The organism is Hymenobacter sp. UYAg731 (genome assembly GCF_054061335.1).
Genome location: NZ_JBSSEC010000004.1, coordinates 344582 through 402252 on the forward strand (window position 1 = coordinate 344582; position 57671 = coordinate 402252).

The following is a 57671-nucleotide window of genomic DNA, read 5'->3' on the forward strand; positions in this document are numbered from 1 at the left end:
TGACACGTACTCACCGTGTGCATTTGCCCGGCACTCATTAAATGCCCTCACAAGGCCCTGATTGGTTGCCCGCTGAATAAAAGTGGCCGGATATGAGGTACGAACCAGCCAGTTGGTAATTACCTCAACCGAATTATCGGTCGAGCAGTCATCTACTATTATCAACTCGATGGCAGAGTAGGTCTGATTGCGGACACTTTCCAGCATCTGCTCGATGTAGTGCGCGTTATTATAGGAAGCTATTCCAATACTAACGAGGGATGGGGTATACATACGATTAGACTAATAGGCGACGGCCGGTTTCTGGAGCGGTTAAACCTGATGTTGGAATAGCTAAAGCCGGCATTTCGACGTCAAACCAGCCCTGAAAAGCAGTTGATTCTTTACTCAAATACTTCGCGTACTACGTACAGTGGGCGCTTGCGGGCCGCATCCAGCCCGCGCCACACGTATTCGCCAATGACCCCAAGGGCAATCATCTGGAAAGCCGACACGAAAAGCATGACCACCATGAGCGTGGTCCAGCCGGCGGGCTCCTCGGGGCGCGCTACCTTGAGGGCAATCACATACAGGCCGTAAATGAGGGCGATGAGCCCCAGCCCCAGCCCCAGCACCGAAATGGCGCGGATAGGAACGAAGGAAAAAGCCAGCAGTGAATCGACCAGGAGTTTGATTTTCTTGCTCAACGTCCAGCGCGACTTGCCGATTTCGCGCTTGCGGCGGGTATAGGGAATGTTGACGTAGGCGAAGCCCAGCCACACCATGAGGTAGAACACGTTGGAGTTGCGCTCGTGCAGCTTCAGCACCTCGGTGGCCACCTGCCGGTCGAAGAACACGAAATCAAACCCGCCATCGGGAATGTTGCGCAGGGCCAGGTTCTTCATCAGCCAATGGAACAGCTTGGCCATGGCCACGGAAAGGCCGGTATCTTCCCGGCCCTGGCGGTTGCCGATGACCAGCTTAATGCCTTGCTGCCAATAGCCGTACATCTCCACCATCAGTTCGGGAGGGTCCTGCAGGTCGGCGGTGATGACGGACAGGCAGTCGCCGGTGGCATAGGCCATGCCGGCCACAATGGCGTTGTAGGAACCAACATTGCCGGCCAAATCCACGATGCGAATGCGGCCGGGGTACAGGGCCTGCGCCCGGCGCAGGGCCCCCAGCGTGTCGTCGCCGGAGCCATCATTTACGAATATGTACTCGAACGTGACTTCGGGCGGGAAATTAGCCTCGTTCGCCACCAGCTCGCGGGTCGTCACCGGGATATTATCCTCGTTGAAGTAGCAGGGAACGATGACGGAAAGCTTAGGCATGGATGGGGCAGATGGATTGGAGGCGCGCGGGGGCGTGCGGCGGCAATGTTGAAAGGAAGAGCCGCTGATTAAAATGCACGAATGGCATCGGCCACGGCGGCGACGTGCGCCTCGGTCATGCCCGGCCACATGGGCAGGCTCAGGCAGGTATTGGCCAGCTCCTCGGCGATGGGAAAGCTGCCGGGCGCAAACCCGAGCGCCGAGTAAGCCTGCTGCAAATGGGGCGGCACGGGGTAGTGAATCATGCTGCCAATGCCCTGGGCCGTGAGGTGCTGCTGCAGGGCGGCACGTTGGGGCGTATGCACCACGTAGAGGTGGTAGACGTGGGTGGCACCGTCGGCCACGGCCGGCAGGCGCAGGTTGGCAATACCGGCCAGGTGCTGGTCGTACCAGGCGGCCACTTGCTGGCGCTGGCGCGTCCACTCGGGCAGGTGCGGCAGCTTCACGCGGAGCAGGGCCCCTTGCAGCTCGTCAAGGCGGGAATTGTAACCCACCACTTCGTTGTAGTATTTCTGCTGTGAGCCGTAGTTGCGCAGCACCTGCACTTTGTGGGCGAGGTCGGCATCGTTGGTGGTCACGGCCCCGGCATCGCCGAGGGCCCCCAGGTTTTTGCCGGGGTAGAAGCTGGTGCCATTCAAATGGCCGAAGCTGCCGGTGACCCCGCCGGCAAAGGCCGCCCCCTGTGCCTGGGCGTTATCCTCCACCACGTACAGGTTATGCTGGGCGGCCAGGGCCATGATTTCCGTCATGCGGCAGGCCTGCCCGTAAAGATGCACCGGCATAATGGCACGGGTGCGCGGCGTGAGGGCAGCGGCGATGAGGGCCGGGTCGAGGTTACTGGTCGCGGGGTCGGGCTCGACGGGTACGGGCGTGGCCCCTACCTGCGTCACGGCCAGCCAGGTGGCGATATAGGTATTGGAGGGCACAATTACCTCGTCGCCGGGGCCAACGCCCAGCACCCGCAGGGCCAGCACCAGCGCATCGAGGCCGTTGGCCACGCCCACGGTATGTTCCACTTGGTTAAAAGCAGCGTACTCCCGTTCAAACTGCTTTACTTCTTCGCCCAGTACGTACCAGTAGGAATCGTAGACGTGGCTGAAAGCGGCGGTCATGGCATCGCGCAGCGGAGCATGCTGGGGCTCAAAGTTCAGGAAGGGAATGTTCATTGGAGCAGGTATATTTAGTGGCGGATAAAAATCAATGCACCAGGCCATTGCAGGCCAGTACGTGGCTGGTAGCCCCTAGCCGGAAGCCCAGCTTTTCGCAGGACCGGAAGACGGCGTGGTTGGTGGCCTGGGTGGTCATAAGCACGGCTTCATGGCCGGCGGCCTGAGCGCGGCGCACGGTTTCGGCCATTAGTTTTACGTGCCAGCCGCGGTTGGCCGGGCCAACGGCCGTGAGCAACACGCGCGACAGGGCCGTCCCCAACGCCTGCGCATCGTGAGCAAGGTCGCTGATGGCCAGGAAGGAATCGACTGGCAAATCGGGCTGGTCAGGCACCAGGACCACATCGGCCAAGCCGGCAGCTACCGTATTTTCGGCGTAGCGGGCCAGATATGCGTCTGCCCGAGCGGTGCCGAACCAGGAATCGGCATGAAACCGGTCGTAAGCATTACGGGCAGTAGCGGCTACCTGACCAACGAGGGCCGCCTCCCCTAACGCAGCCGGGCGCACCGGGTAGCGCGGATAGTCGAAAGCCGGCAGCTGGTCGCGGTAATACGTCAGGCGGGTTTCTACCAATTGCCAGCCGGCCCCGGTCAGCGCCTGCAACAGCCGAATGTCCTCGGCCGGCACTACGCTGAACGCGTAATACGCCGCTCCGTGTCGGGCGGCCAGCTGCTGTCGTAGCTCAGTGGCCGCCTGCACCAGTTGGGCCGGGCTGGTCAGCCCATCAAACAACGCAGTAAACAGCCGGTACATCGGCGCATTAAAGTAGCCCGAATCCCAGGTCAGGTGCTGAAGCAGCCATTGCACGTCGCCCGATGCGGCCGCCACAACTTCAGTTCCGGCTTCCTGCTCCCAGCGGGTGGCGGCCCCAGTGCCAAACAGGTTCTGCTGCTGCTCAATGGGAAGCTGGCGCAGAAAGTAGTAGGGCGAGTAATAGGACAGCTCAGCGCGGCGGGCGGCCACCAACCGGCTCAGACTTTCAGTGCCCATTGCTGACGAAAAGCTTCGTAATCACGAATATAGTCACCCTCCGTGTAGGGCTGCGAGGCCAGCACGAGCTGCACCGCCGTGTGCGAATACTGCATGGTGTGCCAGGCAGAGGGCGGCACGTACAGGCCCACGTTGGGGTCTTCGAGCCGGAAGAGCTGAATGTCGCCGTTGGCCATTTCCGTGGTGACGGTGATGCGGCCGGCCACGGCAACCAATACCTGCTCGGTGCGGTGATGGGCGTGACGGCCCCGCACGATGCTTTCCGGGGTATAGTACGTCCAGAAAACCCGCTGCACCGCAAAGGGCAGCGGGTCTTTGGCATTTTCGCCCACTGAAATATAGCCAATACCCGAGGCCCCCAGTTTAGGGAACTCGATAAGATGTGGCGCAGGATAATCAGCCATAGGAAACGTTACTTAACGTGCTCTTTGAAATACTCCAACGTGCGGCGCAGGCCCTCGGCACGGTCCACTTTGGGCTCCCAGCCCAGGATTTCCTTGGCTTTGGTGATGTCCGGGCGGCGCTTCATGGGGTCGTTTTCGGGCAGGGCCCGGTAGGTCGGCTTGAACTCGACACCGGTGAGGCGGGCAATTTCTTCGCCGAACTCCTTGATGGTAATTTCATCGGGGTTGCCGATGTTCACGGGTAGGTGGTAATCGCTGAGCAGCAGGCGGTAAATGCCTTCCACCAGGTCGTCCACGTAGCAGAACGAGCGGGTCTGCATGCCATCGCCGAACACGGTCAGGTCTTCGCCGCGCAGGGCCTGCGAGAGGAAGGCGGGCAACACGCGGCCGTCGTTGAGGCGCATGCGCGGGCCGTAGGTGTTGAAAATGCGGATAATGCGCGTTTCCAGGCCGTGGTGGTTGTGGTAGGCCATGGTGATGGCCTCCTGGAAGCGCTTGGCCTCGTCGTAGCAGCCGCGCGGGCCCACGGGGTTCACGTTGCCGAAATACTCCTCTACCTGGGGGTGAACTTCGGGGTCACCGTACACCTCCGAGGTGCTGGCAATCAGCATGCGGGCCCCTTTCACGCGGGCCAGGCCCAGCAGGTTGTGCGTGCCAAGCGAGCCCACTTTCAGGGTCTGAATCGGAATCTTGAGGTAGTCAATCGGCGAGGCCGGCGAGGCGAAGTGCAGAATGTAATCCAGTTTGCCGGGCACGAACACGAACTTGCTCACATCGGCCTGGTGAAACTCAAAATCGGGCCGGCCAAACAGGTGCTCGATGTTCTGGATAGAACCCGTAATCAGGTTGTCCATCGCCACCACATGGTAGCCCTCTTTCAGGAACCGGTCGCAGAGGTGCGAGCCCAGGAAGCCGGCCCCGCCAGTGATGAGGACGCGCTTTTTTTCTTCGGAAGTATTGGTCATAAGTATCGTTGTGAGGCTAAAAGGACGGTCATGCAGAGCGCAGCGAAGCATATTTACCGCGCAACGCAATTCAATCGAAGGAATTTACCACTGCGGTAAAGATGCTTCGCTGCGCTCTGCTGACGGTCTTTTCAAAAAATTAAGCGGCCGGCTCCTTGTGGTCGGTTTTGATGCCGATGCAGTGGTACACGAAACCCAACTCCTTCAACTCCTTCGCATCGTAGATGTTACGGCCGTCAAAAATAGCTTTCTGCTTCATCAGGCGGCCCACTACTTCAAAGTTGGGGGCGCGGAAATCAGGCCATTCCGTCACGATGAGCAGGGCGTCGGCGTCAATCAGGGCGGCGAATTCGTCCTTGGCGTAGGTGATGCTGTCGCCGAGCGAGTGCCGGGCTTCGGGCATGGCCACGGGGTCGTAGGCCGTGACGGTGCAGCCGGCGGCCAGCAGCTTCTCGATGATAACCAGCGAGGGAGCTTCGCGCATGTCGTCAGTTTTGGGTTTGAAGGACAGGCCCCACACGGCGATTTTCAGGCCGCGCAGGTCGCCGCCGAAGTGCTTACTGACCTTGTTGAAGAGGACTGATTTCTGGTCTTCGTTCACGCTTTCCACGGCGCGGAGCACCTGCATGTCGTAGCCATTTTCCTGGGCGGTTTTGATGAGCGCCTTCACGTCCTTGGGGAAACAGGAGCCGCCGTAGCCGATGCCGGGGTAGATGAACTTGGTGCCGATACGGGCATCGGAGCCGATGCCCCGGCGCACCATATTCACATCGGCCCCCATGATTTCGCACAGGTTGGCCACGTCGTTCATGAAGCTGATTTTGGTGGCCAGCATGGAGTTGGCCGCGTATTTCGTCATTTCGGCCGACGGGATATCCATGAAGATAATCGGGTGGCCGTTGAGCAAAAAGGGCTTGTAGAGCTTGGTCATCACCTCTTCGGCGCGCTCCGAGGCGATACCCACCACGATGCGGTCGGGCTTGAGGAAGTCGTCGATAGCCGCGCCTTCTTTCAGGAATTCGGGGTTGGAAGCCACGTCGAACTCGACACTGGCCCCGCGCTTGGTCAGGGCCTGCTCAATCTCGGCGCGCACCTTGGCGGCCGTGCCCACGGGCACGGTGCTTTTGGTGACGATGACGCCGTAGCTGTTCATGTTTTCGCCAATGCCGCGGGCTACGGCCAGTACGTATTTCAGGTCGGCCGAGCCGTCTTCGCCGGGCGGGGTGCCCACGGCGATAAAGGCCACGTCGCAGTCTTTGATGGCTTCGGCCAGATTGGTGGAGAAGTGCAGCCGCCCTTTTTCCACGTTGCGGGTCACCATTTCTTCCAGGCCCGGCTCGTAAATCGGCAGAATACCCTGGTGCAGGTTATCGATTTTTTTCTGGTCGATATCAACACACGTAACGTCGATGCCAACTTCGGCGAAGCACGTACCCGTTACTAAACCGACGTAGCCGGTGCCAACAACTGCTATTTTCATAAGATGCGGAATGCGCGGAGATTCATAATCAATAGAGCAAATTTAGGTCTTTACGGCCCACTCTACCGAACCTAGCGGCCAGTGCTTTTCCGCACGTCACTTTAGAAACAGCAGAACTTGGCCCTATAACATCTGATTACAAGCTAATTACCGTTGGCAATAATCTGAAAATCTACTTCATGATTTTGCAGAACAGCCCGTTGCGAGGCAGTGTGTCCTTCGAACTGGTAGGCGGGGTATTTCATGAAGTAGGGAACATTGGCCACTACTTTGCCGGGACGCAGGTGCGCGGGCCGGTAGCAGCTGATTGGGTAGAGGTAGGCAAAGTTCAGCAACTGGACAGTGGGGGCCGTATGCTTTTGCGTGAGTTGACTGCGCAGGCGCGGGCCGAATAAGCGGTAAGCCATGAGGTGCTCGTCGCATACGCTCACCTGGCTGGCGGCAATCTGCTGATAATCGTAGATGCCCGCGCGGTACGCCACGTCGCAGGGATAATCGACGGGGAGATAGCCGGCCAGGAATAGCCCAAAATGTACCAGCGCAATGCCCCCGCCGCCCAGGTAGAGCCAGATTAGGGTCTGCGCCGTGCGACCAACTGCGCGCAACGCCACCAGCGCCCCCAGGATGACGAAGGGCACAAAAAAATGCAGCGTACGCCCGTAGAAAACCAGCTTGTGCCCCACCTGAACCACCAGAGCATAGCCCAGCCACGCCAGAAAACCGACCGTGAGCAGCCGCAGCAGTCCTCGTTCGGCGATGGGGCTGTTGGCGAATAATCCTGCCCGCAGGCTGAGCCCCAACCCTACCCCGAACAGCAGCAGCATGATACTACCGAGCCAACCTTCCACTTGCCAGAAGTAGCTGCCAATAAAGCTAAACCCCTCGGCAAAGCTGCCCTGCGTAACGGTGGTGGCAATGTAGCGGCTGCTGGCCCAATACGAAGTGTGGCCCAGCCGCGCCAGCCCCTCAAAGGCCAGCAGCACCGCCAGCAAGCCGGCCAGCTGGGCCGCAGCGGGTTTCAGCGAGCGCAGCCAACCATTGCGCGTGGCCTCAAACCCGGCCAGCAGCGCCAGGGCCAGCAACAGCATGGGTCCCAGGAAGTAGCCGGGATAAACGGCGTAGCTGAGCCCGCCCAATATTCCTATAAGTACCTGAAGCCTCAAGCGGATAGTTGCTTTGGGCCGGAGCAGCACCGTGAGCGCCAGGAAAAAGAAAAACAGCGAATGGTCGTAGGGCAGCAGGTGGCGCAGGTAGAGGTTGGTATTCACCAGGCTCGAATACAGCGCCAGTCCCAGCAGCGCCAGGCCGACGCTGAAAAATCGCCGGTAGATGTGGTACAGCAGCAGCGCATTCAGGCTCACGATGAGCACGTTGAAGGCCTGCGGCACCTGCAACGAGGGCGGGGCATTGGGGTTCAGGTCGAATACCAGCAGCAGGATGGCCTGACCCAGCCCCGGGATGGCTCGCCAGATGCCGTCGCCCGGGCGGGCACCCATCGAGTTGATGTAGCGCAGAAACTCCTGCCCGTGTCCTTCGCCGAGGGCGCGCAGGCCAAGCATGGCGTTCACGTAACGGGACTCGTCCACGAAGGCCATGGTGCCTTTGCCAATCAGGCTGAGGCGCGCCAGCGTGACCACCACGCCAACCAAAAGGGCCAGCCGTTGCGGCCGGCCCACCTGGTGCCACCAATGGCGCAAGCGCCAGAGCATATTCGCTATCAAAAAATTAAACCATGTACTGCTTCCACCACGTCTGGAAGACGATAAGACCCCAGATGCGGGCATGCACATCGCCGGGACTGCGCGAGAAGAGTTGCGTTTTGAGGGCGCGGATGGCCTGCACGTCGAAAATACCCTGCGCTTCGATGAAATCATCGCGGAGCAGGTCGTCCTCAATCAACCCGCGCAACTCGCCGCGCATCCACTTCAGTAGGGGCACTTCGAAACCGTGCTTGGGGCGGTCGTAGAGCTCAACGGGCAGCTCGGAGCGAAAGGCGTCCTGCACGATGCGCTTCTTCATCGTGGCGTCGACCTTGCTGGTGACGGGGATGGAGAAGGCGAAATTGACCACTTTGTAGTCGAGAAAGGGCGTGCGGACTTCCAGCGAGTTGGCCATGCTCATCATGTCCACCTTCGTGAGCATGTCGTAGGGCAGCACCAGATTCATGTCGGTGAGCAGCACCTCGTTGAGGTCGCCGTCGGCGTGCAGGTGCTCCAGAATGTCCTTGCGGCGCTTGGCAGCGGCTTTCTTGCCCACTTTGCGGCGGCTGGCGGCGCTGAGCAGGGTGTTGGCATCGGTGGACGAGGCGAAGCTGGCCCAGTCCCAGTATCGGTCTTTCACGCCGGCCGTCATGCCGCGCGAGAAGCGCTGGAGCTGCCGCACGCGGTTGCCAAAGAAGCTGTTGCGCGACTTGGGCAGGGCATCCCACACGAAGCCCAATGCCGTGACGGCTTCGGCCTTCACGCCGCCCTGACGCACCTTGAACTCGCCCATGTGCTTGTTGTAGCCGCCGAACATTTCGTCGGCTCCGTCGCCGCTCAGGGCCACGGTGACGTGCTGGCGGGTGCGCTGGCTGAGGATGTACACGGCCAGGGCCGAGGAGTCGGCAAACGGCTCATCGAGGTAATCCAACATGCTGTGGATGTGCTCGTAGAGGTCATCGTTGGTGAGCGAGAAAACCGTGTGGTTGGTCTTGTGGCGGGCGGCCACGAGGTTGGCGTACTTGGTTTCGTCGAAGAAGGGCTCGTCTTTGAAGCCGATGCTGAACGTACTCAGGTGGGGCGTGTGGCGCGAGGCCAGCGCGGCGATGACGCTTGAATCGATGCCGCCGCTGAGGAAGCAGCCGAGGGGTACATCGGCCACGAGACGGCGCTGCACGGCCCCGTCCATGAGGTCGACCAGCTTGTGCTGCTGCTGCTCGTAGGTGAGCTTGTTTTTGGCGGTTTTCTTGGGGTCGTAGGGGATTTTATACCACGCCTTGCCCACCACCTTGTTGTTCTTGATGTAGAGGTAGTGGCCGGGCAGCATCTTCTTCACGCCCTTGAAAATGCTGGCGGGGCCGGGGATGTAGTTGAGCTGCAAATACTGGCTCAGGGCCACGTAATCGAGCTTGCGCGGCACACCCAGGGCCATGATGGACTTCATTTCTGAAGCCAGGAACAGCTTGTCCTCGTCGCGGTAGATGAGCAGGGGCTTCACGCCGAAACGGTCGCGGGCGATGAGCAGCGAGTTTTCTTCCTTGTCGTAGATGGAGAAGGCGAAGAAGCCGTTCAGCTTCTTGATGAAGCTGCGGCCCTCGGTGATGTATAGCTGGAGAATAACCTCCGTATCGGTCTGGGAATGAAACCTGCAGCCGCGCTTAATCAGCTTTTCGCGCAGTTCACGGTAGTTGAAAATCTCACCGTTGAAGACGATGGTATAGCGTCCCGACGCATCGGTCATCGGCTGGTTGCCGTCAGCCGAGAGGTCAAGGATGGCCAGCCGGCGGAAGCCCAGCCCGCATTGGTCGTACACGAAATGGCCCTCCGAGTCGGGGCCGCGGCGAATGATGGCGTCGGTGGACGCTTGCAGGTTGGCCAGCGACTGACGACCTGTTTCCGTAAAGGCAAATACTCCAGTTATTCCACACATAGTCGCCCGCAAAAGTACGACCCCGCAACCTAAAGCCCAGCCTCGGGGTATTTACAGCAGGCGGGCGCAACAGCGGCCGGGCCAGCTACCCGGCGGGCCGGCCCCTGCCAATAACCCGCCGATTAATTGATTTTCACTGCTTTTCGTCGCCGTATAGTGGCCGACAGCCTTTTCATTTCGCTATTTCCCATCTTATTTTTTTGACTGTCATGGACATCAACGAGCAATTTCAAGCCGCTGCCCAGCAAGTAAATAACCTGCCCGGCGATGTAGCCGCCAAACATATGACGGAGCTTTATGGCCTGTATAAGCAGGCTACCGAAGGCGACGTGAACATGAAAAACGACGAAGTAGACGCCTCGGCCGCCGACCAAGCCAGCGGACCCGCCGGCCTCTCGCAGGCCCAGTGGGACTCGTGGAACCAGTTCAAAGGCGTGTCGGAGGAAGAAGCCAAGCAACGTTACGTGGCCAAAACGGCCGAAATTACCGGCGGCTCCAAATCAGCCACCGAGGCCAGCGAAGTGCCCACCGATAGCCTGACCGGGGCCCCCAAAACTACCGACCACGGCGGCCTGCGCGGCGACATAAAGGCCGGCACCCCCTACGGCGGCGAGGATAAGCTGAAAGACCAGCAGGCGAAATAAGCCGCACTGCTACGGCGCTATTGCGCTCAAAATGTTGCCCAATCAAAAGCCAGTCCTGCGCGGGGCTGGCTTTTGTTTTTGCCCGAAAACCGCTGGCCAAAAACTTGTTGGGGTGGCGGTAGTTGTCGGGCTCCGGGCAGGCAGTATTATTGCTGGCCGGCGGCAGGTGGCCGCTTCTCCCCTACTCCGTTTTTGCTTTTTATGGACCGTCGACTTTTCCTCAACCAAAGCACCCGCGTTGCCCTCACGGCCGCCCTCCTGCCCGCCGTGGCCTGCCAGACCACGCCCGACAAGCCCGCCGCAGATGCACCGGCCGGAGCGCCGACAGCCGGAGAAACCGCCGGAACCGGCGCAGCCGACCACTTCGAGTTGCACGAGCTGACCGTGACCGACCTGCAGGACCGCATGGCCAAGGGCACGGAAACCGCCCGCAGCCTGAGCGAAAAATACCTGGCCCGCATCAAGGCGCTGAACGAGGCCGGGCCGATGCTGCGCGCCGTCATTGAAACCAACCCCGATGCGCTGACCATTGCCGACGGCTTGGACAAGGAGCGCAAGGCCGGCAAGCTGCGTGGCCCGCTGCACGGCATTCCGGTGCTGATAAAGGACAACATCGACAGTGGCGACCAGATGATGACCACGGCCGGGGCCGCGGCACTCATCGGGAACAAAGCGAAGCAGGATGCCTTCATCGTGCAGAAGCTGCGGGCCGCCGGGGCGGTGCTGCTGGGCAAAACCAACCTGAGCGAATGGGCCAATTTCCGGTCCTCGCATTCGGTGAGCGGCTGGAGTAGCCGGGGCCGCCAGAGCCGCAACCCTTACGCACTGGACCGTAGCACCAGCGGCAGCAGCTCGGGTTCGGGGGCGGCGGTGGCGGCCAATTTGTGCGCTGTGGCCATTGGCACCGAGACCGACGGCTCAGTGGTATCGCCCTCGTCGGTGAACGGCTTGGTAGGCCTCAAGCCTACGGTGGGCCTGCTGAGTCGCAGCGGCATCATTCCCATTTCAAGCACTCAGGATACGGCCGGCCCCATGGCCCGTACCGTGCGCGACGCGGCCCTGTTGCTGGGCGCGCTGGCCGGCCCCGACCCCGCCGACCCCGCCAAACTGCCCATTCCCACCGGCAATCTGACCGACTACACGGCTTTTCTCAAGCCCGATTCGCTGAAAGGCCAGCGCCTGGGCGTGGAGAAATCCCACCTCAACGGCCCGCCCGCCGTGGCCGCGCTGCTGAAAGAAGCCGTGGCCGCGCTGAAGGCGCAGGGCGCGACCATCGTGGAAGTGGAGCTGAACAAGCAGGTCAACCCACTGGGCGAGGCCGAATTCGACGTGCTGCTCTACGAGTTCAAGGAAGGCGTGAATAAGTACCTGGCCGGCGCGGGCGCAACGGTGAAAAACCTGGCAGACGTCATCGCCTACAACAAGGCTCACGCGGCCGAGGCCATGCCGTTTTTCCGGCAGGAAACCCTCATTCGGGCCGAAGCTACTGACGGGCTGAGCAACCCCAAATACAAGGCGGCCGTGCAAAAAACCGTGACCGGAGCCCGCAAAGCCATTGATGAACTGCTGAAAACCCACCAGCTCAACGCCATCGTCGGGGTCACGACCGGCCCGGCCTGGTGCATCGACTGGGTGAACGGCGACTATTCGACGGGCGTGGATTTCTCCTCCCCAGCGGCTATGGCGGGCTACCCGCACCTCACCGTGCCCATGGGGCAGGTGCTGGGGCTGCCGGTGGGTCTGTCGTTTGTGGGGCCGGCGTATCAGGAAGGGCTACTATTGGCGCTGGGCTACGCCTACGAGCAGGCCACGCACAAACGGGCGGCCCCAAAGTTTCTGCCCACGGTGGTGGCTTAAAGCTGAATTAGGGCTGAATAGAGGCTTCCAAACGTTTGGATGGCGCGTTTCAGCCCCAAACCCTGCTTCCAAACGTTTGTGAGGCCACCTTTAACGCCAAACCCTCCTTCCAAACGTTTGGAATTGCCCATTTGGCCCCAAAACCCGACTTCCAAACGTTTGGAAGCCTCCATTTGGCCCCAAAACATCCTTCCAAACGTTTGGAAGTCGGGTTTTGGGGCCAAACCCGGCCCTCCCGACGTTTGGATGAGGCCTAGAAAATCTTGCCCGGGTTCAGGATGCCATTGGGGTCGAATACGCTTTTGATGCCGCGCATCAGATTCAAATTGGCTTCTTTGAGGGCGATACCGATGTAGCCCTTCTGCACCAGCCCGATGCCGTGCTCGCCGGAAATGGTGCCGCCCAACTGCACGCAGAGCTCAAAAATCTCGGAGATGGGCTGGCGCAGGCCCACGTTCCACATCTCATCGTCGAGCTCGCCCCGGATGATGTTGACGTGCAGGTTGCCGTCGCCGGCATGGCCGTAGCACACGGTTTTGAAGCCGTAGCGGGCTCCGATTTCCTTCACGCCTTTTAACAGATTAGGCAATTCGGCGCGGGGCACCACGGTGTCCTCTTCCTTATAGACGGAATTGTAGCGCACCGAATTGCCGATGTTGCGGCGGATGCGCCACAGGTCGTCCTTCTGGCCGGCCGTGTCGGCCAGCAGAATTTCGCCCACGTCGTAGTGCTCCAGCACGCCATACACCTGCTCGGCTTCCTTATACAGTTGGTCCAAATCCTGGCCATCGAGTTCGATGAGCAGGTGGGCTTTGATGTCCTCGGACAGCGTGAGCGGGATTTTCAGGTAATCCGACGACCAGGCAATGGCCTCGCGCTCCATAAACTCCATACCCGAGGGGATAATGCCCGCCCGGAACACGGCCGAAACCGCGTCGGCCGCCTGGGTTTCCTGCCGGAAGGGCACCAGCATCAGCACGTTGTGCTGCGGAAACGGCAGCAGCCGGAACACCACTTTGGTGATGATGCCCAGCGTGCCCTCCGAGCCCACCATGAGCTGGGTAAGGTTGTAGCCGGTGGAGTTTTTGAGGGTGTTGGCCGCCGTCCAGATGATTTCGCCGGTGGGCAGCACCACTTGCAGGTTCAGCACGTAGTCCTTCGTGGTGCCGTATTTCACGGCTTTGGGGCCGCCGCTGCTGTGGGCCAGGTTGCCGCCCAAGAAGCAGCTGCCCTTGCTGGCCGGGTCGGGCGGGTAGAAGAGACCCACTTCCTTCACCGCGTTCTGAAACGTCTCGTTCACCACGCCGGGCTCCACGGTGGCCTGCAGGTTGCGCTCGTCAATCTGAATGATTTTATTGAGGCGCTCGGTGCTCAGCACCACGCCGTGGTGGAGGGGCAGCGCGCCGCCGCTCAGGCCCGTGCCCGCCCCGCGCGGCGTGACGGGAATGCGGTGCGCGTGGCACAGGCGCATAATCTGGCTGATTTCATCGGCATCGGCCGGACGCAGCACCACATCGGGCGCAAACTGGAGGTCCTCGGTGTGGTCGCGGCCGTAGTCGGCGTAGGCATCGGCGGTAGCGGTGGCCTCGGCGCGCTGGGCGGTGAGGACGTGCGCCGGGCCAACGATGGCCTCGAATGCAACAAGTAATTCGGGGGTAAGCGCGTTAAAATTCATGACGGATAAATCTGGAAAGGCCGGATAAACTATCTTTGTGGCCGATGGGGAGGGTGACAACGAAGATACTACCGCTGCTGCTGATGACTTTGGTCTTTTTAGCCAGCTGCCACCGCAAGCTGAACTACCGCGACGGCCAGTACCGCTCGGCCCGCGACATGGTGCGCCTGAAAAAGGGCGGCCGGGTGAGCCCGACCGGCAAATCCAAGGTCGTAACGGGTGCCGCCAACGGCTCCAAAACCAAAGTGGTGACCAAGCGCCCGGCCCGTGTGGGCAGCGCCACCGGCACCCTGGCCTCCGTGATTGAGGCCGCCCGCTCCTACCAGGGCACCCCCTACCTCTACGGCGGTACCACGCGCCTGGGCCTCGACTGCTCGGGCCTGCTGCAACTATCTTTTGGCGAGGCGGGTGTGACTATTCCGCGCTCGTCGAACGAGCAGGCCGTGTGGGGCGACCCCGTGAAATCCACCGACTTACGGCCCGGCGATTTAGTATTTTTTGGGGCTTCGCCCGGCAGCCACACCATCACGCACGTGGGAATGGTGACGGTGGCCGATGAGGAAGGCGTCGATTTTATTCACGCGTCAACTTCGCTGGGCGTGGTCGAAAATAGTTTGGAATCTGACTACTACCTCAGCCGGTTCATCCGGGCCGTGCGGCCCCGATTGTGATGCATGCACCCTTTATCTTTGCCGGACAAATACCTGACTCCGGCGATATTAATCAATGATAAAATTTACGTAATATTGACCCTTTCGGCTCCGTCGTACCTTTGTCCCGCTTTTACAAAGCTCACTGTTTCCACCAACCTTTTTCAACATGAATAATTTACGTTTACGCCACTTGCTTCTGCTGGCGCTGATGCTTCTGACGGCCCGGTTGGGTTGGAGCCAAGGCGCAACCACGGCAGCCATGAGCGGAGTTATCTCCGATAAAACCGGCGCGGGCCTGCCCGGTGCCACCGTAATTGCCATTCATACGCCCACCAACACGCAGTACGTGGCGCCCACCAACTCCGATGGCCGCTTCAACATCCAGAACATGCGCGTGGGCGGTCCTTATACGGTTCGGGTCACGTTTGTGGGTTACAAAGACATCACCCGCGAAGGCATTTCCCTGACCCTGGGCCAGAGCCTGCGCTTCGACCAGACCCTGAGCGATGCCTCGACGGAGTTGGCCGAAGTGACCGTCAGCGGCCGCCGCGACCCCATCATGAGCGCCGACCACACCGGGGCCAGCACCACGGTGCAGCGCGAAACCATTGAGCGCCTGCCCACCCTGAACCGTTCGCTGAACGACTTCACCCGTCTCACTCCCCAGGCCAACGGCCAGAGCTTCGGCGGCCGCAACAGCGGCTACAACAACATCACGGTTGACGGTGCCATTTTCAACAACGCTTTCGGCTTGTCGTCGACGGTAGGTGGCCAATCCGGTGCCCAGCCCATTTCGCTGGACGCCATCGACCAGATTCAGGTGAGCATTGCCCCTTTCGACGTTCGTCAGGGCTCGTTCACGGGTGCCGGCATCAACGTAGTGACCCGTTCGGGCTCTAACAAGGTATCGGCTTCCATCTATGATTTCTACCGCAACCAGAACCTGGTGGGCAGCAAAGTAGGCGACGTCACCAGCGACTACCCCAAGTTTAACCTGAACAACATCGGCTTTCGCGTAGGCGGCCCGATTATCAAGGACAAGCTGTTCTTCTTCATCAACGCCGAGTCGGAGCGCCGCAACGACCCGCCCACGGGCAACTTCACCGCCAACCGTGAAACCACGGCCCCGATTGCGGGCGGTACCGTATCGAACGCCTCGGCCCGTGACCTTGATGCCCTCAGCAACTTCCTGCAGCAGCAGTACGGCTATAGCCCCGGCCCGTACGATAACTACAACCTGAAGTCGAACAGCGACAAAGCGACCATCAAGCTCGACTGGAACATCAACAACAACAACCGCTTCAACATCAAGTATAACTACCTGAAGTCGTACAGCGACATCTCACCGAGCACTTCGGGCGCTATCAACGCACAGCGCTCGCAGTCGCAGTTCGGCCTGCCGTACCTGTCCTCGTACTACCGCATCAACAACAACCTGAACTCGATTATTGCCGAGCTGAACAGCACCTTGGGCGGTGGCAAGTACTCGAACAACCTAACCGCTGGTTACTCGGCGTTCCGTGACTTCCGCGAAAGCAGCGGGGGCATTTTCCCACTTGTTGACATCGGCACCAGCGTTGGCCGCAGCACGGGTGCAGCCCTCAACAGCATCAACGCCTCGAACTCGCTGACGACGTTCGGCTACGAGCCTTTCTCGGCCTTCAACGTGCTGAATTCGGACGTGTACCAGTTTGGCGACAACTTCACGGCTTACCTAGGCAAGCATAACGTGACGGTGGGTACTTACAATGAGTACTACAAGTTCCGCAACGGTTTCGCGCCGAGCTACTACGGCAACTATTCCTTCAACTCGCTGGAGGACTTCTACGCCTCGGCTGGCTTCAACTACGACCGCGCCACCGCTACCTACTCGCCCTTGGCCGCTGGCACCACCCGCCCCGGCCCGCAGCGCTACAACCTGCAGTACTCGGCCATCGCCGGCGGTGGTTTCCCCTTCGCCGACATCACGGCGGCGCAGTTGGGCTTATACCTGCAGGACGAGTGGTCGCCCCGCAGTAACCTGAAAGTAACCTACGGCGTGCGGGCTGACGTGCCCTTCCTGACGTCGGACTTGCAGCAGAACACCAACGCGGCCAACCTCACCTTCCGCGACGGCGTGCAACTCAACACGGGTTCGGTGCCGAAGAAAACGGTATTGTTTTCGCCACGGGCCGGTTTCAACTGGGACGTGAATGACGACCGCAAGACGCAGTTGCGTGGCGGTACAGGCATCTTTACCGGCCGCGTGCCCTTCGTGTGGCTGTCCAACCAAGCCAGCAACAACGGTGTGCAGTTCGGCTCGTTCAGCACGTCGGGCGCGGTACCCACCACGTCGACTGTTAACGGTCAGACCGTTACCAACGCGAATGCTTCCATCTATCCGTTCAGCGCCAACGTGGATACTTACCGTCCGCTGAATGCCACGGCTAACACGGCCTACAACCTGGCCGTGACGGATAAGGACTTCAAATTCCCGCAGGTATGGCGCACGAACTTGGCCGTTGACCAGGAGCTGCCCGGTGGCATAATCGGTACGCTGGAGGCTTTCTACACGAAAGATATCAACTCGGTGTATCACCAGAACGTAAACCTGCCTGGCACGGAGGCCAACCCCTACAACCGTGCCGTTGGCGTGGATAACCGCCCCATCTTCTACACGATTAACAGCCCTCTGGTAGTAACCAACGGCTTGGCCGCGACTTCTTTCAACCGCCAGATTTACGCTGGCCGCGGCGGTGCTTCGGCTACCAATCCCAACATCAGCGACGCCATCCTGATGAAAAACACCAACAAAGGCTACTCGTACGCCGTAACGGCGCAGCTGCAGAAGTCTTTCGCCAGCGGTTTCTACGCCAGCGCGGCCTACACCTACACCGACTCGCGCTCGGTGAATGACGGCGGCTCGATTGCCCAGTCCATCTGGCGCGACCGTTCAGTGTCGGGTGACCCGAATGCTGATGCTCTGAGCTATTCGAGCTACCTGCAGCAGCACCGCGTTATCGTTTCGGCTTCGTACCGTAAGGAATATGTGGGCCACCTAGGCACCACGCTCTCGATGTTCTACGAAGGTGCCCCTGCTATTAGCGGCTTCACGGCCCGCTACTCCTATGTGTACTCGGGCGACATGAACGGCGACGGTCAGACTGCAAACGACCTGATGTACATCCCCCGTACCCAGAGCGAAATCAACCTGCAGCCCATCACCCTCACAACTGCCCAGGGCGGTGGCGTGTATTCGTCGGCCGACCAGTGGAACGACCTGAACAACTTCATCACCCAGGACAGCTACCTCAGCAAGCACCGCGGCGAGTACGCCGAGCGTAACGGTGCCGTCCGTCCGTGGCTGAACCGTCTGGACTTCCGCCTGCTCCAGGATATCTTCACTAACATCGGCAGCAATCGCAACACCCTGCAGTTGAGCCTGGATATCTTCAACATCGGCAACCTGCTGAACAGCAGCTGGGGCACGGTTCAGACGCCTAACCGCACCAACCCGCTCAAGTTTGACGGCTACAATGCCGCCGGCCAGCCCGTGTTTGAGTACAGCTACCTGGTTAACCCAGTGAAAAATGCTGACAACACCGTAACCCCCGGTACCAAGCTGACCGATACCTTCCGCAACGACACGGGCGGCCTCGGTTCGCGCTGGCAGGGCCAGGTGGGCATCCGCTACATCTTCAACTAAGCTTTCCGGCTTAGCATAGCCTAGGAGAGGGCAGGAAGAAATTCCTGCCCTCTTTTTTTGTGCCTGATTGTTTGAGGCTTGCGTCTTTTTAGCGAAAAAGATGCGTCCAGCACTTGCCAAACCAATATTCGCCCGTACTTTTGTCGAACCAAAGCGCAAATGGCACGGCGGTAAACAACCAATCAGGGGGATTAGCTCAGTTGGCTAGAGCGCTTGCATGGCATGCAAGAGGTCATCGGTTCGACTCCGATATTCTCCACTGAAGAAGTGAACAAGGAAAAAGAAAAACGCCCCTGGATATATTTCCAGGGGCGTTTTTTGTGGTGGCTATATCACCGCTATACAAACAGCCCTTCAACCGACAGGTACCGCTCGCCGGTGTCGTAGCAGAAGGTAAGCACGCGGCTGCCCTGGGGCATGTCGGGTAGCTTTTTGGCGATGGCGGCCAACGACGCGCCCGACGACACACCCACGAATATGCCTTCCTCGCGGGCAGCGCGGCGTGTCATCTCGTAGGCCTCCGCCTGCGATACCTGGATGGTGCCGTCGAGGATGTCGACGTGGAGGTTTTCGGGGATGAAGCCGGCCCCGATGCCCTGGATGGGGTGCGGCCCCGGGGCTCCCCCGCTGATGACGGGCGAGGCCTCGGGCTCAACGGCAAAGGTTTTCATGTTGGGGAAATGCGGCTTGAGCACTTCCGTGACGGCAGTGATGTGGCCGCCGGTGCCCACGCCGGTAATGTGGAAGTCGAAGCCCTCGGGCGCATCGCGCAGGATTTCGAGGGCCGTGGTTTCGGCGTGTATTTTGGGGTTGGCGGGGTTGGAAAACTGCATGGGCATCCAGGCACCGGGCGTGTTGGCCACTATTTCCTGGGCTTTCTCGATGGCACCCTTCATGCCCTTTTCGCGGGGCGTGAGCTCCAGGCTGGCTCCGTAGGCGGCCATGAGGCGGCGGCGCTCGATGCTCATGCTTTCGGGCATCACGAGGGTGAGCTTATAGCCTTTCACGGCGGCTACCAGGGCCAGGCCCACGCCGGTATTGCCGGAAGTGGGCTCCACAATCAGGCTGTCTTTGGTAATGATGCCGTCCTTCTCGGCCTGCTCAACCATGCTCAGGGCAATGCGGTCTTTGATGGACCCGCCGGGGTTGGCCCGTTCCAGTTTCACCCACACTTCCACATCGGGGCGGACGGCAGCAAAAATGCGGTTGAGGCGCACCATTGGCGTGTTGCCGATGGTATCGAGGATGGAATTAGCTTTCATATGGGCAATGAGTGAATGGACGAATGGATGAATGAGTGAGTGAGCACTAAGTAAATGAATACGAGCGAACGGAAATGAATACCTCATTCGCCCATTTAGCCATTCACTCATTGGTCAGATGGAAAAAACCAGCTCGGCCGCCGGGTCGACGTTGCGCGAAATCTGGATGTGCGCCCGGTGATATACCCGCGAATGCGAGGGTACGCTTTCGGTCAGCCACACGTTGCCCCCGATGATGCTGTGCGCCCCCACCACCGTACTCCCCCCCAGGATAGTAGCGCCCGCGTAGATGACCACATGGTCCTCAATGGTGGGGTGGCGCTTGGTGCCCTGCAAGCCCTTGGTGACGCTAAGCGCCCCGAGCGTGACACCTTGATATATCTGCACATTGGCTCCGATAACCGCCGTTTCGCCGATGACGAGGCCCGTGCCGTGGTCGATGCAAAAGGCCGGCCCGATGTGCGCCCCGGGGTGGATGTCGACGCCGGTGCGTTGGTGCGCGTACTCACTCAGCAGGCGCGGCAGGCGCGGCAGGCCCCGCTGGTGCAGGGCGTGGGCCAGCCGGTAGAGCGCCGTGGCGTAGAAACCCGGATAAGAGCTGATAATTTCGGCCAGGCCCTGGGCGGCGGGGTCGCTGGCCAGAATGGCGCTGGCATCGCGCAACAGGGCCGCCCGTAGCGCCGGCAGCTGGGCGGTGAATTCATCGGCCAAGGCGGAGGGTGAGGCGGGCAGCGCGGGCACATCGGCGAGCAGTACGGCCAACTCGGCCCGGAAGTATTGGAGCTCAGCTTCCACAGCGTCGGCCGTGGGCAGAGGCCGCTCGGCGCGTTGCGGAAAAAGCAGGGCGAGCAGGCCATCGGCGAGGGCGCAGAAGGCGGCCCCGGGCAGGGCGTCGGGGGCCACGGAGTGGGCGCGAGCCAACTCTTCGGCAAAGGAATGGGGAAGCACGGGGGCTGAAAACATAAGCGAAAAGAACCAGAGGAATCAACCGGTGGCGCGGGGTAAGGTTTTGAGCGTCCGGGCAACGGCGGCGCGGCCTTTGCCGTTTAGCCAGTACCTCACTGGCCACTGCGGCCACCGGGCCAAAAGATACTCTTCTTTTCCTCCTGCTTCACTTTTTCCACATTATCATGGCAGCCGATACCTCCATCACCAAAGTTGATTCCAAGCACTCCCCTACCGGTCCCGATGGGGAGAAGTACCTGGCTTCGGGCACACACATCGCCATGCGCATGTGGGAAAACGAGCAGCCGGGCGAGCCCAAAGCCCCCGCCACCCGGCCCTACGAAACAGTAGGCTACGTACTCAGTGGCCGCGCCGAACTGCATCTGGCGGGCCAGATGGTTGTTCTGGAGCCCGGCAATTCCTGGGTGGTGCCCAAGAACACGGAGCACACTTACAAGATTCTGGAAAGCTTCTCGGCCGTAGAAGCCACGTCGCCACCGGCCCAGGTGCATGGCCGCGAAGAGAAATAAACAACTGATAACGTTTATGAAAACCCGCGAACTGGGCCGCACCGGCCAGCACGTTTCCGCCCTGGGCCTGGGCTGTATGTCGATGGCCTCGGACTACGCCTATGGCCCCAGCGACGAGCGCGAGGCCGTGGCCACGCTGCACCGGGCGCTGGAGCTGGGTGTAACGTTCTGGGACACGGCCGACATCTATGGTTTTGGGGCCAACGAGACCTTGTTGCGGCAGGTGCTGGCACCCAATCGCAACCAGCTTTTCCTGGCCACCAAGTTTGGCTTTGTGGCCGACGGGGCTGGCGGCTCGGCTGTGGACGTGCGCCCGGAGCGGATTGCGGCAGCCTGCGATGCCAGCCTGCAACGCTTGGGCATCGATACCATCGACCTGTACTACGCCCACCGCATCGACCCGGCCGTGCCGGTGGAGGAGATGGTGGGCGCGATGGCAGCATTGGTGCAGGCCGGCAAAGTGCGGTTTCTGGGCCTGTCGGAGGCCTCGGCGGCTTCGTTGCGGCGGGCGGCGGCCACGCACCCCATTGCGGCGCTGCAGTCGGAGTATTCGATGTTTACCCGCGATGTGGAGACAGCCATTTTGCCTGCTTGTCAGGAGTTGGGCATCAGCCTGGTGCCGTTTTCGCCGCTGGGGCGCGGGCTGCTCACCGCCGTCGGCCCGCAGCTGGCCGATAAAGACCTGCGGCGCAGCATGCCCCGCTTCGGGGCCGAGGTAGGCGATGCCAACGCGCCGCTGGTGGCCGGGCTGCGGCAGCTGGCCGAAGCGCGGGGCATCAGCACGGCGCAGCTGGCGCTGGCGTGGCTGCTGGCGCAGGATGCCCACATCATCCCCATTCCGGGCACCAAGCGGCCAAAGTATCTCGAAGAAAACGCAGCCGCAGCTGATGTTGAGCTGACTGTCTATGATATAGACCAGTTACGCGCCCTACTGGTAGCCCACCCCGTGGTGGGTGCCCGCTACGGCGAGGGAGCGCTGAAGCTGGTGAACCGTTAGCCCGACTCCCCGGGCTTAGTGGCCGGAACTGCGCGGGGCCGCCACGGCCCAATCATGCACCATTTTCAGAAGCGAGAACTCCTGGAAGGGCTTGCTCAGATAGTCGTTCATGCCAGCGGCCAGGCACTTTTCCCGCTCGCCGGTGATGGCGTTGGCGGTGAGGGCGATGATGGGCACGGTGAGGCCCAGCTCCTGCCGCAGGATGCGGGTAGCTTCATAGCCGTTTTTGATGGGCATCTGCACATCCATCAAAATCAGGTCAAACACCTGGAGGCCCGCCAGTTCGATGGCGGCCTGGCCGTTGGGGGCTTCCGTCACGCGCAGGCCGGCATTGGCAAGAAAGCTGGTGGCCAGCATCCGGTTAAACAGGTTGTCTTCGACCAGCAGAATGCGCTTGCCGCGCAGCTCCTGTTGCAGGCCTTCGGGGTCGCCGTGGTCCTTTGGCGCGAGATGCCGGGCATCGCCCACGGGCAGGCGCAAGGTAAAGCGACTGGTGGTGCCGTGGTTTTTCCGGCTTTCGATGCACAGCTCGCCGCCCAGCAGGAGTACCAGCTTGTTGCTGATGCCCAGGCCCAGGCCGGTACCGCCAAAGCGCCGCGTCACGGTCGAATCTTCCTGGCTGAAATCATCAAAAATGTGTTTCAGGTACTGGGTTTCAATGCCAATGCCGGTATCCTCCACCGTGAACTGGGCCAGCACTTCGTCCGGATTCGGGTGCTCGAGCAACTGGCAGCTGACGCGGACCGTGCCCTGCTCGGTAAATTTCACGGAGTTGCCGGCCAGGTTCAGCAGCACCTGGGTGAGGCGGAAGGGGTCGCCGAGCACGACTTCGGGCAGGGCCGGGTCGAGGCTGACGATGAAGGTGAGGCCCTTTTCCTCGGCTTTGTATTGCAGGGTTTTTTTGACCTGCGCACATATACTGCCGGGGCTGAACCCGATGTGCTCGATGGCCAGCTGGCCCGCCTCAATTTTGGAAAGGTCGAGAATGTCGTTGATGATGACGAGCAGGTTTTCCGCCGAGGCCGTGATGGCGTGCAGGTAGCTGGCCTGCGGGGCCGCCAGCGGGGTTTTGGCCAGCAGCTGGCTCATGCCCAAGATGGCGTTCATGGGCGTGCGAATTTCGTGGCTCATGTTGGCCAGGAAATCCTGCTTGGCGCGGGTGCTGCTTTCGGCCTGCACTTTGGCTTCGCGCAGGCTGGTTTCGAGGTGCTTCTGGACGGTCACGTCGAGGTAGATTCCAATGGAGCCGATGTGCCGCTGGTGCTCGTCATAGAGCGGCGCACCGCTCACCAGCAGCCACTTGCGCTCGCCGGTTTTGGTGGTCACCACAATCTCGTAGGAATCGGAAATGCCGTGCTCGCGGTTGCGCAGCTTGCTTTCCACCAGCTCCAGGTCGGGGCCGCTGAGCAGCAGCGGCGAGAGGCGCTGGCCGGCCAACTCGTCGGTGCAGTAGCCGGTCATGTCGCAAAAGCTGTGGTTGGCGTAGAGCAGGTGGTCGTTCAAATCGGCCTCCACCAGCCCCAGCGACATATTTTCGATGATACCCCGGTATTTTTCCTCGCGGCGCTTCAGGTCCTCTTCTGCCTTGATGCGGGCCGTAATGTCTTCGTACTTCCAGAGGTGGCCCACGTAGCGGGAGCCGTCGAAGATGGGCGTGAAGGCCCGTTGCAGGGTGCGGCCGTCGCGCAACGGGATAATGTCGCCGGTAGCGGGCTGGCGACGGCGCAGCAGGGCCGCAATGCGGGCCACGTACTGGTGCGGCTTCCGCACGTATTTGCGGGAGCCTTCGGTGAGCCAAGCACCGTCGCGGCCGTGGAGGCGGGCGGGGGCCACGGGGGTTTCGAGCAGCCGGCAAAAGGCCTCGTTGGTGAACACGATGCGGCGGTTTTCATCTTCCAGCACCAGCCCGTCCTGGAAGTGCGCAATCACGGTAGCCAGCTGCCGGTTAGAGGTATGCAGGGCTTCTTCGGCATCCTTCTGGGCCGAAATGTCGCTTTGCAGCCCGCTGAGCATTAGGGGGTTGCCATTGGTATCCCAAGCCGTGATTACGGCCCGGTTCAACACCCATTTATAATTGCCGTCCTGGCAGCGCATGCGGTATTCGCCCGTCACCATCTTGCCGCCCGTCCAAATGTATTGGCGCACTGCTTCTAATACCTGGTCCAGGTTATGGGGGTGGATGTGGGCGAGCCAGACTTCGTACTCATCCGGGAAACCGGCATCATCGTAGCCCAGCATGGCCTTGTATTCCGACGAAAACGAAATTTGATGGGTCCGCAGGTTCAACTCCCAGGCTCCGTCGCCAAAGCCCTCCACGGCCAATCCCAGGCGCAGGTCGCCTTCGCGCAGGGCGCTTTCGGCCAGCTTGAGGGGCGTCACGTCGAGCAGAATCCCGCTGTACGTCACCCAATCGGGACCGGAGCCGGTGACGTTGGAGTTGCCCCGCAGCCAGCGAACGGGTTGGCCGGGCACCACAATGCGGCCCTCGTATTCCCATGAGGTGTGGTTGCGGGTCGCAAAGTCGAGCGACTGTAGAAATCCTTCCAGCTCATCCGGATGAATAAAATCGGTCATGCGGCTGAGTTCGTGCGGGGCTATTCCGAACAATTCCTGCACCTTGGGACTCACATAGTCGAAAAAGTAGGCCCCGTCGTGCTTCTTACGCCACTCGTAGAGCACACCGGGCACATTTTCGGCTAGCGCGCGAAAGCGCCGCTCGCTGGCCACGAGTTGCAGCTGGACCCGTTTCCATTCCGTAATGTCTTCGAGCATGCCCACAAAATGGACCACCCCATCGGCGGCCACCGGCCGTACGCTCACGCGCAGCCAGCCGTCGGAGCCGGGCCGGGGGTTGGCCACTTCGTACTGAAACGGCTCATGCCGCTGCATACTGCCCCTGATGTAGGCCACCGTGGCCTCATCGCACAGGTGGGGCCGCAAAAATTTCTCCGGCTTTTGACCAGCCAGCTCGCTCATTGTCAGGCCGCACAGCTTGGTAAAGCCATTATTTACCCATTGCACACGGCCTTCGGCATCGGCCATCACCACGGCCGTATACTGTTCTTCTAGCAGGTAGGCCAATAGGCTGGGCGGCACGTAGGCGGCAGTGGAATACGGGGCCAGCTCAGCTAATTGAGCGCGCAAGTGTGCATTCGCGGTTTTCTGCTGGGCCAGCGCCTCTTCAAGCTCGGCATGGGTCATAGAACGCGGCCGCTAAAAGTTACTCGATGGTTGAAGGCCGCTGACTAGGCGGCCGGGTTGTTTCGAATTGAGTAACCGGCAGTGGCAAAAGCAGTAAGCTAAGCCGGCTCTTGCTCAAAAAGGTGGAAAAGGAGGCACAACCGGGAAAGTATACGAGAAAATGTATTCTATGGACTTTAGCGGCGGGGCTGGGCCGGGCCGCCGCCTTATTCGGGCAGGGTGCGCACGTAGCTGTGCTGCACTGGCACCGGGCTGCCCACGCCCTGCTGGGCCAGGGCGCGCTGGAGCTGCTCGATGAGGCGCGCCTGGGCCGGAACATTGCGGCCGGCCGGGGTATAGGCCCGGAAGGCCACCGTCATGCCGCCCGGCTTGAGGGCCGTGACGGCCACCTGCGGCGCGGGGGTTTGCAGCACGTCTTCGTCGGCCTGCAGCAGCGGGATGGCCCAGGCGCGCAGGGCCGCCAGGTCGGTAGCATTGTCGAGGTCAGCCACAATTTCAACCAGGGCCTTGTTCTGGGCCGTTTTGTTGATGATGACGTTGTTGGATGTGGCCCCGTTGGGCAGAATGACGGTGTCGCCCTGCGGCGTGATAAGGATGGTGTTGAAAATCTGAATCTCGCGCACCTCGCCCGTTTTGCCCTGCGACTCAATGGTATCGCCCACCACGTAGGGCTTGAAAATCAGAATGAGTACTCCGCCCGCAAAGTTGGCCAGCGTGCCCTGCAAGGCCAGCCCCACCGCCAGCCCCGCCGCCCCCAGAATGGCCACAAACGACGTGGTTTCGAAGCCCACCATGCCGGCCACCGATATCAGCAGCAGCACTTTGAGCACGATGTTGACCAGACTGGTCAGGAACGAGGCCAGCGACACATCCAGCCGCGTGGCGGCGGTGGCTATAATGCGGCTGGCCCAGCCAATGAGCCACCAGCCCACCACCAGCGCCACCCCGGCCATGAGCACGCGGGGCAGGTAGAGCAGGGCCAGAGCTTGTAGTTGCTGGGCGTAGGTGGTTACTTGGTTCATGGCAATAGATGGAAAGGAGAACACAACAAACATCAGGCAGAAGGCGCAGCCTGAAGCTCCAAATTACTGATAATAGTCGCTAAAATTGTTATAGCGCGGGTGCGGCCACCAGCTCTACGCCCAGAATTTGGTCGCCGATATCGAGCTTGTGTACCACGTCCATACCGCCAACTACCTGGGCGAAGATGGGATAGCGGCCATCCAAGTGGGGCGTGGGCGTGTGGGTGATGAAGAACTGGCAGCTCTCGGTGTCCTTGCCGGCTGAGGCCAGGCCCACGCTGCCTTCCTCGTAGCGCAGGTCGCCAAACTCGGAGCGCAGGTTGTAGGGGGCGCTGCCGTTGCCATCGCCGCGCGGGTCGCCGCCCTGCGCTACGAAATTGGGCACCACGCGGTGGAAATACAGGTTATCGTAGAAATGCTGGCCGATGAGCGTGACGAAGCTGGCCACCGCGCCGGGCGCTTCCTCGGGCTTCAATTCCAGCAGAATAATGCCCTTGCTGGTACGCAGCCGCACCTGCTGGCCCAGCGGCACGCCCTGCACCACGGCCCAGTCTATCGGGTGCTGCTGGGCCGTGGCCAGCGGCGAAGGCGTGGACTTGGGGGCTTTGGTCAGCTTATCGATGGCTTGCTGAATTCCCTGCCAGGCTTCAATTTCGGTCGGTAGCTGCAATTTAGCCTGGGCCGCACGCAGGGCCGCGAGGTCGGCCGGCTGCGCTTCGGGGTAAAGCTTGGCATCGGCCAGCGCCTCGGCGGCGGTGCCGAGCTGGGCCACGTCACCGCTGGCCAAGGCCTGGCGCATGGCAGCGGCGAAATCGGCCTGGCGGCCGGCCGGGAAATCGGCATTGCGGCGCATGCTGAGCAATGCGCCCAGCGCATAGCCCGCCACCACCGGCGACTGCCCCGCCGCGAAGGCCTCAGTTCGCACGAAGTCGAACGCGGCCGGGTCCTCACTCAGGGCTTCCAGCAAAAAGCCCTTCTCATACACCGTGGGCGCGGTCGGGTAGCGCTTCTCAATAGTTTCGAGGAGGCTGGGGCGGGCCGCCGGGCTGGCGTGATGTACGGCCGCCCGGAGCAATGCCGCCCGCACCCGCAACGAGGCCTGCTTGTTGCCGTCGGCCAGGGCAGCCAGCGCCGCGCCCGACTCGCCTTTGGCATGGGTCAGCAGCCATTCGGCGGCCGTGAGGGCCACGGCCGGCTGGTCGCGGTTGAGGGCTGTGAACACGGCTTTGCGGCTGGCCGGGTAGTTTTCCGCATCAAACGGCAAGGCCCGGATGGCGCTGAGCCGCACCCGGTAGTCGGGGTCTTTGGTGGCAAGGCGGGTGAGCACGGCGGCAGAAGTCAGGACTTTGGCTGGCACAGGCGTTGATGCAGCGGCGGCATCCGGCACTAATGCTGCAATTCTACCCAGGGTGGTGACGGCCGCCGCCCGTACGGCGTACGACCGGTCTCGCTGGGCTAGGCGCAGCAACGTTGTTTCGGCCAGTCTTTTCAAATCAGTATCGAGTCCCCGTGTACGCGACAGGGCTACCACGGCCGCCAGCCGGCCGCGTCCGGGCAATTTGGGTGAGTTCAGCACTGCTACCGTGCGCCGGATGGTTTCGGGCGAAACCAGGCCGCGCAGGGCGGCGCGGCTCAGGCCCCAGGCCAGGGCGGCGGCGCGGGAAGTATCGTTCAGGATTTCGACGCGCCAGAGCTCGGGCAGGCTGTGGCGGGTGACGGCGCGGCCCAGGGCTTCATGCACGTAGCGGCGCACCGTGCCGTCGTTTTCTTTGAGGACGCGCACCCGCAGGCTGTCCACGGCGGTGCTGTCGCCGGTCTGGCCCAGGGCGTAGGCGGCGGCGCGGCGCACGCCGGGGTCGGCATCGCGCAGCAGCGGAATCAGGCCGGGCACGGCGGCCGGGGCTTGCACCGAGGCCAGCGCCAGGGCGGCCTCGCGCCGGTAGGTAGGTTTGCCGTTGGTGAGGAAGGGCAGCAGGGCGGCGGCGTTGCGCTCATCCTGCGCCGTGCCGATTTGGCGGATGGTGGCGTCGTGGTATTTGTTGGCGAGGCCAGTGCTGGGGCGCGGCGTGCGGGCGCAGGCAGCCGCCAGTAGCAGCAGCGGCCAGAAACGAAAGGAACGAATGGGCATGAGGGAGTTGGAGCGGATGCTTTAGCTTGCGCTTACGGGACAAAAGTGGTTTCGGCTGGACCGGGGCGCAAGCTGAAGCATGCGCTACTCACCGCCCCAGGAGTCCTCCTGCGGCTCGGCCTCGCTGGGCAAATACTCCGTCCCGATGTCCTTCAGCAGCGCATCGAGCCCGGCAAACAGCACGTTATTCCCCTCCTGCTGGTAGCTGGCCAGCGCGGCCTCAAAACCCGCCAGCCCGGCAATAAACGCCCGCAGGTTGTCGGCCGTGATGGCCTCGAAATGCCGGCCGTAGCCCATTTGCTGCACTTCGGCGGCGTTCAGCCACTGCTCGAACTGGGCCGGAATGGGAATGGCACAGATGGGCTTGTGGAGGAACACGGCCTCCGAAATCAGCGAGAAGCCGCCGTTAGTAATCACGGCGCGGGCGCTGGCCAAGTCGGCAATGAAACCGGCTTCGGAAAAGGCGCAGAGCTGCACGTTGCCGTGGCTTTCCTGCTTGTTGAAGCCGTAGACGCGAAACTCCTGGTCGGGCAGCTGTTGCAGCAGCGGCACCAGGTTCTGCTGCGTGGTGGCCGATTGATAGACCAATACGTGCTGGCCGTTGGTGGGCGCGGCGGCCAGGATTTCGGGCCGGATAATGGGCGGTACCAGCGTGGTACGCTGCTTGGCCAGCGGCAAATCGAAGAACGTGGTGACGACGTAATGGCGGCTGTGCGGCAGCTTGGCCCGCACAATGCTTTTGGCCACCTGGTAGTTTTCGCGCTCGGATTTTGGCACCGCCACGTTCAGCTTAGTCCGGCTGATAATCTGCATGTTGTCAATACTGACAATGGGCAGCCGGCGCAGCTTCGCAAACAAATAGCTGAAGGACTCGAAATCCGAAACCACCACTTCCGGCTCGAAATCGCCCAGCAGCTCCCGGTAGCGGGCGAAGTTGACGCGCAAGTCTTCCGGCGCGGTGCGCAATGTGAGCACGGCCGTGCGCAGCTTGCTCACCGCCAATCCATTATACGCCAAATGAAAGCCCCGGATTTCATGCACCCGGCCGGGGAAGGCCGCCGCCAGCATGGTGTAGGCGCGGCTGCTGCTCACCACTTGTACTTCGTGCCCCTGGGCCAGCAGGTGGCCGATGACAACTTTGCTGCGGGTGGCGTGGCCCAGGCCCTCGCCGGGCACTCCGTATAAAATCTTCATGGGCGCAAAGATGCGCGGTAAAAACCTGTCATTGCGAGCGTAGCGAAGCAATGACAACTCCCTTACTCGGCCACCGCCAGCTTCTCACTGCGCGTTCCTTCATTCGATTCCAGCCGCACAATGTAGATACCGGGCGCTACGCCCGCCAGCGGCAGGGGCAGCTGCTGCGGCCCGGCCGGATAGGCTTTCTGGCGCACCACGGTGCGCACTAGGCGGCCGGTGGCATCGAGCAGCGAAACGGTGACGGGGCCGGCCCGCTCCTGCTGGAAGCTGATGCTACCCGTGCCGCTGGAGGGGTTGGGGTACACGGCCATTTGCACGGTGCCGGGGGTGGTGGCCACGCCGGGCGCGGTGCTGAGCACGAGGTTTTCATCGCCGGCGCGGTAGGGCAGCAGGTCGAAATAGGTGAGCAGCATTTCGGCCGTCGTGGTTTCGCCCCATTGCGTGGTGACGGGTGGGCTGTTGGGGTTGCGCGGGTTCTGGGCGGTATTGTCGTAGGTGGCATCGGCCATGAGGCGCGAGCCGGCCGGAATTTTCAGCGGGGCAGTGAAGCGGAAGACGCCCTGCCAGCGGAAATCCCAATCGTTGATTTTGACTAGCTTAATGGTGTCGCCGTTAGGCTTTACCACCCACACCTTCCAGCTCTTGCTGAGCAGATGGGCGTGGGGCGCGGTGCTGAGCATAGTGAGGTCGACCGGCACGTTGAGCTGGGCGTGGAAGGTGCTCACCTGATTGGCCGGAATAATAAACGGCCCGTTGCTGAGCGTGACCGGCGAAATGGCTGGCACTGTCTGGATATAGCGCGTGACGGGCTGCCGGGCAAAAAACACGTTTACGACCGACGAGTCGCGCTGCGTCACGTAGTTGGGACCGTAATGCACCTGCACCAGCAGCGAGGCGTGGCGGTACAGCTTCTTGCCCATGCCCGAGGGGTAAAACCGCGACTGCATGCCCGGCACCCAGGCCGCGAAGTTGGTTTCCAAAGGATTGAAGCCGAAGCCACCGAACTGCGTGTAGCCGTAGCCGGGCGCGGCCGCATCGAGGGCCTGGGCCTGCTGCGTGGTGTCCATGCCAATGATGACGTGGTGGACGATGCCCTTATTACCCGGCCGGAACTCGATGGCCGCGATGTCGCGGTCGGCGGGCATATTCACGGGCAGCACGAAAATGCGGTACATGTCCTGGCCATTGCCTTGGTGGGTGAAGGCCTGCGCCATCGGAATCACCATATCGGGCGTGCCCAGTTGCGAGCCGCTGGGGTACGTGGGCACGGCCGGCGTGAGGGCGGGGTTGCCCTGCGGCGTACCGGCATCGACCCAGTCCCGGATTTTGGCGATTTCCGCGTTGGTCAGCGTGTTTTCGTCGAGGTAATGACGGTAGTTGGGGTCGGGCTTCCACGGCGGCATGTAGCGCGTGCCGGTCACGTACTTGATGGTCTGGGCGTGGCTTACTACCTCGGCGTAGGTGGTGAGCGGAAACGGGGCCACTTCGCCGGTGCGGTGGCAGCTGGTGCAGTGCTGGTACACCAGCGGCGCAATATCCTGGCTGAAGGTGTACTGCGGGGTGGTTTGGGCCTGCGCCCGGGGCACACTGCACAGCGCCAACGCCAGTAAAACAAGGGGGAAGTAGTGCTTCATATGCAACAGATTGATTCCAAATTTACTCAATAAAACAGCCCACCGGCTCGGTGCGCGGCACGGCCACCGGGCGGCCGGCGGCCACGGCGGCCAGCGCATCGGCCAGCTCGTGCTGGCGCGTCACGGCGCGGTGCTGGCCCAGGCCGGCGTAGGCATCATCGAGGCGACCCTGGTAGAGGACGGTGCGGCCATCGGCGGCCACCACCACGGCTTCGGGCGTGACGCGGGCGTGTAGCTTTTTGGTGAGCAGGTGGCCGGCATCGCCCTGAAGCGGAAAAGCCAGCTGGTAAGTTTTGGCGAAGGCGGCCAGCCCGGCCGCATTGGCTTCCTTCGCCGGAAACACGCCCACGAAACGCACGCCCTGTGCCCCGTAGCGGCCGTGCAGCTCCCGTAGCGGCAGCGTAGCCGCCTGGCTGATGGGGCAGGTTTCGGCCAGAAAAACGTAGACCGTGGCGTGGGGCACGGGCGCCGGGCTTCCTCCCAGAAAATGCAGCAACAAGAGTAGCAAAAGCGGCATAAGTACCTACTGGACGAATATATTTGAGAAAAAGTGGTTATTCCGCTGCCGGAGGAATATGCATGAAAATTACGCTATTTCCTCCGGTATTTGAACGACAACCATTTACCAGACACCGGCCTGCCGGACCGGGTTCCGCCTTTTCGGCCCGGTTTTCGTTTACGCCGCAACAACTTCTTCTTAGCTCACCTATGAATACCGCTGTATTACGCTCCAGCCGCCGGCCTTGGGGCGCTACTTTGGCCGCCGCCTCCCTCCTGCTGGCCACGGCCTGCTCGGCCCCGCGCGCTATCATTGCCACCGGCAAAGTCACGCCCCAGGGCGAGTTCCGGGTGGGGTACAACCAGGGCTTCAACCTGGCCACTGCACCCCTGGCCAAAGCCGGCAGCGCCGTGAAGGAAGCCGCCAGCCAGGCCGCCACTCAGCAAAAAATCGACTACACCGACGCCACCACCCAGCTGCAGGCCGCTGCCCTGGCCTACATCCTCGACCCGGTACAGCCCACCGCCGACCTCAACATCCGCTACGGCATCGTGCCGCGCCTCGATGCCGGCTTCAAGTATGCCTTCGGCTCCTACGTATTTGATACCCAGTACCAGCTGCTCGGCCCCACCGGCTCGCCCGAAAACCCCGGCCGGGGCGCGGTAAGCGGCACCACCTACGCCAGCATCGGCCTGCAATTCGCCACCCAGCGGGCCAAGCTGCCCAGCCTGCCCTTTCTGTCGGACATCAACTCGGTGCTGAATTTCCGGGCCAACCGCAACGACGTCCTCATTCCGCTCACCTTCAGCCAGTCGTTTGGGCCGGAGGAGGAAATCGGGGCCATCAGCTACGGCCTGGTGTACGCCCACAGCTGGGTGAGCTATGGCTTCGCGCCCACTAAAATCTACAGTGGTTCGGTGCAGGTGCCCGAGCTACCGCTGCAAAGCCGCAACTTCTCCTCCTTCGGCGGCTTTGTCAATCTCAAAATAGGCTACCGCTATTTGTACGTCATCCCGGCCGTGTCCGTCTTTTACCAGAACTACGGCGACTACGCCCTGCTGAACGGGGCCAGCACCTCGCTGAGCGGCGTCACGTTTGTGCCCTCCATCGGCTTGCAGCTGCGCATTCCGAACCTGATAAAGTAACCGCCTGCTACCAGCATTAGCGGCCCGAGTAGTGCGCCCCGAGTGGGCTCGCTGCTCGGGCTTTGCTTTAGAGCCCATCTCAAAAACCCGAAGCCGGCGAATGTGGCATTCCGTCGCTTTCTTTGTTGCCCGTTTTTCAAAACTTTACGCAGCCGCTGCCGCTCCCCTTTTCCGCCCCACCCTATGGAAGCTCCCAACCCCGAATTCATGCGCGAAGCCATTCGCCTGTCCATCGACCAGATGAAGGCCGGCTACGGCGGCCCCTTCGGCGCGGTGGTGGTGAAGGACGGTAAAATCATTGCCCGCGGCTTCAACCAGGTCACCACCACCCACGACCCCACTTGCCACGCCGAGGTCGATGCCATCCGCAAAGCCTGCAAAGAGCTCGGCACCTTTCAGCTCGATGGCTGCGACCTCTACACTAGCTGCGAGCCCTGCCCCATGTGCCTGGGGGCCATCTATTGGGCGCGGCCGGCCCGCGTGTTCTACGGCAACACTAAGGCCGATGCGGCGGCGATTGGCTTCGACGACCAGTTCATCTACGAAGAGCTGGACCGCCCCATGGAAAGCCGTAAATTGCCGATGACGCAGCTGCTGCGCGACGAGGCGCTGGCGGGGTTTAAAGCCTGGACGGAACTGGAAGGCAAGACCGAGTATTAAGGTAAATCGCCTGTCATCCTGAGCGCAGCGAAGGGCCTTCTCACGCCAGAACAATTTGCAGTAATCAAAAGGCGCAAACGTAAGAAGGTCCTTCGCTGCGCTCAGGATGACAGGCGAACGCCAGACGGACCAAGAATCAACTATTATGATTGAATTTCTCCTCAACGACCAGCCCATTCGCACCAGCGAGGCCCCGGCCAGCGCCCTGCTCGATTTCGTGCGCTACCACGAGCAGCTGAAGGGCACCAAAATCGGCTGCCGCGAGGGCGACTGCGGGGCCTGCACCGTGCTGGTGGGCGAGCTGGCGGCCGATGGCCAGACCGTGAATTACCAGAGCATGACCAGCTGCCTCACGCCGCTGGGCAACGCCCACGGCAAGCACATCGTGACGGTGGAAGGCATCAACGCGGCTGGCAGCCAGCTCACGCCCGTTCAACAGGCCATTGTGGACGAGGGCGGCTCGCAGTGCGGCTTCTGCACGGTGGGCTTCGTGATGTCGCTGACGGGCCACAGCCTGAGCAGCACGCCGCCCACTGAGAAAAGCACCATTGCAGCGATTGATGGAAACATTTGCCGCTGCACCGGATATAAGTCGTTGGAACGCGCCGCCGCCAAACTCACCGCCGAATTGGAAAGCCGGCCGACTGAAAACGCCCTGGCCTGGCTCAGTGAAAAGCAGTTCGTACCCGGCTACTTTGCCGTTATTCCGGCGCAGCTTGCGAAACTGCGGGCCGATGAAGCGAAGGCAACTGAAGCCTCTTCAGCGGCGGCAGCAGCTTCTGTTACGCCTCACGCCAACGGCGGCAGCGCTGTTTCGACCTCGCCTAACGGACACGCTCAAAACCAGAACGACCACGGCCACAAAGCCAACAATCAGCCGTTTACGCATGCCCTGCTGGGCGGCGGCACCGATTTGCTGGTGCAGCGTCTCGAAGAGTTGCGCGAACAGCCGGGCGTGCGCCTGATTTTCGACCAGCCCGGCCGGCGCGGCATCCGCCACGAAACCACCGGGCGCGTGGTGCTGGGCGCGGCCACCACGGCCAGCCACTTGCTCGAATCGGACCTCATGCGCGGCCTGTTACCCCGCCTGCCGCAGTACCTGAAACTGGTGAGCAGCACGCCCATCCGCAACATGGGCACGGTGGCCGGCAATTTCATCAACGGCTCGCCGATTGGGGATTTGACCATCATGTTCCTGGCCCTAGGCGCGTCTATAACGCTACTCGATGCCGCCGGCAGCACCCGCGAACTGGCCCTGCCCGACCTATACCTAGGCTACAAAAAGCTGGCGAAAGCAGCCGACGAGCAGGTAACAGAAATTAGCTTCCCCGCCCCGCTGGCCGGCGACTTTTTCCACTTCGAAAAGGTATCCAAGCGCACCCACCTCGACATTGCCAGCGTGAATTCCGCCGCTTGGCTGCGGGTCGAAAACGGCGTTATTCAGACGGCCCGCATCTCGGCGGGCGGCGTGGGGCCGGTGCCGCTGCTGCTGGCCCGCACCAGCAAGTTTTTGGTTGGCCGCGAGCTCACTGCCGAAACCCTGACCGCCGCCAACGCCGTGATGCAGGAAGAAATCAGCCCGATTTCCGACGTGCGCGGCACCGCCGACTACAAGCGCCTGCTGCTGCGCCAGCTGCTGTGGGCGCATTTCCTGGAGTTTGCGCCGGGATTAGAAGTAGAAATCTGATTTTCAGTTGCTGCCAATGCCGACAGACTTTCCATCCATCGTTTGTACCGAGGATACCCTTTGGGGCTCTCCTAGAATTGATGGCAGACGGCTGGCTGTTGGGGATGTAATGAGCACGTTGAAGTACGGAGGCCTTCATGAGGCACTGATTGATTTTGAGTTGTCTCGCTCAGAAGTTAGTCAAGCACTGCAATACTGTTCTACGCTACAATGCAAAACCAACGCGCTTAAAGTTTTCTGTCACAATTGCTCTTTGAGACGCCAGCAGGAAGGGCCGCTTGATACTTCAGATTTAGAGGAAGTAAAAGGTGAAAACACTGTTCAAGTAAGAGGCCCTAATTTTATCTTTTTCGGGTCAGTGGAGGAATTACTTGATGATTGGAAAGGACAAGATTGGTGGACAATTGCCGCTGATTTGTTAATTGATTTAAGAGCAGAATTATTTGGTTTGCAAGACCAAAATTGAGCATATGAACCACCTCGACCCCAACCGCCACGTGCGCGGCGAATCGCAGTACCTCGACGACGTGCCCGTGCAGCAGGGCACCCTGTACGCGGTAGTGTTTGAAAGCCCGCTGGCCCACGGCGTGCTCAAAAGCCTCGATTTCAGCGCCGCGCTGACGGCGCCCGGCGTGGCCCGCGTACTCACGGCGGCCGACATTCCCGGCATCAACCAGATTGGCGGCATCGTGGCCGATGAGCCGCTGCTGGCCGAGGGGCACGTGCATTTTCGGGGGCAGCCGGTGGCGCTGGTGCTGGCCCGCACCGAGGCGCAGGCCCACGCTGCCCTCAAGCTCGTCAAGGTCGAAATCGACCCGCTGCCCATCATCACGGACCCACGCGTGGCGGCCGCGCAGGGCGAGCTGATTGTCCCGCCGCGCACCTTTAAAATCGGTGATTCGGCGGCGGCTTGGGCAGAATGCGCGCATGTGTTTGAGGGCGTGGCCGAGAGCGGCGGGCAAGAGCATCTGTACATCGAAACGCAGGGCGCGTATGCCTTTCCCACGGAGATGGGCGGCGTACGAATGATTTCGTCCACGCAGGGGCCGACGGCCGTACAGCGCCACACGGCCCACGTCCTGGGACTGGGCATGCACCAGGTAGAAGTGGACGTAACGCGCCTTGGGGGCGGTTTTGGCGGCAAGGAGGACCAGGCCACGCCCTGGGGCGCTCTGGCTGCGCTGGGTGCTTTCGTAACCAAAAAGCCGGTGAAGCTGGTGCTCGACCGCATGGCCGACATGCGTATGACCGGCAAGCGCCACCCCTACTCCTCCGATTTCAAAATCGGCTTCGATAAGGACCTGAAAATCGTGGCCTACGAAGTCACCTTCTACCAAAATGCCGGCGCGGCGGCCGACCTCTCGCCGGCCGTGATGGAGCGCACGCTCTTCCACGCCACCAACGCCTACTTCGTGCCCAACGTGACGGCCACGGCCTTTTCGTGCCGGACAAACCTGCCGCCCAACACGGCCTTCCGGGGCTTCGGCGGGCCGCAGGGCATGTTCGTGATAGAGTCGGCCCTGGCCAAGGCGGCCGAGGCGCTGGGCATGCCGGCCTTTGAGATTCAGCGCAAAAACCTGCTGCGCGAGGGCGACATGTTCTCGTACCGGCAGCCGGCCGAGATGTGCCACGCCGAGCAGGCCTGGGACACGGCCGCCCGCGAGTTCGACCTGGCCGGCATGCGGGCCGAAGTCGCGCAGTTCAACCAAACCAATAAACTGAAAAAGAAGGGTTTCGCGGTGATGCCGATTTGCTTCGGCATCTCGTTCACCAAAACGCCCATGAACCAGACGCGGGCGCTGGTGCATATCTACTCCGACGGCTCGGTGGGCATCAGCACGGGCGCGGTGGAAATGGGCCAGGGCGTGAACACGAAAATCGCGCAGGTGGCGGCCCGCACGCTGGGCATTTCGATTTCACGCATCAAAATCGAAACCACCAACACCACCCGCGTCGCCAACACCTCCCCCAGCGCCGCCAGCGCCACCGCCGACCTCAACGGCAAGGCCACCGAAATGGCCTGCACGGCATTGCGTGAGCGCCTGCTGCGCCACGCCGAAACCGAGTACACGCTCAACTACGAGGGCCTCGAAATTCACAACGAGGAAGTGCTGGCCGCCGGCGTGCCCGCCGAAACCAACTGGGAAAAGCTGGTGTCCTCGGCCTTCTGGAAGCGCGTGGCCCTCACCGAAAACGCCCACTACGCCACGCCCGACCTGCATTTCGACCCCAACCTGAACCAGGGCCACCCCTTCGCCTACCACGTCTACGGCACGGCCCTGACCACCGTGACGGTGGACTGCCTGCGCGGCACCTACACCGTGGACGCCCTGCAGATTGCCCACGATTTCGGCCAGAGCTTCAACGAAGTCATCGACCGGGGCCAGATTGAGGGCGGCGCGGTGCAGGGCATCGGCTGGATGACCATGGAAGAAGTGGCCTACAACGCCGAGGGCCGCCTGCTCAGCAACTCGCTCAACAGCTACAAAATCCCCGACATCTACGCCGCCCCCCGGGTGCTCGACGTGCATTTCCTCGACACGCCGGGCCACCCCAAGGCCATCCTGCGCTCCAAGGCCGTGGGCGAGCCGCCGCTCATGTACGGCATCGGCACCTACTTCGCCCTGCGCGACGCGGTACGGGCATTTCAGGGCCACACGGCCCTCCCCTTCTCCGCCCCGCTGACGCCGGAAAAGGTACTGGTGAGCTTGTACCCGGCGTTTGTGGGGGCGGGGGAAACGACTTCGGTGGCGCGGAGTTAGCGCAGTGCAGGTTGTGTCGCACGACAGTAGGCTCAAGGTATTCCTTAGCGAATTTGAGAATCTGCTTGCGCTGCTTAAATGACACGTTTATACGTTAAATTAATACCACTTGTTAGAAGCATCGAGACATGAAATCGTATAGAAACCAGATTAGCAAATTCAATAAATATAATCCAGCATCTCTATTCTTCGAATTCGGATTGTCACCAGATGAAATTAAGTCATCTATAAAAGAGCTTTTACATCCATTTTTCATAAACACTATTAATCTAGAACAAAACTTAATCCCTAATCTGTACAATACATGGATGTCTTTCTTGACATTACAGAGAGACAAGCCTGAATTGACAAGATTCATTAACGCCATTTTAGAAATTTACAATCAAGCAAAGGCAACGAACAAAGACGCCACATTTGAAGCTATTGTTTTATGGCTTCCAGATATTAATGATGGCATTTCCAGGTATTGGAGTTTATACAATAGCGAAAAAAGCAAAGACAAGCTTTGTTTAGAAGATTATCTAGAGGAACATCTAAGAATAATTGGTCAAACTATTGAGGGAATATCAAAGCCTTTTATAAAGCTATTACTACATCTTCATAAAATTAGAAAGCAAAAAGCTGTTGACAGTGACACAATAAGAACTCTTGACTTAGGAATTGCTATAGACGAGTTAATAAATTCAGCGGGCTTAGGGGATTTGTTAATCATTGGAAGCAAACAAATACGCCTAAACCAATGGAGAAACATAGCTTATCATCACAACTCAAAAGTAATAAACAACACTATTGTTTGCTGGTACAAAAAGGGCGGAATAAATCAGGAATTCATTGTTAGCAAAAGCGAATTAGCCGAAGTAACAAGAAGCATATTTCCTATATTCAAGTTACTTAGAATTTCTGAAACCATTTTTTCTATTGATAACATTACAGAGATTAGGTCAACAATTAATAAACATGGAGATAAGCACTTAGAAGCACGGAATGAGTCGCAGCTATTGGATTTCCATTCGGCTATAGCTTCACAAGGTTTTAGGGTTCTCAGTGTTGTGACGACCAAATCGAAAGCAACACTAAAAATAGAAGATATGATTGAGTACAGTCGTTATCTTGAAAGAGGCATTCATTCTTCACAGTTTCTCTATAATTTATGGCTTTTTTCTGATTCAGAAAACTTGTCTGTTGAATATCATATATTCGGTGGAGACAAATTTTTAGTATCAGAAATATCTTCCTCAGATTTTGTTACGTTTGACAATCAAACTGAATTAGTCGATTTGCTTATTAAGTGCGACTTCTCATTTCTTGAAACAAAATTCAGCCAAGATACAAATCCATTTTTGACTGATGACTTGTTAAACAACAAGAATTCAAACAATATTCGATTCAAATCTCAACAAGGGAAAACCATTAGTACAAAGGAATTTGTCAGGCAATTTACTCTTACTGTATTCAACAACTATCTAGTATTCATATCTTAAGGGTTTGAAAGCAAGGATATAAGCATAAGCATTGGGAAAGATGGCTCGCTAGCTATTGCTAGCAATAAAGCTGGTAAAGCAGTTTTCCATTCACCTGCGATAATTACAGATGAATTATTGCAATCTATAATCATGAATAAGTTAAAATCGGTCATCGAACTTTATCACAATAATCAATTGCATATTGATTTGGTCGAAGAAGCAAAATTCAGTAATAAGTTTTTATTTAAAAAGCAACTCATTAAAGAGCAAGTAAAAAACAGATAGAGAATTTGACTACATAGATTATTTTGAATAATTTATGCGGCAGAAACGAAAAGAGGCTGAAGCTCCCGTAGCTTCAGCCTCTTTCTGTTTCTGCCGCAGCTCAGGGCTTTGGGGAAGGAGTTGGGCAGCTCTGCGCTACTCCGCCTTGCTCACAAACGTCTGCTTCGCCCGGATATCCGTCGAGGAGCTGCCCACTAGCACTTCGAATTCGCCGGGCTCGACTACCCAGTTCATGTTGCGGTCGAGCAGGGCCAAATCGTCGGGACGGAGGGTGAAGTGGATGGTTTTCTTCTCGCCGGGGGCAAGGCTCACGCGCTCGAAGCCGCGCAGCTGGCTGTCGTAGGTGATGACGGTGCTGAGCTTGTCGCGCAGGTAGAGCTGGACTACTTCGTCGCCTTTTACCGGGCCGGTGTTGGCCACGTCCACCGCAATTTCGATGGGGGCTTTGGGGGCGGCTTCGCGGGGCGTTATCTGGAGGTTGGAATAGGCGAAGGTGGTGTAGCTCAGGCCGAAGCCGAAGGGATAGAGGGGGCCGTTGGTGGCGGTTTTGCCGCCGCCGTTGGGGTCGCCGCCGATGGGCTGGTCGGCCTGGGAGGCGGGCTTGAAGGGGAAGTTGAACTCAATCTGGCCGGTGCTTTTGGGGAAGGTCATGGTGAGCTTGCCGCCGGGGTTGTAGTCGCCAAACAGCGCCTCGGCGATGGCCGTGCCGCCCGACGGCCCCGGAAACCACGCCTCCAGAATGGCCGGCACCTGGCGCGCCGCCCAGTTGATGGTGAGCGGCTGGCCGTTAATGAGCACTAGCACCACGGGCTTGCCGGTGGCGTGCAGGGCCTCCAGCAGCTGTTGCTGGCGGCCGGGCAAATCGAGCGAGGTGCGCGAGAGGCTTTCGCCCACGGTTTTGTCGTCCTCGCCCAGCACGGCCACGATGACGTCGGCGGCCTGGGCTTTGGCCACGGCTTCGGCGATGCCCTGCTGCTCGGGGGCGCTCAGGGGCGTGGGCACCAGCTCGGTATCGGGCCAGCCGGGGCATACCACGTCGCAGCCCTTGGCGTACTGCACCGTGAGGCCGGGGCCGGCGGCGGCTTTCAGGCCCGCCAGCACGGTGGTGACGGGGTTGTTCGAGGGGCCGTAGCGGCTGATGGCGGGGTCGGGATTATCGGCCAGCGGGCCCACTACGAGCAGGTTTTTGAGCTGGCTTTTTTGCAGGGGCAGGCGGGCGTTTTCGTTTTTCAGCAGGACGAGTGACTCGCGGTTGGCTTGCAGGGCGAAGGCTTCATCGGCGTGCGTGTGCATGGTTTTGTCGGCCTGTTTGGGGTCGGGCAGGTAGGGCTGGTCGAAGAGGCCGAGGCGGAATTTCACGCTTAGCACCTGGCGCACCCGCTCATCGACGGTGGCCTGGGCCAGGCGGCCGGTTTTCACCAGCTCGCGCACGTTGTTGATGTAGGTGGCGGGGGTGTAGAAGTTGGTCCACACGTTCAGGCCGGCCTCCACGGCCTGGCGCGTGCCGTCCAGGAAATCGGGCGCGACGTGGTGCTTTTCGGAGATGAATTCCACCGCCCGGCTATCGGACACCACGTAGCCATCGAAGCCATATTGCTGGCGCAGCAGCTCCGTGAGGAAGTAGTGGCTGCCAGTGATGGGCACGCCGTCCCAGTCGTTGTAGCTGCTCATCACGCCCAGCGGGTGGGCCTCCTGAATGACGCGCCGGAACGGATAGAGGAACAGCTGGTGCAGCTCGCGGGGCGCGACGTGCGGGTCGGTGCGGGCGTTGCCGTCGCGCCCGCCCTTGGGCACGCTGTACACGGCGAAGTGCTTGAGCGTGGCGGCTACGCCCTGGCCCTGCACGCCGAGGACCATCTGCTTGCCCAGCTCCGCGATGAGGAAGGGGTCTTCGCCGTAGCACTCCACCACGCGGCCCCAGCGCGGGTCGCGGGCAACGTCCAGAATGGGCACGTACACGTTGGTGTAGCCCAGAGCTTTGGCCTCGCGGCCCACGGTTTCGCCGGCGCGGCGCACGAGAGCCTTATCCCAGGTGCTGCCGATGCCGATGGGGGCCGGCAAGGGCGTGGCGCGGTCGTGGTTCAGCCCGTGGATGCCCTCGTTGGTGAAATCGACGGGGATGCCCAGCCGCGTTTCCTCCACAAACCAGCGCTGCACGTTGTTGATGCCCACGGCGTGCCGGCTGAAGGGGAAGGTGTATTTGCTGGCGGCCTTGGGCGTGTTGCGCACGCCGTTCAGCTCCTCATCGATGTTGGCGATGCCGTCCTTCCAGACTTCGGTTTTCCAGCCGGGCGTGGGCATTTCGTCCTTCAGCACCCGCCCGAAACCGTAGAGGGTGGCCAGCTGGCAGGTTTTTTCGTTCAGATTCATCTGGGCCAGCAGGTCGTCCACGCGCTTGTCCAGCGGCTGGGTCACGTCCTCGTACACGTCGCGCCGGCCGTTCTTGTTGAAGTCGACCCAGCCTTTGTGGTAGAGGGTTTTCTGGGCTTGTAAAGGCCCTGTTGCTAAGCAAAGCAAGGGTAGCAAAAGATGCTTCAGATTCATTGGGGGCAAATAGTTACTTAAGCAGTGCTCCGTGGTGGGAAGGTACAGGAACCAAATATTGTGTGTTGCCCAGGCAACTGTGCATGAGCCAAGGTGAGATGGTATTCGGAAGGTTAAATCTCCGTAAACATCCATGCATTAATTACTTTAACCTAAATATTTTTACGTAAACGTTTGCAGGATTTTTCCGCATTTTTTAATGCAAACTCGTGATACATTATTTACACCCAACTAATTGATAGACAATTTATTATTATCAGAAGCAATGCGCTTTAAATTCCAAATACAAAGTTGAGATTGGCCGCAGCAAATGCCGCAACGCTGAGCTGTTGGTTCCCCCGCCCTACCAGGCAAGAAAGCTGGTCAGCTAGTGAATGTTTTCCAATACATTAGCGGCCTCTGGTAGCCATAGCGGGCGTTTCCCTGCCCCAAGTCTCTCGCTCAAGGGCCGGCTCGTGACCAATAACTGCCACACAAAGCCGTTATGTGAATAACTAATTTGCCCACAATACCTTGGGCAATTGGCATTGGCTAGCCAATGCCTTTCTTACTCTACTTCTTGTCACTTTTCAGCAGCAGTATGCGGCATTTTAAACCAGTTTTGTGGGCTTTTATGCTAACGCTCGGAGGCTTCCAGGCGCGGGCCCAATCGGCGGTGGGCATTTTCACCGGCAGCCAGGACATCGGCACGGGAGTGAAAGCGGGCGCGGCCACCTACCTGCCCAGCACCCAACAATACGTGCTGTCGGGTGCGGGCCGAAATATCTGGGCCAAGCAAGACGAGTTTCACTATGCCTACCAGAAGATAAAAGGCGACTTCCTGCTCTATGCCCGGGCCGAATTTGTGGGCCGCAACGGCGTGGAAGCCCACCGCAAACTTGGCTGGATGGTGCGCCAGAAACTGGAGTCCAATTCGCCACATGTGAGCGCCGCCGAGCATGGCGACGGACTCACATCGATGCAATTCCGCAAAACGGCGGGCGGCGCGACGGAAGAAGTAAAGTCAAAAATCACTTTCGCCACCATCCTGCAGCTCGAACGCAAGGGCAACACCTACACCATGCGGGTGGCACCGTACGGCCAGCCCTTCGCCACGGAGCAAACCACCCTCGACCTGGGCGACGAAGTGTACGTGGGCCTGTTCGTGGGCTCGCACAACGCCGACGTAGCCGAAACGGCCGTTTTCCGGGACGTCCGCATCAGCACGCCGGCTCCCGATGGCCTCGTGCCCTACCAGCAATACCTCGGCAGCCGGGTGGAGTTGCTGGACATTGCCACCGGCAACCGCGAAGTGGTATTCACCTCGCCCAAATCGTTGCAGGCACCAAACTGGCAACGCGACGGCAAAAGCCTGATTTACAACAGCGACGGCTTGATGTACCAGCTGAACTTGGCCTCGCGCCAAGCGGTGGTAATTCCAACCGGCGAGGTCACGAACAACAACAACGACCATGTGCTTTCCTTCGACGGCAAAATGCTGGGGCTGAGCAGCGGCGTGCAGAAATTGGGCGGTTCCATCGTGTATACGGTGCCGGCGGCCGGCGGCACCCCCAAGCAGGTTACGCCCATTGGGCCCTCCTACCTGCACGGCTGGTCGCCCGATGGCCAACAGCTGATTTTCACCGGGCAGCGCAACAAGGAGTTCGACCTGTACCGCGTGCCCGCAAAGGGCGGCAAGGAGGTGCGCCTGACCACCGCCATCGGCCTCGACGACGGCGCCGAATACACGCCTGATGGGCAGTACATCTACTTCAACTCCAACCGAACGGGCACCATGCAGATTTGGCGCATGAAAGCCGATGGCAGCCAGCAGCAAGCCGTAACCACCGGCGACTTCCAGGACTGGTTTCCGCACGTGTCGCCCGATGGCAAATGGATTGCCTTCCTCTCGTTTATGAAAGAGGAAGTGCCCGCCAGCGAGCACCCGTTTTACAAGCACGTGTACCTGCGGCTGATGCCCCTGGCGGGCGGCGAGCCCAAGGTAATTGCCTACGTGTACGGCGGCCAGGGCACCATGAATACGCCGTCATGGTCGCCCGACAGCAAGCGTATTGCTTTCGTGAGCAACAGCGCCGATGCCAAGTAGAGCGCCTGGGCTCGGCCTCGCTCACCAACACTACTGGCCGCTGTGTCCTTTGGCCTGAACAAAACAAAAGGGGCCGCCAGGCATGCTGGGGGCCCCTTGTTGCTGCAAATGGCTGGAACGCCACTACCAATTTTTGGAAGTGAGGCTACGCTACTTGCTTCCGCCGGCCTTCCAAGATGCGGAAGAACGAGCGGGTCTGCACCTCTTCCAGCGTGAGGCCGGTGGCGAGGATTTCCTCTTCCGAAATCGCACCGCAGTTTAGCGCTTTCAGGAAGAAGTTGAGCAGGCCCTGGCCGGTGGCGGCATCGTCGAAAATGTCGCCCGTGAGGGTGGAAATGGCAGCGCGCTCCACGAAGGTTTTCAGTCGAAAAACCGCGTCATCGTAGCTGCTGAGGAAGAAATTGTAGGTGGCGGCGTAGCGCATCGGCAACTGCGCGGGGTTCAGGTCCCAGCCTTGGTAGAAGCCGTTGATGAGCGAGTGGGTGCTGTGGTGGTAGGCCTGGCGCCACGCATTATGCACCGACTCGCGGTTTTCGCGCAGCTGGGCAAACGTGAGGTTGTCGCCGCGGTGCGGGCCGATGGGCATCACGTTGGTGGCGCCATCGGATAGGAAGATGCCGGTGCCGCCGAGCGCTACTTTGGTCATATGGTGGGCAAAGTCATTCACGGGGTGGCCCATGGTCTGATACTTGGCCGTGATGCCGCAGCTGGCCGTGTAGTCGTAGGTGCCAAAGTGGGCCGCGATGCAGCGCCCCTCGCTGGCCCGAATGATGCGCATGAGCGGGTTGCGCCCCTCCTCGTCCATGATGATTTGCGTGGCCTCCACCATCGTCTCCATTTTGAGGGTGCCGGGAGCCAGGCCGTTGGCCTTTTCCAGCAGTTCAAACAGGCGCACCATCGTCGTCATCTGTTCCGGGATGGTCACTTTGGGCAGCATCACCACGAAGTTATCGGGCAATTTGCCGCCGGTTTCGGCCAGCAGCGCGGTCAGGAAAATGTCGAGCGTGCGCACACCGCGCTGTTTCAAATCCTCGGTAAAGGGCTTGATGCGGATGCCAATAAATGGCGACAGCGTCCCCTGCTGCATGCCTTTGGCCACTTCCTTGGCGGCGCGCACGGCGGTTTCGTCCTCTTCGGCATCGGGCCGGTTGCCGAAGCCGTCTTCGAAATCGACGCGGAAGTCTTCCACGGCCTCGCGCTTCAGCTTCGCCACGATTTTGTTGTACACCGAGTAGGCCAGCCAAGCGGGCTCCTGCTTGCGGTCCTCGGGGCTCATCGCATCGAGCCGGGCGGTGAGGGCGGCCACATCGGCCTCCAGGTGCGGCAGGAACTCGTGGTTTTTAAGTTGCAGCACGCGGGCCAGTTCCACGAAATTGGGGGCATAGGTGAGCAGGTTGTTGAGGGCTATTTCGCCCATCTTCACACAGGTATCGGCCTTGAAGAGGTTGGCCCCACCGTACACGGTGTGTACGGGCTGGCGCTCGGGCCGGTCGCCGGGGTAAGTGTGCTGGAACTTGATGTTAGCCTCGCCGAGCTGGTCGAGCAGGGCGGCTTTGTCGGATTCGGGTAGGCTGAGTTTCATGTGGGAATTATGATGTAGCGCGAAGCTCCAGCTTCGCGTATTGTTGAACGGTAATCGTTGTAATGGCACGACCGGAACGCGAAGCTGGAGCTTCGCGCTACATCGTTCAGGAACCCCGGTAGGTGGAATACCCAAACGGGTTCAGCAGCAACGGCACGTGGTAATGCGCGTTCTCAGCCACATTAAAAACGATTTCCACGAAGGGGTAGAAATTCACCGTACCATCCTGCGCGAAATATTCTTCCGTGTAGAATTTCATTTTATAGACGCCCAATTCCACCTGTTTTTCTTTCGGCAATAAATCGGGAATGCGGCCGTCGGCGTTGGTTTTGCCACGCGCTATTTCCTGCCAATTATCCTCTACTTGTTGCAGCAGCGCGATGACGACATTAGCGGCCGGCTTGCCCTTGGTGGTATCGAGAATGTGGGTGGTAATCTGGCTCATGCGGCAAGGAGTTTTTCGAGGCGGAGGCGGGTGATTTTATTCTGTTCGCCGGCAGCAATTAAGATTTCATCTTCCGGCTTATTCGACAGCCGGGCTTGCAATAAAGTCAGCATTTCATCGGCCGATTTCCCAGTGGCGCACACGATGAAGATGTAGCCGAATTTGCGCTCGTAGTCCTCGTTGCCCGTTGCCAGCGCCTCTAACGTTTCCTGCGAAGCTTCTTTTACCGAAGCCTGCTCGCCCTCGGCCCAGGTGCTGGTGCTGGCGAATTTAGCGTGTAGTGCTTCCACGTCGCCCCCAATTTTGGGGTGGTGGGTGAAGGCTTCGCGCCAGTCGGCTTCGCTCAATTTATTCCACGCGGTATTGGCCTCGTCCATCAGCGTTTCGTCATCGGACACGGGGAAGGCGGCGAGTATATTTTCCACCCACGTGGTCGAGCCGCAGCACTTTTGCAGCGCTTCGGCGAGGGCAGGCTTGGGGAGGCTATTTAATTCGTCAATGGCCATCTGGAAGCATTTAAGGAGCGTCATGCTGAGCTTGCCGAAGCATGACGCTCTGGTTTGAATGGACGTACTAGCGCGCCGTCGGAAACCGGTTCACGTTCTTGTAATAAATATAAACCGACGGCTCCTGGCCCATGGCCGTGGCCCACTGCTGGCAATACGGGGCCATCCAGATAGCATCGCCCTTTTTCACCGGGTACCAGCACTGGTCGAGCATGTAGATGGCCTGGCCTTCGAGGTACAGCAGGCCGTGCTCCATGATGTGGGTTTCCACCATGGGCAGGTTGCCGCCGATGCCGTAGGTGAAGATGTTGACGGCCATGTCAAAGCCCGGCACGTTCGGCAGCAGCTCCTGAATGCGCAGGGCCTCGTCGTTCATGTACACGGGCGCTTTGCTGTAGTCGCGCTCGCCCCAATGGATGCCCGGCGTGGCGTGGCCCGCCAGCGGCTCGTATACTTTATGGAAAGTCAAAAGCTGCGTGCCAGCTTCGGGCTGGCCAAATTCGTAGCCCTGGCCGACGGGCACATATACGTACTCACCCACTTTCAACCGGCGGGTTTCGCCGCCCACGGTGGCCCTGCAACCGCCCTGCACCACGTAGAAGAATATCTGCGAAGCCTCGGTTTCTCCCTTGATATTTCCGGTTTCGGTGAGGGTGACGAGCGTCTGGCAGAGGTGCGCGCCCATCTGCTCGTTGATGATGACGTTGGTGGTGCAGCCGGTCCAGCCGGGCACGTTGCTGTTGATGTAGCCGTCGGGGGCAATAATGGCGTGGTTGCGCTTTACAACCGAGCGCGTCAGGGCGGACATTTCCATATTAGCTGGTGGGATTTTGGGTGCGAAGAAGGGTCATAAACTGGTCGGCCACGGCAATGGCGGCGGCCAAATCGGACAGCTCTACATCCTCCAAAGGGTTGTGGCTGATGCCTTTGTAGCAGCGGATAAATAGCATGGTGGCCGGAGCCACGAACGAAACGGGTACGGCATCGTGGCCGGCCCCGCTCACCAGCGAAATGGTTTCGTGGCCGGTTTCGGCAATGGCCTGGGCCAGCAAGGTGTTCAGGCCCGCATCGCAGGCAACGGGTGCCGTGGCCTGAATCAGGTTCCAATCGAGGCTGATGCCGCGGTAGCGGGCAATGGATTCGGCTTGGGCGCGCAGCTCGGCGTAGGCCGGAGCGAGCCGGGCGGCATCGGGGTGGCGCAGGTCGAGGCTGCACGTTACCTCGCCGGGAATAACGTTGCTGGCCGCGTGGCTCACCTGGAGCTTGCCCACCGTGGCCACCAGCCCGCTCAGGGTATGCGCCAGCCCAAACTGCTCGGTGGCCAGCACAAAATCGGCGGCGGCGCAGAGGGCATCGTAGCGCATGGTCATGGGCACGGTGCCGGCGTGGCCGGCCATGCCCCGGAAGGTCAGTTCCACGCGCTGCTGGCCGGCAATGGCCGTCACCAGCGCCACCGGCACGTTCCGCTCCCAGAGCACCGGCCCCTGCTCGATGTGCATCTCGAAGTAGCCCAGCCACTCGGCGGCCAGAATGGCATCCAGCGGGAGCTGCGCGGCATCGCCGCCCATGGCCACCAGGGCCTGGTCCAAGGAGATACCGGCTTCGTCGCAGCGGCCCAGCAGGGCGTGGTCGAAGGCCCCGGTCACCACTTTGCTGCCCAGGTAAGTGGTATGGAAGCGCACGCCTTCCTCGTCGCTGAAGGCAATCAGCTCGATGTGAAACGGCAATTCGGCGTTCTGCGCAATCAGGTTTTCGAGCAAATCGAGCCCCATAAGCACACCCAGCGGGCCGTCGAACTTGCCGGCGTTCACCACCGTATCGATGTGCGAGGCCAGCACGAAGGTTTTGGCGTCGAGGTTGGGGCTTTCAAGGCGGGCGCGCAGGTTGCCGATGCCATCCACGCGGGTGGGCAGGCCGGCGGCTTCCAGCCAGCTTTGCACTAGGGCGCGGCCCTCCAGAAAGGCGGGCGTGCCGAAGGTGCGCGTCACGCCGTCCGCGTCTTCGCTGATGGCCGCCAGCGCGTGAATGCGCTGCATGATGCGCTCGGCGCGGGTGGTGTATTCGTGCTGCATTCCGCTACCGGGTTAAAAATTCGCCGTGGTTGAGGTGAGTGAAATCGGGGCGCTGAAAAACCTGTTCGCCCTTGAGAAAAGTTAATTCCACCACGCCCGCCAATTCCTGGCAAATGTAAGGCGACACTTTGTGTTTGTGCAGAATCATTTCCGGCTGCACCACAAAGGTCTTTTCGGGGTCAAAAACGATTAAATCGGCATCAAAGCCGGGCGTAATCCGGCCTTTCCGCTGGCTTTGGCCGGCCAGCTTTGCTGGGTTGGTGCTCAGCCATCTGGCGATGTCCGACAAGCTGGCCCCACGCCGGCGGGCGGCGGTCCAGAGCACCGGCAGGGCAAATTGCAGCGAGGCGATGCCGCCCCAGGCGGTGGTAAAATCGCCGCTGTCGAGTTGCTTGAGGTCGGGTGGCGCGGGCGAGTGGTCGGTGGCTACGAAGTCAATGATGCCGGCCTGCAACGCGGCCCACAGCTGGTCGTTGTTGGCCCGTTCGCGGATGGGCGGGGCACACTTGAACTGCGTCTGGCCATCGGCAATGTCCTCGGCGTTGAAATAGAGGTAGTGCTGGCCGGTTTCCACGGTCAGCGGCAGGCCCTTCGCCTTGGCGGCCGCGATGGGCGCAATGGAATCGGCCGACGACAAATGCACGATGTGAACCGGGCAATCAAACTCCTCGCACAGGCGAATCATCATTGCCACCGCGTCATCTTCCCACTTTTTGGGACGCGAGGCCAGATAGTTCGGGTACGAGCGGTGGTCGTTTTTTTTCCAGTCGTCGTTGTCTTCCGATAACTCGCAATGCATCAGCAGCGGCAGCCGGTGCCGCGCCAGAATGGGCATCACCCGCCGCAAATCGCCCTCCATGGCATTCGGGAAATCATCAATGCCGGAGTGGGTGAGAAAGGCCTTGAAACCCAGCACGCCGGCCGCAATCAACGGCTCGATTTCGGCCGCGTTGCCCGGCACCACGCCGCCCCAGAAACCCACGTTGGTGTGCAGCTGGCCTTTGGTAGCGGCCTTTTTCAATTCCAGGTTGGCTACCGAAGTGGTAACGGGCGCGGAGTTCAGCGGCATGTCCACCAGGCTGGTGAGGCCGCCGGCCAGCGCGGCGCGGGTGGCTGTGTCGAAGCCCTCCCAGTCGGTGCGGCCGGGCTCGTTGATGTGGACGTGCGGGTCAATCACGCCGGGCAGGATGGCGCGGGAGCCGACATCGACCAATGTTGCGCCGGCCACGTCGGCATCGTGGGGCAGCACGGCGCTGATGCGGCCGTTTTCGAGGAGGAGGATGGCGGCGCGCTCGCCCTCGGGCGTGATAACGCGCTGGCTGCGCAAAGCAAGAATTGACATGATAGCGGAATTTGGCGCTAAATTGGGGGCTTTTTCCCGGTTTAATTAATTGGTGGGTTTTAGATTGGTCAACTCAATATAAAACGCCAAATGAGCCTGACGTTCTGTTTTTCACTCACTACCCTCCCACCCTATCCCCATTCTACCCAAAATCTTCCCATTACCCGCTTGCCCTATGCTTCAATACATTACCCTGCTTTCCCTGATACTGGCATTTTTGCTGCTGCTGGGCGTTATTTTCGCCTTGCAGCGGGTGGCCAAAACACGGCCCGGCGGTGGCGTGGTGGGCGAGGGCGGCTCCACGCTGGCCGGTTATTCCTACGCGCTTATTTTGCTGGCCGTCATTGCGGCGGTGGGCATTGGCTACGTGCTGGCCCGCGACTCGCCGTGGTCCGGCCACATCCTGGAGTGGCTCAACATTGTGGTGCGCCTCATGCACATCACCTTCGGCATCGCCTGGATTGGGGCTTCGTTCTACTTCGTGTTCCTCGAAAATGCCCTCAACCGCACCGAGAACGTGCGCGAGGAGTTGGCCGGCAACCTCTGGGCCGTACACGGTGGCGGTTTTTATTATCTGGAGAAGTATAAGTCGGCCCCCAAAGTCATTCCCAAAAGCCTGCACTGGTTCAAGTACGAGGCGTATTTCACCTGGCTGTCGGGGTTCAGCCTGCTGTTTGTGGTGTATTATTTCAACGCCAGCTCCATGCTGATTGACCCGCGCGTGCTGGACATTTCGCCGCTGGCGGGCGTGGGCATTGGCGTGGGCTCTTTTGTGGCGGGCTGGCTGATTTACGACGGGCTGTGCCGCACGGCGCTGGTACGCAGCAAGTGGTTCATGGTCATTGGGTTTATCATCGCCACGGGGTTTGCGTTTTTCTACGCGCAGGTGTTCAGCGCCCGGGCGGCCTACATCCATTTCGGGGCCATGCTGGGCACGCTGATGGTGGGCAACGTGTTTTTTACCATCATCCCGGCCCAAAAGGCCATGGTGAAGGCCGCCACCGAAGGCACGCCGCTTGACCCACAGCTGGGCAAAAATGCCCTGGCCCGCTCGCTGCACAACAATTACTTCACGCTGCCCGTGCTGTTTGTGATGGTGAGCAACCACTTTCCCAGCACGTTTGGGCACTCCTATCCGTGGGCCATTCTGGCGGCCATCACGCTGGGCACGGCCGGCGTGAAGCACTGGCTGAACCTGCGCGAAAAGCATCAGACCGACACAGCCGTGTGGGTGCTGCCCGCCGCCGTGGCCCTGCTGCTGGCCGTGGTATTCGTGACGGCCCCGCCCGCGCAGTCAGGCAGCGCGGCCGGCGGCAGCGCCTGCACCCAACAAGTGACCATGAGCCAGGTGAATATGATTGTGCAGAAGCGCTGCATTCAGTGCCACTCTTCGCACCCGACGGACGACGTGTTCAAGTCGCCGCCCAACGGCGTGGTCTATGACACGCCGGAGGACATTATCCGTCTGAAAGACAAAATCATGCAGCGCGTGGTGGTAACGAAAACGATGCCCCAGAACAATAAAACCCAGATTACGCAGGAAGAGCGCGACCTCATCGGGTGCTGGATTTCACAAGGGGCGTTGAATAAATAACATGCCCGCCTCCCCCCGCGACCTGCCCGTTTGGACCCTGGCGGCCACCAGCCTGCGGGCCGGCACGCCCGTGGCCCTGCTGTGCGTGTTGCGCAGCACGGGTAGCAGCCCCGGCCGCCAGGGCTTCAAGATGGCCGTGACGGCCGATGCCGTGGCCGGCTCCATCGGCGGGGGCATTATGGAGCACAAGTTTGTGGAGCTGGCCCGCCAACGCCTGCGCGAGGGCGACACCACGCCCCTGCTGCGGCCCCAGATTCATCGGCGGGAGGCCCCGGCCGACCGCTCCGGCATGATGTGCTCGGGCGAGCAGGACGTGCTGCTCTGGCCGCTGACGGCGGCTGATTTAGCGGCCGTGGCGACCATTGAAAATGCTTTGCAACGGCTCAGGGGCGGCTTTTTGGAATTGAGCCCGGCTGCCGGGCTACAGTTCCTTCCACCCGCAGCGGTAGCGGCAACCGGATTGGCCGGCTTCTACGATTACCAGCCGGGCGCGGCGTGGCGCTACCGCGAGCAGCTGGGCTTCCGCGACCAGCTCACCATCGTGGGCGGCGGGCATGTGAGCCTGGCGCTTTCCAACGTAGCGGCCGCCCTCGATTTTGAGCTGACCGTGCTGGACGACCGCCCCAACCTGCCCACCCTCGAAAGCAACCACGCGGCGCACCACCGCCGCGTCATCGACTACGAGAAGCTGCCTGCCGAAATCCTCCCCGGCCCGCACCAATACGTGGTGGTGATGACTGTAGGCTACCGCACCGATGCTGTAGCGCTGCGCCACTTGCTGAGCCACCCTTCCGGGCAGGGCCCCTACCGCTACCTGGGCGTGATGGGCAGTGTGGCCAAGGTGGCCGAGCTGCGCCGGGGCCTGCGGGAAGAAGGTTTTTCGGAAACCGAGATTGCGCGGCTGCGCGGCCCCATCGGGCTGCCCATCCAAAGCCAGACGCCGGAAGAAATTGCCATCAGCATCGCGGCCGAGCTGATTCAGGTGCGGCGGGGCGCTGCGCTTAATGAGGAATTTTGGCCCTGACGGCTAACTATTCATTCCTCATTAAGCGCAGCGTAACTACCGTTCCGTGTCGCTGGCCTCGTTGTTGGGCACGGTGCCGTTGGCAAACTCCTCGGTGAAGATGCGGTAGCGGTCCAGGATGGAGCGCACGGAACGGCGAAGCACGACTTCGCCCATGGGACCTTCGGGCACGGTCACGCCCGAGGCGTAGCCGTTCCAGACGGCGCGGTTGGTTTTCACGTCGATGAGCGTGACCAGGAGCGTGCCTTCGGCCAGCAGCAGGCGGATGGGCTCATAGCCCTGGCGTTCTTCCTTGGGCGTGTCGTCGGTTTCCTCGATGTTACGCTTAATCCACTGGCTGAGGTCTTCCTGCTGGAAGCCGTGGAATTTCATGTCGCCCTGGTACACCCGGAAATTTACCAGCATATCGGGCCGGCGCTTGGCGAGGCGGTAGCCCTGGGCCAGGAAGCGCTGCTGAATGGCTTCGCGCACGGACTGGCCCAGGGTGCTGCTGTCGGAGGTGAGGCCGGTGCCGGTCACGAAATCGTAGGTCCGGTAGTGGCGGAAGTTGCCCCGGTAGCTATAATCCGAATCTACCCGGGCTTCGCGGGTGGTCATGCAGCCCGTCAGGGCCAGCACAGCGAGTACCAATAATGTAATAGTAGGCTTCATGTGTAAGGGAATTCTCGTGAGGCGATGGAACTACCAATTTACGAAACCTTAGGCACTTAGAGACTTAAGCCACATGAAAAATTTGTGAATATCCATCCCAAGCCCTACCAGCCCCCATTACAGTGGTAGGCCCCGCAGCCAATACCCGCCCGGCCGCCCGACCAAAGACTATTCGCGTAGGCCAACCGCCCCGAGCCGGCCCCTCCAGACGCTAGCCCGGGCAAATGGCTGAGGGGCGGATGTGCTGCCGGCTTTTGGCCAGCACCGGGCGCTTGGCCTTGCCCTTGGCCCCGCCGCCGCTGAAGCTGATGGTCCAGATGCTGTCGAAATCAGCATCGGGCCAATCCGACACGTTTTCGAGGCCCAGGTCCTTCGCAATATCCACAATACAGTTGTGCTCCCACACCACCAGCACGGTGCCCCGAAGCCGGCGCAGCTGCCGGGCAAAGGCCTTGGTATTTTCCACCATAAAGTCGCTGTTGATGGTGAGGTTGTGCTGCACGGCGTAGGGCATCACGGTTTGTAGCATCCGCACGCGGGTCGTGTCCTTGTCGTTGGTGCCGATGACGGGCACGAAGGTGAGGTTGGGCGGCGAGGGCATGAGCTCATTAAGCACGGCGGGCAGGGCCAGCGCCCGGTTGAGGCCGACGCAGGAAAGGTTGTCGCCCTCCTCCGGCTTTTCCCCGTGGCGGATGATGACGATGCGCAGCACGGGCGCGGGCGGCGCGGCTGGAGTTTTGGGGGTAAACGGGTGGAGCTTGGATATCAGGTACAGCCGGGCCTTATTGGAGGCGGTGAGTTTGGGCATGGTGGGGAGGGGAGAGAAGACCGGCCGGGCCGGTGGTCCGCAAGGTAGCGGGTAGGCAATGGTGGATAAAATACCGAACATCAGCCCCAGCGGGGCGACATATCGGTAGCAGGTTCAGCGCTCAGAGATGGCAAAGCCCCAGCGGGGCGACATTCGTTGCACGAGTGCCGCCCCGCTAGGGTTTGAAACAACATGCTCGGAACAGGTTTACTACCGATATGCCGCCCCGCTGGGGCTCTTTCCTACCGGTACCCAGCGGCTTGCAACGCGAACAACTCGGCGTAGCGCCCGGCCCGGGCCAGCAGCTCCTCGTGCGAGCCAATCTCCACGAACTGGCCGTTTTCGATGACCAGGATGCGGTCGGCCATGCGGACGGTGCTGAAGCGGTGGCTGATGAGGACGGCCGTTTTGCCCTGGGTGAGCTCCTTAAAGCGCTGGAAGACTTCGTACTCGGCGCGGGCATCGAGGGCAGCGGTGGGCTCGTCGAGGATGAGGAGCTGGGCGTCGCGCATGTAGGCGCGGCCGAGGGCGATTTTCTGCCACTCGCCGCCGCTCAGGTCCACGCCGCCGTTGAAGCGGCGGCCAATCATCTGGTCGTAGCCGCCAGGCAGCTTGGCGATGACGGTATCGGCGAGGCTCTGGTGGGCGGCGGTTTCGATGCGGGGTTGGTTCCGGCGCTCCTCGATGCGGCCCACGGCCAGGTTCTGGCCGGCGGGGAGCTGGAAACGCACAAAATCCTGGAAGATGACGCCGATTTCCTGACGCAGTTCGGCGGGGTCGTACTCGCGCAGGTCGTGGCCGTCGAGCAGGATGCGACCCTCGGTAGGGTCGTAGAGGCGGGCCAGCAGCTTGACGAGGGTGGTTTTGCCGGCTCCGTTTTCGCCCACCAAAGCCAGCTTTTCGCCAGCTTGCAGCACGAAGCTGAGATTACGAATGGCCCATTTTGTACCATTCTTGTACTGGAACCCGACGTTTTCAAACTCAAAACCCTGCTGAATGGGCCGGGGGAAGGCGCGGGCCGTTCCGCCGGTGGCGGGCTGGCGCACAATGCGCGGCCGCAACGCAAAGAACTCGAAGAAATCCTGCAGATACAAGGCCCCGTCGGCCACGGAGCTGAAGCGGCTGAGGATGCCTTCGAGCAGCCCTCGCAGCCGGGCGAAGGAGCCGGCCAGGAAGGTGAGCTGGCCCAGCGAAATCTGCCCGGCCACGGTGCGAGCGATGATGTAGACGTAGGCTCCGTAGTAGCCGGCCGCGCCGATGCCGGCGAAGAGGGCACCCCAGCCGGCGCGGCGCAGCACGAGGGATTTGTTCTGGCGGTAGAAGTCGTCGGACAGCTCGCGGAAGCGGTCGATGAGGAAGTTCGAGAGGCCGAAAATCTTCACTTCCTTGGCTGTTTCGTCGCTGGCCCCGGTCTGGCGCAGGTAGTCGAGCTCGCGGCGCTCGGGCGTCCAGGAGTGCGAGAGGGAGTAGCTGCGCTCGTTGAAGTGCGACTCGCCGAGGAAGGCGGGCACCACGGCCAGCAGCAGCAGCCCCAGCAGCCACGGCTGGAAGGCCACCAGCCCGCCGGCCAGCAGTACGAGCGTCACGGCATCCTGGCCCTGGGCCAGCACCTGGCTCATGAGCACGGTGCGGGAGAGGGTTTGGCGGCGGGCGCGTTCCAGCTTGTCGTAGAAGGTGCTGTCCTCGAACTGGTCGAGGTCGAGCTCGGCGGCGTGCTCCATGAGGCGGATGGACGACTGGTTGGCGAACAGGTCGCCGAGCAAGCTGTCGAGCAGGGCCACGCCGCGCCCCATCGCATCAGCCAGTAGCACGAGGCCGAACTCCAGCGCCACCAACGTGAGCACGGGCTTGAGCACCCGCTCGAGGGCGGGCAGCCGGGTGAGCTGCACCACGGCATCAATAATGAGCTTGCCCACATAGAGCGTGGCCAGCGGCAGAAAGGCCCGCACGAGGCGCAGGGCAATGTTGGCCAGCGCCAGGCTGGGACTGGTGTGCCAGATGAGCTTCAGAAACGCCGGCAAATGGCGCAGGGCCGATACCCGCTCGCGCACGCTCACGGCGGGCTTTTCGGGGCCGCGCGACCCGTTGGGATTCTTGGCGGAAATGGATTTCAGGAATTCAAACATGGCCCGGGCTGGGGCAAGGTTGGGGCCGGGTTTGGGGGGCGGCCGTTTTGGCAGGGGGAAGTCTAATCATAAATGGATTGAAAAAATCTACAAAGGCTTCCCTAAAATCGGCTAATCAACAATTAGATTGCACTTTGTTCTACTGTTAAAAATCCGATTTCAACTTCGGTATACTCGTTTTCATCAACAATTAATAAACACCCTTTTATGCCGGCTCCTTTTGAAGAACTTTTGGTTGACCATTCATACATATGCAATGCATTGGGTGAACTAATGAATAATTGGCACCAGCGGGAAGATACAGGTCCTTTATGGATGGAGTTACTCGAGCCGCTTGCTGCCCGAATTGGTTTTGCTTCTTCCTCTCTTGAGAATTTATTGTCGGGGACTGTACGAGGAGGACATACTAACACTCCAGTTACGTTTCCCGACCTTCCTTCTATATATACTCTTGCACGCACACAATTAGAAGCATATCTCACCTTTTTCTACCTATACATTGGTCCCCAAAGTGATGAAGAACGTGCGCTCAAATACAACATTTATGTAGCCGGAGGGCTCGCGTCGCGCCAGTCGTTGAAGGATGAATTTGAGCAGTTGTATTTGGAAACTCAAGATGAACGTCTTCCACTGTTGTTAACGCAGATTCAGCAAGAAGGCGATAGAATAGAGCGGTTGAGAACACAAATTGAAGGCAACCCACTATTCAATTCTATGTATGACGCTCAACAGAGACGCAATATCATGTCTACGACCCAGCCACGCACAAGAACTCAAGGCTGGATTGGTATTATCAAATCTTCTCCATTGTCTACCATTGGCTTTACTAATCGTTGGAGTTTATATTCTGCTCACGCTCATTCAGAATTTGTTAGCCTTCTTCAATTACGAGACTACATCTCAAACGTCGCTGAGCACGACAGCTATACTCGTCATATGGCTTTGAAAGGCTCCCTAATGGTTTTAAGCACTTTTATCGTTCAGTTTGTCCAATATCTGCGCTTAGAAACT

General features: G+C 60.4%; 44 protein-coding genes and 1 tRNA gene (2 of these 45 running past the window's edge). 17 read left to right on the top strand and 28 right to left on the bottom strand.

The annotated features are described in order from the left end of the window. The 9 genes from ACVWYF_RS13490 to asnB form a co-directional block, all read right to left on the bottom strand. Positions 1–273, bottom strand: the start of a protein-coding gene (locus tag ACVWYF_RS13490) for a glycosyltransferase (protein WP_457068805.1). Its footprint begins 669 nt before the window's first position; only the first 273 of its 942 coding nucleotides appear in the window; its start codon is at positions 271–273; its stop codon lies beyond the left edge, outside the window. 110 nt (positions 274–383) lie between these two features. Continuing rightward, entirely contained in the window at positions 384–1313 is a 930-nt protein-coding gene (locus ACVWYF_RS13495) for a glycosyltransferase family 2 protein (protein WP_457068807.1), read from the bottom strand. 68 nt (positions 1314–1381) lie between these two features. After that, positions 1382–2479 carry a DegT/DnrJ/EryC1/StrS family aminotransferase gene (locus ACVWYF_RS13500; protein WP_457068809.1) on the bottom strand — a complete coding sequence of 366 codons (1098 nt, stop codon included), beginning with the start codon at positions 2477–2479 and terminating at the stop codon, positions 1382–1384. A gap of 31 nt (positions 2480–2510) precedes the next feature. After that, the gene (locus ACVWYF_RS13505; protein ID WP_457068811.1) at positions 2511–3470 is read right to left on the bottom strand and encodes a hypothetical protein; all 960 of its coding nucleotides are present in this window, start codon (positions 3468–3470) and stop codon (positions 2511–2513) included. Continuing rightward, positions 3452–3874, bottom strand: coding sequence for a sugar 3,4-ketoisomerase (locus ACVWYF_RS13510; protein WP_457068813.1), 423 nt, complete (start codon positions 3872–3874; stop codon positions 3452–3454). The genes ACVWYF_RS13505 and ACVWYF_RS13510 overlap by 19 nt, the downstream gene beginning before the upstream one ends. An 8-nt stretch (positions 3875–3882) precedes the next feature. Next, the gene (locus tag ACVWYF_RS13515) at positions 3883–4839 is read right to left on the bottom strand and encodes a UDP-glucuronic acid decarboxylase family protein (protein ID WP_457068815.1); all 957 of its coding nucleotides are present in this window, start codon (positions 4837–4839) and stop codon (positions 3883–3885) included. A 139-nt stretch (positions 4840–4978) separates the two neighbouring features. Continuing rightward, positions 4979–6319, bottom strand: coding sequence for a UDP-glucose dehydrogenase family protein (locus ACVWYF_RS13520; RefSeq protein WP_457068817.1), 1341 nt, complete (start codon positions 6317–6319; stop codon positions 4979–4981). A gap of 143 nt (positions 6320–6462) precedes the next feature. Beyond that, a complete protein-coding gene (locus tag ACVWYF_RS13525) occupies positions 6463–8028 on the bottom strand; it encodes a hypothetical protein (protein ID WP_457068819.1) in 1566 nt (521 codons plus the stop codon). 16 nt (positions 8029–8044) lie between these two features. Continuing rightward, positions 8045–9949 (bottom strand): asparagine synthase (glutamine-hydrolyzing), encoded by a 1905-nt coding sequence (asnB, locus tag ACVWYF_RS13530; RefSeq protein ID WP_457068821.1) that lies wholly within the window; start codon positions 9947–9949, stop codon positions 8045–8047. A 209-nt stretch (positions 9950–10158) separates the two neighbouring features. On the opposite strand from asnB, the gene ACVWYF_RS13535 reads away from it, so the two are divergent. Next, the gene (locus ACVWYF_RS13535) at positions 10159–10593 is read left to right on the top strand and encodes an acyl-CoA-binding protein (RefSeq protein WP_457068823.1); all 435 of its coding nucleotides are present in this window, start codon (positions 10159–10161) and stop codon (positions 10591–10593) included. Positions 10594–10794: 201 nt separating this feature from the next. Continuing rightward, positions 10795–12450, top strand: coding sequence for an amidase (locus tag ACVWYF_RS13540; protein ID WP_457068825.1), 1656 nt, complete (start codon positions 10795–10797; stop codon positions 12448–12450). Between the two features lie 253 nt (positions 12451–12703). Here the strand turns inward: ACVWYF_RS13540 and ACVWYF_RS13545 are convergent, their stop codons facing one another. After that, a complete protein-coding gene (locus tag ACVWYF_RS13545; RefSeq protein ID WP_457068827.1) occupies positions 12704–14125 on the bottom strand; it encodes an FAD-binding oxidoreductase in 1422 nt (473 codons plus the stop codon). Positions 14126–14208: 83 nt separating this feature from the next. On the opposite strand from ACVWYF_RS13545, the gene ACVWYF_RS13550 reads away from it, so the two are divergent. The 3 genes from ACVWYF_RS13550 to ACVWYF_RS13560 all read left to right on the top strand — a co-directional run bounded on the left by ACVWYF_RS13550 (position 14209) and on the right by ACVWYF_RS13560 (position 18722). Continuing rightward, positions 14209–14796, top strand: coding sequence for a C40 family peptidase (locus tag ACVWYF_RS13550; RefSeq protein ID WP_457068829.1), 588 nt, complete (start codon positions 14209–14211; stop codon positions 14794–14796). Between the two features lie 148 nt (positions 14797–14944). After that, on the top strand, positions 14945–18463 hold the full coding sequence (locus tag ACVWYF_RS13555; protein ID WP_457068831.1) for an outer membrane beta-barrel protein: 3519 nt from the start codon (positions 14945–14947) through the stop codon (positions 18461–18463). A 185-nt stretch (positions 18464–18648) separates the two neighbouring features. Then, positions 18649–18722: transfer RNA gene (locus tag ACVWYF_RS13560), tRNA-Ala, on the top strand. 79 nt (positions 18723–18801) lie between these two features. On the opposite strand, the gene cysK is transcribed toward ACVWYF_RS13560, so the two are convergent. After that, entirely contained in the window at positions 18802–19725 is a 924-nt protein-coding gene (gene cysK / locus ACVWYF_RS13565; RefSeq protein WP_457068833.1) for a cysteine synthase A, read from the bottom strand. Positions 19726–19839: 114 nt separating this feature from the next. Next, entirely contained in the window at positions 19840–20673 is an 834-nt protein-coding gene (locus ACVWYF_RS13570) for a serine O-acetyltransferase (RefSeq protein ID WP_457068835.1), read from the bottom strand. Between the two features lie 182 nt (positions 20674–20855). Here ACVWYF_RS13570 and ACVWYF_RS13575 point away from each other — a divergent pair, with 182 nt between their 5' ends. Both ACVWYF_RS13575 and ACVWYF_RS13580 read left to right on the top strand, forming a co-directional pair. Beyond that, entirely contained in the window at positions 20856–21200 is a 345-nt protein-coding gene (locus ACVWYF_RS13575; RefSeq protein ID WP_457068837.1) for a cupin domain-containing protein, read from the top strand. A gap of 16 nt (positions 21201–21216) precedes the next feature. Continuing rightward, positions 21217–22197, top strand: coding sequence for an aldo/keto reductase (locus ACVWYF_RS13580; protein WP_457068839.1), 981 nt, complete (start codon positions 21217–21219; stop codon positions 22195–22197). A 15-nt stretch (positions 22198–22212) separates the two neighbouring features. On the opposite strand, the gene ACVWYF_RS13585 is transcribed toward ACVWYF_RS13580, so the two are convergent. The 6 genes from ACVWYF_RS13585 to ACVWYF_RS13610 form a co-directional block, all read right to left on the bottom strand. After that, on the bottom strand, positions 22213–25398 hold the full coding sequence (locus tag ACVWYF_RS13585; protein WP_457068841.1) for a PAS domain S-box protein: 3186 nt from the start codon (positions 25396–25398) through the stop codon (positions 22213–22215). Between the two features lie 206 nt (positions 25399–25604). Further along, positions 25605–26420 carry a mechanosensitive ion channel family protein gene (locus tag ACVWYF_RS13590; RefSeq protein ID WP_457068843.1) on the bottom strand — a complete coding sequence of 272 codons (816 nt, stop codon included), beginning with the start codon at positions 26418–26420 and terminating at the stop codon, positions 25605–25607. An 88-nt stretch (positions 26421–26508) separates the two neighbouring features. After that, a complete protein-coding gene (locus ACVWYF_RS13595) occupies positions 26509–28548 on the bottom strand; it encodes a peptidylprolyl isomerase (RefSeq protein ID WP_457068845.1) in 2040 nt (679 codons plus the stop codon). A gap of 84 nt (positions 28549–28632) precedes the next feature. Then, a complete protein-coding gene (locus ACVWYF_RS13600; protein ID WP_457068847.1) occupies positions 28633–29742 on the bottom strand; it encodes a glycosyltransferase family protein in 1110 nt (369 codons plus the stop codon). Positions 29743–29804: 62 nt separating this feature from the next. After that, complete coding sequence (locus ACVWYF_RS13605) at positions 29805–31379, bottom strand: T9SS type A sorting domain-containing protein (RefSeq protein WP_457068849.1); 1575 nt, start codon at positions 31377–31379, stop codon at positions 29805–29807. Between the two features lie 22 nt (positions 31380–31401). Beyond that, positions 31402–31896 carry a redoxin domain-containing protein gene (locus tag ACVWYF_RS13610; protein WP_457068851.1) on the bottom strand — a complete coding sequence of 165 codons (495 nt, stop codon included), beginning with the start codon at positions 31894–31896 and terminating at the stop codon, positions 31402–31404. Positions 31897–32087: 191 nt separating this feature from the next. Here ACVWYF_RS13610 and ACVWYF_RS13615 point away from each other — a divergent pair, with 191 nt between their 5' ends. The 6 genes from ACVWYF_RS13615 to ACVWYF_RS13640 all read left to right on the top strand — a co-directional run bounded on the left by ACVWYF_RS13615 (position 32088) and on the right by ACVWYF_RS13640 (position 39613). Further along, the gene (locus ACVWYF_RS13615) at positions 32088–33023 is read left to right on the top strand and encodes a hypothetical protein (RefSeq protein ID WP_457068853.1); all 936 of its coding nucleotides are present in this window, start codon (positions 32088–32090) and stop codon (positions 33021–33023) included. Between the two features lie 183 nt (positions 33024–33206). Further along, positions 33207–33683: a nucleoside deaminase gene (locus ACVWYF_RS13620; RefSeq protein WP_457068855.1), complete on the top strand. Its 477-nt coding sequence runs from the start codon at positions 33207–33209 to the stop codon at positions 33681–33683. A gap of 145 nt (positions 33684–33828) precedes the next feature. Beyond that, positions 33829–35370, top strand: coding sequence for an FAD binding domain-containing protein (locus tag ACVWYF_RS13625; RefSeq protein WP_457068857.1), 1542 nt, complete (start codon positions 33829–33831; stop codon positions 35368–35370). A 16-nt stretch (positions 35371–35386) separates the two neighbouring features. Next, positions 35387–35836, top strand: coding sequence for a DUF433 domain-containing protein (locus ACVWYF_RS13630; protein ID WP_457068859.1), 450 nt, complete (start codon positions 35387–35389; stop codon positions 35834–35836). Between the two features lie 4 nt (positions 35837–35840). Further along, positions 35841–38132 (top strand): xanthine dehydrogenase molybdopterin binding subunit, encoded by a 2292-nt coding sequence (locus ACVWYF_RS13635; RefSeq protein WP_457068861.1) that lies wholly within the window; start codon positions 35841–35843, stop codon positions 38130–38132. Positions 38133–38332: 200 nt separating this feature from the next. Continuing rightward, positions 38333–39613 (top strand): hypothetical protein, encoded by a 1281-nt coding sequence (locus ACVWYF_RS13640; protein WP_457068863.1) that lies wholly within the window; start codon positions 38333–38335, stop codon positions 39611–39613. Between the two features lie 402 nt (positions 39614–40015). Here ACVWYF_RS13640 and ACVWYF_RS13645 read toward each other — a convergent pair whose 3' ends face one another. Next, entirely contained in the window at positions 40016–42397 is a 2382-nt protein-coding gene (locus ACVWYF_RS13645) for a glycoside hydrolase family 3 N-terminal domain-containing protein (RefSeq protein WP_457068865.1), read from the bottom strand. 640 nt (positions 42398–43037) lie between these two features. Between ACVWYF_RS13645 and ACVWYF_RS13650 the strand changes: the two genes are divergently transcribed. Next, positions 43038–44510 carry a TolB family protein gene (locus ACVWYF_RS13650; RefSeq protein ID WP_457068867.1) on the top strand — a complete coding sequence of 491 codons (1473 nt, stop codon included), beginning with the start codon at positions 43038–43040 and terminating at the stop codon, positions 44508–44510. 145 nt (positions 44511–44655) lie between these two features. On the opposite strand, the gene ACVWYF_RS13655 is transcribed toward ACVWYF_RS13650, so the two are convergent. The 6 genes from ACVWYF_RS13655 to allB form a co-directional block, all read right to left on the bottom strand. Continuing rightward, positions 44656–46092 (bottom strand): DUF6986 family protein, encoded by a 1437-nt coding sequence (locus ACVWYF_RS13655; RefSeq protein WP_457068869.1) that lies wholly within the window; start codon positions 46090–46092, stop codon positions 44656–44658. Positions 46093–46198: 106 nt separating this feature from the next. Continuing rightward, positions 46199–46537 carry a hydroxyisourate hydrolase gene (gene uraH / locus ACVWYF_RS13660; RefSeq protein WP_457068871.1) on the bottom strand — a complete coding sequence of 113 codons (339 nt, stop codon included), beginning with the start codon at positions 46535–46537 and terminating at the stop codon, positions 46199–46201. Next, a complete protein-coding gene (gene uraD / locus ACVWYF_RS13665; protein ID WP_457068873.1) occupies positions 46534–47067 on the bottom strand; it encodes a 2-oxo-4-hydroxy-4-carboxy-5-ureidoimidazoline decarboxylase in 534 nt (177 codons plus the stop codon). The genes uraH and uraD overlap by 4 nt, the downstream gene beginning before the upstream one ends. 43 nt (positions 47068–47110) lie before the next feature. Continuing rightward, complete coding sequence (gene allE / locus ACVWYF_RS13670; RefSeq protein WP_457068875.1) at positions 47111–47857, bottom strand: (S)-ureidoglycine aminohydrolase; 747 nt, start codon at positions 47855–47857, stop codon at positions 47111–47113. 1 nt (position 47858) lies between these two features. Further along, positions 47859–49115, bottom strand: coding sequence for a hydantoinase/carbamoylase family amidase (locus ACVWYF_RS13675; protein ID WP_457068876.1), 1257 nt, complete (start codon positions 49113–49115; stop codon positions 47859–47861). 4 nt (positions 49116–49119) lie between these two features. Then, entirely contained in the window at positions 49120–50457 is a 1338-nt protein-coding gene (gene allB, locus ACVWYF_RS13680) for an allantoinase AllB (RefSeq protein WP_457068878.1), read from the bottom strand. A gap of 175 nt (positions 50458–50632) precedes the next feature. Between allB and ACVWYF_RS13685 the strand changes: the two genes are divergently transcribed. Further along, a complete protein-coding gene (locus ACVWYF_RS13685; protein ID WP_457068880.1) occupies positions 50633–52051 on the top strand; it encodes a urate hydroxylase PuuD in 1419 nt (472 codons plus the stop codon). Position 52052: 1 nt separating this feature from the next. Beyond that, on the top strand, positions 52053–53075 hold the full coding sequence (locus tag ACVWYF_RS13690; RefSeq protein WP_457068882.1) for an XdhC family protein: 1023 nt from the start codon (positions 52053–52055) through the stop codon (positions 53073–53075). Between the two features lie 36 nt (positions 53076–53111). Here the strand turns inward: ACVWYF_RS13690 and ACVWYF_RS13695 are convergent, their stop codons facing one another. The 3 genes from ACVWYF_RS13695 to ACVWYF_RS13705 form a co-directional block, all read right to left on the bottom strand. Then, a complete protein-coding gene (locus ACVWYF_RS13695) occupies positions 53112–53726 on the bottom strand; it encodes a DUF4136 domain-containing protein (RefSeq protein WP_457068884.1) in 615 nt (204 codons plus the stop codon). A 211-nt stretch (positions 53727–53937) separates the two neighbouring features. Next, a complete protein-coding gene (locus ACVWYF_RS13700; protein WP_457068886.1) occupies positions 53938–54534 on the bottom strand; it encodes a histidine phosphatase family protein in 597 nt (198 codons plus the stop codon). A gap of 242 nt (positions 54535–54776) precedes the next feature. Beyond that, positions 54777–56660 carry an ABC transporter ATP-binding protein gene (locus ACVWYF_RS13705; protein WP_457068888.1) on the bottom strand — a complete coding sequence of 628 codons (1884 nt, stop codon included), beginning with the start codon at positions 56658–56660 and terminating at the stop codon, positions 54777–54779. A 207-nt stretch (positions 56661–56867) separates the two neighbouring features. Between ACVWYF_RS13705 and ACVWYF_RS13710 the strand changes: the two genes are divergently transcribed. Continuing rightward, a protein-coding gene (locus tag ACVWYF_RS13710; RefSeq protein WP_457068890.1) for a hypothetical protein crosses the window boundary here: on the top strand, positions 56868–57671 show its 5' portion. Its footprint extends 72 nt past the window's final position; 804 of the gene's 876 nt are visible here — the first part of the coding sequence; its start codon is at positions 56868–56870; its stop codon lies beyond the right edge, outside the window.

Excerpts from the sequence above, each read along its gene's own strand:
- ACVWYF_RS13495 (WP_457068807.1), bottom strand. The coding sequence starts at position 1,313 with ATGCCTAAGCTTTCCGTCATCGTTCCCTGCTACTTCAACGAGGATAAT.
- ACVWYF_RS13500 (WP_457068809.1), bottom strand. The coding sequence starts at position 2,479 with ATGAACATTCCCTTCCTGAACTTTGAGCCCCAGCATGCTCCGCTGCGC.
- ACVWYF_RS13505 (WP_457068811.1), bottom strand. The coding sequence starts at position 3,470 with ATGGGCACTGAAAGTCTGAGCCGGTTGGTGGCCGCCCGCCGCGCTGAG.
- ACVWYF_RS13510 (WP_457068813.1), bottom strand. The coding sequence starts at position 3,874 with ATGGCTGATTATCCTGCGCCACATCTTATCGAGTTCCCTAAACTGGGG.
- ACVWYF_RS13515 (WP_457068815.1), bottom strand. The coding sequence starts at position 4,839 with ATGACCAATACTTCCGAAGAAAAAAAGCGCGTCCTCATCACTGGCGGG.
- ACVWYF_RS13520 (WP_457068817.1), bottom strand. The coding sequence starts at position 6,319 with ATGAAAATAGCAGTTGTTGGCACCGGCTACGTCGGTTTAGTAACGGGT.
- ACVWYF_RS13525 (WP_457068819.1), bottom strand. The coding sequence starts at position 8,028 with ATGCTCTGGCGCTTGCGCCATTGGTGGCACCAGGTGGGCCGGCCGCAA.
- asnB (WP_457068821.1), bottom strand. The coding sequence starts at position 9,949 with ATGTGTGGAATAACTGGAGTATTTGCCTTTACGGAAACAGGTCGTCAG.
- ACVWYF_RS13535 (WP_457068823.1), top strand. The coding sequence starts at position 10,159 with ATGGACATCAACGAGCAATTTCAAGCCGCTGCCCAGCAAGTAAATAAC.
- ACVWYF_RS13540 (WP_457068825.1), top strand. The coding sequence starts at position 10,795 with ATGGACCGTCGACTTTTCCTCAACCAAAGCACCCGCGTTGCCCTCACG.
- ACVWYF_RS13545 (WP_457068827.1), bottom strand. The coding sequence starts at position 14,125 with ATGAATTTTAACGCGCTTACCCCCGAATTACTTGTTGCATTCGAGGCC.
- ACVWYF_RS13550 (WP_457068829.1), top strand. The coding sequence starts at position 14,209 with ATGACTTTGGTCTTTTTAGCCAGCTGCCACCGCAAGCTGAACTACCGC.
- ACVWYF_RS13555 (WP_457068831.1), top strand. The coding sequence starts at position 14,945 with ATGAATAATTTACGTTTACGCCACTTGCTTCTGCTGGCGCTGATGCTT.
- cysK (WP_457068833.1), bottom strand. The coding sequence starts at position 19,725 with ATGAAAGCTAATTCCATCCTCGATACCATCGGCAACACGCCAATGGTG.
- ACVWYF_RS13575 (WP_457068837.1), top strand. The coding sequence starts at position 20,856 with ATGGCAGCCGATACCTCCATCACCAAAGTTGATTCCAAGCACTCCCCT.
- ACVWYF_RS13580 (WP_457068839.1), top strand. The coding sequence starts at position 21,217 with ATGAAAACCCGCGAACTGGGCCGCACCGGCCAGCACGTTTCCGCCCTG.
- ACVWYF_RS13585 (WP_457068841.1), bottom strand. The coding sequence starts at position 25,398 with ATGACCCATGCCGAGCTTGAAGAGGCGCTGGCCCAGCAGAAAACCGCG.
- ACVWYF_RS13590 (WP_457068843.1), bottom strand. The coding sequence starts at position 26,420 with ATGAACCAAGTAACCACCTACGCCCAGCAACTACAAGCTCTGGCCCTG.
- ACVWYF_RS13595 (WP_457068845.1), bottom strand. The coding sequence starts at position 28,548 with ATGCCCATTCGTTCCTTTCGTTTCTGGCCGCTGCTGCTACTGGCGGCT.
- ACVWYF_RS13600 (WP_457068847.1), bottom strand. The coding sequence starts at position 29,742 with ATGAAGATTTTATACGGAGTGCCCGGCGAGGGCCTGGGCCACGCCACC.
- ACVWYF_RS13605 (WP_457068849.1), bottom strand. The coding sequence starts at position 31,379 with ATGAAGCACTACTTCCCCCTTGTTTTACTGGCGTTGGCGCTGTGCAGT.
- ACVWYF_RS13610 (WP_457068851.1), bottom strand. The coding sequence starts at position 31,896 with ATGCCGCTTTTGCTACTCTTGTTGCTGCATTTTCTGGGAGGAAGCCCG.
- ACVWYF_RS13615 (WP_457068853.1), top strand. The coding sequence starts at position 32,088 with ATGAATACCGCTGTATTACGCTCCAGCCGCCGGCCTTGGGGCGCTACT.
- ACVWYF_RS13620 (WP_457068855.1), top strand. The coding sequence starts at position 33,207 with ATGGAAGCTCCCAACCCCGAATTCATGCGCGAAGCCATTCGCCTGTCC.
- ACVWYF_RS13625 (WP_457068857.1), top strand. The coding sequence starts at position 33,829 with ATGATTGAATTTCTCCTCAACGACCAGCCCATTCGCACCAGCGAGGCC.
- ACVWYF_RS13630 (WP_457068859.1), top strand. The coding sequence starts at position 35,387 with ATGCCGACAGACTTTCCATCCATCGTTTGTACCGAGGATACCCTTTGG.
- ACVWYF_RS13635 (WP_457068861.1), top strand. The coding sequence starts at position 35,841 with ATGAACCACCTCGACCCCAACCGCCACGTGCGCGGCGAATCGCAGTAC.
- ACVWYF_RS13650 (WP_457068867.1), top strand. The coding sequence starts at position 43,038 with ATGCTAACGCTCGGAGGCTTCCAGGCGCGGGCCCAATCGGCGGTGGGC.
- ACVWYF_RS13655 (WP_457068869.1), bottom strand. The coding sequence starts at position 46,092 with ATGAAACTCAGCCTACCCGAATCCGACAAAGCCGCCCTGCTCGACCAG.
- uraH (WP_457068871.1), bottom strand. The coding sequence starts at position 46,537 with ATGAGCCAGATTACCACCCACATTCTCGATACCACCAAGGGCAAGCCG.
- uraD (WP_457068873.1), bottom strand. The coding sequence starts at position 47,067 with ATGACGCTCCTTAAATGCTTCCAGATGGCCATTGACGAATTAAATAGC.
- allE (WP_457068875.1), bottom strand. The coding sequence starts at position 47,857 with ATGGAAATGTCCGCCCTGACGCGCTCGGTTGTAAAGCGCAACCACGCC.
- ACVWYF_RS13675 (WP_457068876.1), bottom strand. The coding sequence starts at position 49,115 with ATGCAGCACGAATACACCACCCGCGCCGAGCGCATCATGCAGCGCATT.
- allB (WP_457068878.1), bottom strand. The coding sequence starts at position 50,457 with ATGTCAATTCTTGCTTTGCGCAGCCAGCGCGTTATCACGCCCGAGGGC.
- ACVWYF_RS13685 (WP_457068880.1), top strand. The coding sequence starts at position 50,633 with ATGCTTCAATACATTACCCTGCTTTCCCTGATACTGGCATTTTTGCTG.
- ACVWYF_RS13690 (WP_457068882.1), top strand. The coding sequence starts at position 52,053 with ATGCCCGCCTCCCCCCGCGACCTGCCCGTTTGGACCCTGGCGGCCACC.
- ACVWYF_RS13695 (WP_457068884.1), bottom strand. The coding sequence starts at position 53,726 with ATGAAGCCTACTATTACATTATTGGTACTCGCTGTGCTGGCCCTGACG.
- ACVWYF_RS13700 (WP_457068886.1), bottom strand. The coding sequence starts at position 54,534 with ATGCCCAAACTCACCGCCTCCAATAAGGCCCGGCTGTACCTGATATCC.
- ACVWYF_RS13705 (WP_457068888.1), bottom strand. The coding sequence starts at position 56,660 with ATGTTTGAATTCCTGAAATCCATTTCCGCCAAGAATCCCAACGGGTCG.